Consider the following 45,212-nt stretch of genomic DNA (forward strand, 5'->3'; position numbering starts at 1 on the left):
CCGCGACCGCGATCCAGAGCCACGGGCCCCTGAAAACTCGCTTCACTGACTTACTCGCTCCCCATCTCACCGGTCAGGATCAGACGACCGTACACGCCGTCGCACCTCTTCATTCTGGCCGGTCCATGGTGACCGTGCCACGGGTGTCCCCATCCCGTCCACCGTGCCCAACGGGCGAGAGCGGCTCGGGGTTCCCGCGCACCGCTGCCTCCCCTAGCTGTAGACCGAGGGGGCGAGGGTGCCGATCGAGCGCATGTTGCGGTAGCGCTCGCGGTAGTCGAGGCCGTAGCCGACGACGAACTCGTTGGGGATGTCCCAGCCGACGTACTTGGCCTTGACCGGCATCTGCAGCGCCTCGGGCTTGCGGAGCAGGGTGGCGATCTCGACGCTCGCCGGGCCGCGCGAGCCCAGGTTGGAGGTCAGCCACGACAGGGTGAGGCCGGTGTCGATGATCTCGTCGACGATGAGGACGTGGCGGCCGGTGATGTCGGCGTCGAGGTCCTTGAGGATGCGCACCACGCCGGAGGACTTGGTGCCGGAGCCGTAGGACGAGACCGCCATCCAGTCCATCTCGACGTGCCGGTCGAGCGCGCGCGCGAGGTCGGCCATGATCATCACGGCGCCGCGCAGGACGCCGACGATGACGAGGTCCTTGCCGTCGTAGTCGCGGTCGATCTCGGCCGCCATCTCGGCCACCCGGGCCTGGATCTGCTCCTCGGTGAAGAGCACCTCGACCAGGTCGTCCGCGACGTCGCTCGCATGCATGGCGTCAGCCTGCCACAGAGGTCGGCCGGAACCGGAGGTGGGAGCCGTCGCGGTAGGCGGTGAGGTGGCCGGGCAGCTGGACCTCGCCGCTGATGGCGCCCGTCGCGAGCCGCTGCAGGGCGGTGACGTGGACGTGGAAGAGCTCGGCGTCCAGCGCCCCGGCGTCGAGCGCGGCGAGCCGGAGGACGCGGGTGGCGATGGCCGGGAGCAGCTCGCCGAGCCCGCTCAGCGGGAGGCCGTCGGCATCGGCCAGGGCGTCGTACGACGTGGCGGCGAGGGCGTCGAGCGCCTCGACGTCGGCGCGAACCTGGTCGGCGGTCCGCGCCAGCGTCGCGGCGATGCCGGGGCCGAGCTCGTCCTCGAGCACCGGCAGCACCCGCTGCCGGACCCGGACCCGGGCGAAGCCGGGGTCGCTGTTGTGGGGGTCGTCCCAGAACGCGATGTCCTCGGCGAGGCAGGCGGCGACGGTGTCGGCGCGGGCGACGTCGAGCAGCGGGCGGACGTAGTGGTCGAAGCTGCGGCGCATCCCGGCGATGCTGCGCCCGCCGGAGCCGCGGGCCAGCCCGAGCAGCACCGTCTCGGCCTGGTCGTCGCGGGTGTGCCCGAGCAGCACCCGGACTGCCCCGAAGTGCTCGCGCAGCTGTTCGAGGACGGCGTACCGGGCGCGGCGGGCGGCCGCCTCGAAGCCGATCCCGTCGGGGTCGACCTGGACCCGCGCGGACGCCGTCTCGTCGACGCCGAGCTGGGCCATCTGGGCGACCACGTGGGCGGCGTGCTCGGCGGAGCCCTCCTGCAGACCGTGGTCGACGGTCGCGCCGATCACGCGCAGCCCGGCCTTGCGGCCCTCGAAGACCGTCGCGCTGAGCAGCGCGAGGGAGTCGGCGCCGCCGGAGCAGGCCACCACGACCGTCTCGCCGGGGTCGGCGCCGGCCAGCGCCCGCCGTACGCCCAGCCGGACGGCGGCGACGGCCGGGTGCAGCCCCATCAGCCGAGCACGCGGCGGACCCAGCCGTCGGGGTCGTTCAGCTCGGCCTTGCTCGGGAGGTTCTCGGGGCCGGCCCACACCGCGTTGAACTCGGTCATGCCGACCTTGTCGACGACGCCGCGGACGAAGCGCGCGCCGTCGCGGTACTGCGCCATCTTGGCCTCGAGGCCGAGGAGCCGGCGCACGATGCGGTCGAGCGAGCCGACGCCCTGCCGGCGGCGGGTGAACTTGCGGCGGATCTGGGCGACGCTCGGGATGACGGTCGGGCCCACGTCGTCCATGACGACGTCCGCGTGGCCCTCGAGCAGCGACATCATCCCGGTGACGCGGTCGATGATCTCGCGCTGCTCGGGCGTGCTGAACATCTCGACGATGCTGCCGCCGTTGCGCCCGGCCTTGATCGCCTCGGTGATCCGCTCGAGGCCGCCCTCGAGGAAGCTGGTCGGCTCGACCGAGTCGCTGATCGCGCGGATCTCGGAGAACAGGTGCTCGCGCATCCACGGCACCGCCGTGAACTGCACCCGGTGGGTCTCCTCGTGCAGGCAGACCCAGAGCCGGAAGTCGTGCGGGTCGACGTCGAGCTCGCGCTCGACGTGGACGATATTCGGCGCGACGAGCAGCAGCCGGCCGTAGGGCTCGTGGAACGGGTCGAACTGCCCCAGCACCTTGCCGGCCAGGAACCCGAGCAGGCCCCCGACCTCCGCGCCGGTGACCTTCGCGCCGAACTTGAGGCCGAGCCCGCTCGGCTGCTTGGTGGCGACGATCTTCTCGATCATCGGCCGGGTCGCCATCTCGAACGCCTCGGCGTTGGCCTGGATCCACCCGGGCCGGTCGACGACCAGCACCGGCGCCGTGCCGTCGGGCGCGTCGAGCCCGGTGAACTCCCGCACCAGCCCGGTCGAGCGTCCCGCACCCGCCCGCAGCTCGGCGACCGCCTCGGCCGCCTCGTCGCGCGTGACCACCGGCCCCTCGCCCGCCAGCCGGGACCCGAGCGACACCGCGAGCCCCCAGTCGATCATCGGGGGCAGCTCGGTGGCGGCGGACGTTCCGGTCATGCTCGCAGCCTAGGCCTCTCCCCCACACGACACCCCGAACGCGCTCAGCAGGCGCAGGCGCCCAGCCCGGCGGCCGCGTTGTCCATCGCGACCCGGGCGAGCAGCGACTTCGCGTCCTTGACCCGGTCGGCCATCAGCGCGAACGCCATCAGGTGCCCGTCCTCGTCGACGGCGATGCCGGCCAGCGAGGTGACGCCGGTGAGCGTGCCGGTCTTGGCGCGGACCCGGCCGCGGCCGGCGGCGGGACCGTGGTCCATCCGGTTGGCGAGCGAGCCGGTGTAGCCGGCGACGGGCAGCGCGGTCAGCAGCGGGCGCAGCTGCGGGTGGTCGGCGGAGGCGGCGAGCCGCAGCACGTCGACCAGGACGGCGGGCGCGAGCCGGTTGTCGCGCGAGAGCCCGCTGCCGTCGTGGAGGACGGAGCCGCGCATCGGGATCCCGTTGGCGGTGAGCACCCGCTCGACCGCACGCTGTCCGGCGGCGAAGGAGCCCTCGCCCTGGTCGGCGAGACCGATCTGGCGGAGCAGGATCTCGGCGGCGGCGTTGTCGCTGACCTCGATGAGGCGCTGCACGATCTGGGCGACGGTGGGGCTGGTGACCGTGCCGACCGCGGTGGCGGTGGTGGGCGCCTTGGCCCGCTGCACCGCGCCGACCACCTTGATGCCCTGCGCGGCGAGCGCGGTGCGGAAGGCGCTCGTGGCCTCGGCCGCCGGGTCGGCGACGGGCGCCTGCCCGGGGAGCGGGCGGCCCTCGTCGACCCACAGCGAGCTGATCGGGTTGATCTCCTCGGGCACGTAGTCGGGCCGCCAGCTCGGGTGGAGCGCCGGACCGGAGAAGAGGGTGTCGTCGAAGCCCAGCCGTACGACGCGCACGCCGTCGGCCTTCAGCTGCCGCGCGGTCCGCCTGGCGAGGGTGCCGACGTCGGCCCGCGCCGGCGCGTAGGTCGCACTGCCGGCCACCGGGGCGACGGGCGCGCGGGCCAGGAAGGGGTCGCCGCCGCCGACGAGCAGCAGGCGGGGCGTCGTACCGGAGCGGTCGAGGACGGTGGTGGTGTCGAACGTCTTGTCGGGCCCGAGGAGGAAGAGCGCCACGGTCGAGGTGACCAGCTTAGTCGTCGACGCCGGGATCGCGACCCCAGGCCCCTCCTGCGCCTGGAAGGCGTAGCCGGTGCCGTCGAGCGGTCCGACGGCGGCGATCACGTGCTTGCCGAGGTCGCGGCTGCCGAGGGGGCGCAGCGCCTGCCGCAGCGCGGCCCGGTCGAGGACGGCGGCGCCGTCGGCGGGACCCGCCACCGCCGCCGGTACGGCGAGCGGCGCGACCTGCACCTCGGACGGCGCGGCGACCGCGGCGGGGTCTTGGGGGTCGGCGCCGTCGGCGCGGAGCCGGTGCCACCAGTCCTCGGCGGTGCCGGTCTGCCAGGCGACGCCACCCCCGGCCAGGAGCGCGACGAACAGGACACCTACCAGCACCTTGAGGGTGCGGCGCGAGCCCCGATCCCGGCCGTGCTTCCCCACGAGTTCTCCCTCCGGACTACTCCCCGACTGCGCGTTCGGGGACATTGTGCGGGACAATGACCCGAATATCGGCGTCGGGAAGGTCAGCGAGCCTGCAGCACCCCCGCGCCGGACCCGTGACCGGGCCGACGATTGTGGAGGAAGCCAGTGCTGGAGTTCGACGTCCTCGTGGAGATCCCCAAGGGGAGCCGCAACAAGTACGAGGTCGACCACGAGACCGGGCGGATGCGTCTCGACCGGTTCCTCTTCACCTCGACCATGTACCCCGCCGACTACGGCTACATCGAGGACACGCTGGGCCAGGACGGCGACCCGCTCGACGCCCTCGTCCTGCTCCAGGAGCCGACCTTCCCGGGCTGCCTCATCAAGTGCCGCGCGATCGGCATGTTCCGCATGACCGACGAGGCCGGCGGCGACGACAAGGTCCTCTGCGTCCCCGCGGGCGACCCGCGCATGGAGCACCTGCGCGACATCAACCACGTGCCCAACTTCGACCGCCTCGAGATCCAGCACTTCTTCGAGGTCTACAAGGACCTCGAGCCCGGCAAGTCCGTCGAGGGCGCCGACTGGGTCGGCCGCACCGAGGCCGAGGCCGAGATCGTCGCGTCCTTCGAGCGGTTCAAGACCAGCGGCCACTGAGCCCCTGGCTCACTGACTCCTCAGGCGTCCTCGGGCGCCAGCAGCACCGACAGCCCTGCGGCGATCGCCGCGGGGCTGTCGTCGTACTCGGGCGGCATCGTCACGTAGCTGACCGCCAGCCGGGCCAGGGTCCGGCTCAGCGCCCGGACGCCGACCGGGTCGAGGCCCGGCCACGACCGCAGCGCCGCCGCCTCGAGCCGCTCGGCGACGCGGACCAGCAGCGGGCCGGCGTCGACGGTGACGATTCGGACCAGGTCGTGGTGGGCGTCGCCTGCCCGCACCCGCTGGATCAGCGGGTCGTCGGCGGCGGTCTCGAGGAAGAGCCGCAGGCCGTGCTCCAGGCCGTCGCGCGGCGACTCCGGGTGCTCGACGAGGGTCGCCGCGATCACGTCGCACAGCGCGTCGGCGAGATAGAAGGTGTAGGCCTGGGCGAGGCCGTAGCGCGAGCCGAACGAGTTGTAGAGCGTCTGCCGGCTGACCCCGGCGTCGCGCGCGACCGCCTCGAGGGTGACGGCGCCCCAGGGGTGCTCGAGCAGGAGCGAGCGCAGCGCGTCGAAGACGGCGGTACGGCGTTCGGTCGCCGCGCTCACGTGCGCTTGACCCCGCGGAAGTAGGCGATCGCGCCGGAGCGCTCGATGATCACGTCGTCGATGCCCTCGTCCCCGAGCCAGCGCGACAGCTCGGCGCTGCTGCAGCCCGGCCCGAGCAGCCCGGCCACGCGGCCCACCTGCCGCAGCGGCAGGAAGCGGATCCCGGTGTCGTTGAGCAGCGCGCTGCCGGTCAGGACGCCGCCGGGTCGCAGCACCCGCGCCATCTCGACGACCGCGCGGGCGGGGTCGGGGAAGCAGTGCAGTCCGGTGAACGTGACGACCAGGTCGAAGTCGGCGTCGGCGAACGGCAGCGCGCCGACGTCGGCGATCCGCGCCTCCACCTGGTCGGCGACGCCGCGCTCCTCGGCGACCCGCAGGGTGCGGTCGAGCATGGCCTGGGCGATGTCGGCGGCGACGTACGCGACGTCCTGGCCGGGCCGCAGGCCGCGCAGCGCGACGCCGCCACCACAGGGGATGTCGAGGATCCGGGCGCCCGCCGGCTGCCGGCCGATCTCGTCGGCGGCCTTGTAGAGCAGCCGCAGGTCGCTGTTGATGCCGACCCGCCAGATCGCGCCGCCGGCGCGCGGGTGCTCGACGGTCCAGTCGTAGAAGGACGCCCAGAGCGGGTCGTCGCTCCAGCCTCCGAGGCCGGGGACGCGGGCGACGGCGGTGCGGATCATGCCTCTCCTCCGACGAGTGCGGGTGCCCGCAGCAGCTCGCCGGGGACGGCGAAGGCGTCGACGAGCTCGCCGGCGATCGGCCGGACGCGCCGGCACAGGTCGCCCACCTCGCGGGTGATCGCCTTGGAGCGCTGGGTGCTGAGCCGGCCGTGCTCCATGAACCACGCGGCGTCCGACTCGATCTCGCTCAGCGCGTAGAGGTCGCAGAGCAGGTTCAGGGTGAGCTTGAGGTCGCCGTCCTCGAGCGCCTCGACCTTCGCGACGAAGGCCTCCAGCACCAGCCGCTCGACGTGGGCGCGGGCGGCGGCGATGACGTGGTCCTGGACGCGGGAGAACACCTCGCCCGGGTTCATGCCCGAGTCGACGCCGCGCTTGAGCCGGCGCGCCACGCCGCCGATCCGGTGCTCCTCACGGAACCGGAACATCGCCAGGTGGTAGTTGGGGTCGCGCAGCCCGCTGTCGGTGTGCCAGTCGTCGTTGCCGCCGGGCAGCACCGCGCGGATCTGCTCGAGCAGCTTGTGGGCGCTGGTGCGCTCCAGGACCGTGTCGACGGCGAGTCCCGCGACGAAGCGGACCATCCCGAGCTGGTCGAGGTCGGAGAAGTCGCTGGCGTAGTCGGTGAGCAGTCCCTTGCCGACCAGCTGCAGCAGGACGTGGTTGTCGCCCTCGAAGGTCGTGAACACGTCGGTGTCGGCCTTGAGCGCGGCGAACCGGTTGACGGCGAGATAGCCCGCTCCGCCGCAGGCCTCGCGGCACTCCTGGATGACGTCGGTCGCCAGCCAGGTCGACAGGGCCTTGGTGCCGGCCGCGCGCGACTCCAGCAGCCGCCGGGACTCCTCGTCGGGCGTGATCCCGGAGAAGACGTCGTGCAGGGCGCCCGCCAGCACCTCCTGGGCGAAGTGCAGTGCGTAGGTGCGCGCCAACCGCGGGAACAGCCGGCGCTGGTGGAGGCCGTAGTCGAGGAGCAGCTGCTCGGCGCCGTCCTCCGCCCCGGTGTCGAACTGGCGGCGCTGCAGGCCGTAGCGGACGGCGACCGTCAGCGCGACCTTCGCCGCACTGACGCCGGCCGCGCCGACCGAGACCCGGCCCTGGACGAGGGTCCCGAGCATGGTGAAGAAGCGGCGCCCGGCGCTCTCGATGTCGCTGACGTAGGCGCCGTCCTCGGTGACGTCGGCGAACCGGTTGAGCAGCGCCTCGCGCGGCACCCGGACGCCGTCGAACCAGATCCGGCCGTTGTCGACCCCGTTGAGGCCCATCTTGTGGCCGTCGTCCTCGATCCGGACGCCGGGCAGGGTCGCGCCCGCGTCGTCGCGCAGGGGGACGACGAGCGCGTGCACCCCGTGCCGCTCGCCCGCGACCTCGAGCTGGGCGAAGACCACCGCCACGCGGGCATGGCGTGCCGCGTTGCCGATGTAGTCCTTGCCGGCCTGCTCGGTGTTCGTGGTGATCACGAACTCCCCGGCGGCGGCGTCGTAGGTGGCGACCGTGCCCAGCGCCTGGACGTTGCTGCCGTGACCGGTCTCCGTCATCGCGAAGCAGCCGAGAAGACGGCCGGCGACGAGGTCGGCGAGATAGGCGTCGTGGTGGCGCGCCGTGCCGAGCTGCAGGATCGCGCCGCCGAAGAGGCCGAACTGCACCCCGACCTTCACCAGGACCGACAGGTCGCCGTAGGCGAGGGTGTCGAAGGCCGCGATCGAGGCGCCGATGTCGCCCCCGCCGCCGTACTCCTTCGGGAAGCCCATGCCCGCGGCGCCGGTGCCGGCGATCTCGAGGACGACCTCCTTGACCCGCTCGCGGAACGCCTCGCGCGACATCGTCTCGGCGTCCTCCAGCACGGAGGCGTACGCCGGCAGCAGGGTCCGCACCTTCGCTCGGACGTCGGCGTACCGACCGTCGAGCAGGGCGGTGAGCTCGGTGACGTCGACCGTCAGCTCGGGGGGCTCGGTCGCGGTGGACTCCTCGGCCATGCGCCGAACCTAGTGGACGATCACGGCCGCGCGTAGAAGTCGGGGGTGCGCCAGTAGTACATCGAGTCCTCGCTGACCGGGCGACCGGTGCGCGGGGCGTGGATGATCCGGCCGTTCCCGACGTACAGCGCGACGTGGTAGATCGAGCTCGAGCTGGGGCCGTCGCCCCAGAACACCAGGTCGCCGGGGCGCAGCTCGCTCGCGGAGATCGGGGTGGAGACGTCGTACTGGGCGACGGAGTAGTGGGGCAGGCTCTTGCCGCCCGCGGCCCACGCCTGGGAGGTCAGGCCGGAGCAGTCGAAGGCGTTCGGGCCGTCGGCGCCCCAGACGTAGGGCTTGCCGAGCTGGGCGCGGGCGTAGGCGATCGCGGCCCGGGCGCCGTCGCCGTCGGCCGGCGGCGCGGGCTCGTCGCCGGGCCGGGGCTCGTCGGGCTTCGGGTCGTGGGCGACGGCGGGCGTGGCCTTGACGGCCTTGGCCGCAGCGGCCGCCTCGGCCGCGCGCCGCTCCTCGCGAGCGAGCAGGATCGCGTCCTGGCGCTTGCGCGCGAGCCGGACGCTGATGCCCTGCAGCTTCGCGAGCCGCGCGACCAGCCGGGTACGACGCGCCTCGATCGCGGTCGCAGCGACGGCGGCATCACTGGCCGCGGCGTCGGCGGCGTCCTTGGCGACCCGCGCGTCGGCGAGCGCCTGCTCGGCGTCCTGCGACGTCGCAGCCGCCTTGCCGGAGGCCTTCTCGGCAGTGTCGGCCGCGGCGACGTACTCGTTGCGGCGCTGGTCGAAGCGCGCCTGCAGGTAGTCGCTCGCCGACGACCGCTCGAGCAGCGACTCCATGCCGTCGGCGGTGACGAAAGCGGTCGCGGCGTTGAGGTCGAGGCCGGAGTTGTGGGCGAGGACGATCGCGTCGCGGAACTGCTTGACCTGGACGGCGAGCGCCCGGTCGGCCGCCTTCGACGCCGTCGCCGCCTCCCGCGCGGCGATCCGCGCCTGCTGCGCCGTCCACCGCGCGCCGTTCCACGCCTCCGCGGCCTTCGCCGCCCGCACCGACGCGGCGTCGAGCTCGGCGTTGGCGGCGTCCAGCTTGCGCTGCAGGACGCCCACCGCCCCCTGCGCCGCCACCGCCCGGTCCTGCGCCGCGCGGACCTCACTCGCCGTCGGCGTCCCCGGCGTACCGGGCTTCGGAGTGCCGGGATCGGCCTGCGCACCGGGCACGAAGACACCCGCCGTCAGGACGAGGGCGAGGAGTCCGGTACCGAGGCTGGGTGAGCGCACTTGCGTCACCGTAGTGCGCTTTCGTCACATTAGCCACAAAAATCCCAACTTTCTCAGGGATCGTCGGCGTGTCGGCTTGACGAACTACACCGTTGTAATTCTCTCCGCTCTCTCGTCCACGTCGACGAGGGCCCTCCGGACGGACTGGACATCGGCGCGGATCCGATGAACCTGGTTGATGCAATCCGCGCCGATCACGCCCCGAGGCGCCCCGACGCAGGGTCGTGTGCCTGAGAACCCGCCCACAGGCGTTCTCAGGCACACGACCCCGCGTAAGAGGGGTCAGGCGGCCGCGCCAGCGGCGGCGCGGACGAAGTCCGTGCCGACAACCGCGCCGCCCAGCCGACCGGCCGGGACCCGCAGTCACGGACGGCGAAGCCGCCGCGCAGCGGGCCGAGCGCAACGAGGCTCCTTGACGGCGGGTGCCGGTCGGCTACCGCGCGGCCGCCGACCGACCCCGTGACTCCAGCCCGTGGATCAGTCCGCGTCGACCGGGATCTTCGACGTGGTCGTCGTCGGGTGCGACTTCAACCCGCGATCGAACTTCTGCCCGCTCGCGATCCCGCCCACGTAGAACGACACGATCGCGATCGCGATGCCCGCGACGTCGTCGGCGACGTAGTGCCAGCCGAAGTAGAGCGTGGCGATGACGGTGAGGCCGAAGTTGACCCAGAAGACGATCTTGAGGATCTTCGAGCGCAGCGTGTACTGCACCATCAGCGCGAAGAGCAGGGTGATCGCGCAGTGCAGGCTGGCGAAGCCGGCGATGGAGTTCACCGACTCGGTGACGCCGCCGTACAAGACGTTGCCGCGTGCTCTCACGATCGAGTTCATCAGGTCGGTCGTGCCGGTGTGGGCGAGGCCGCCGAGGCCGTAGTACTCCGACTGGTAGGCGATGCCGGGCCCGAGGGTCGGGAGCAGGTAGTACGACAGGGTGCCGAGCGACCAGGCGAGGCACTGGGAGGTGACGAACCAGTAGCCGAAGGACATGTTCCGCGACCACACCAGCCACGCGGTGACGGCGAGCGGCACGAGCGGCAGGAAGCCGAGGTAGATCGGCGAGAGCAGCTCGGCGGTGAAGGTCTTGCCGAGCAGGCCGTGCAGGACGTCGCTCGGGTCGTGGCCGAAGAAGATGACCCGGTCGAGCAGGTGCAGCTCGCGGTCGTAGGACAGCGCCTTGACCTCACCCGGCACGTGGTGCGGGTCGGAGCGGACGAACGGCAGGAACGACTTGAGGTTCCGGTAGCTCACATAGGTGAGGTAGAACGCGATCACGCCGATGGCGACGAGCATCGCGCGCTCCTTCGTCCAGTGCGTGCGCAGCCGCTCCCGGACGATCGGTACGACGCGGCTCGGCCGGGCGCGCGCCTTCCAGAGCGTCAGCGGCAGCAGGTCGAGCAGCAGGGCGCCGAGCAGCAGCAGCGGAAGCCGGATGTACGACGGTCCGAGGAAGCTGCCCTCCGGGTCGAGCAGCCGCCGGTCGAGGCTGATCGAGGCGTACAGCGCCAGGCCCAGCATGAGAGCGGCCGTGCCGATGAGGAGGGTGTAGGCGCGGCGATACACCCGACGGAGTCTAGGAGACGTCACCAGAGCCGACCGGCACAGCGCCACCCAAGGGCGCGATTCCGTGCCCTTCGACACGTACGACGACCCGCTCGCCGGCCCGCGGAGCCCAGCCCGCGGTCCCGACGGCGTCGAGCTCGCCGATCCCGTCGACGTCGACCACCAGCCGCGATCCGTCCGGCGTCAGCCGCGCCGCGCGCACCAGACCGGACGCCCCGGAGCCGGCCGCCCCCGGGCCGGACGGCGCAGCGACCACGGCGGTCGCCCGGACCGCGACCTCGCGCGCGACCGGCCGGTCGGCGAGCCGCAGCAGCGCCTCCGCCGCCTCGCCCACCAGCACCCGCGGATAGCCGAGGAAGAGGGCGGTCTCCGCATCGGCCGGCGCCGACCACACGTCGGCGGTCGCGCCCTCCTGCACGATCCGGCCGCCGCGCATGACGGCGAGCCGGTCGGCGACGGCGAAGGCCTCGTCCTGGTCGTGGGTGACCAGGAGGGCCGTCGTCCCGGCCTCGGTGAGGATCCGCCGCAGGTCGGCGGCGAGCCGCACCCGCAGGCCGGCGTCGAGCGCGCTCAGCGGCTCGTCGAGGAGCAGCAGGCGCGGGCGGGCGGCCAGCGAGCGGGCGAGGGCGACCCGCTGCCGCTCGCCACCCGACAGCGTCCGGGGCAGGCGGTCGCCGTAGCCGCCGAGGCCGACGAGGTCGAGCAGGTCGCCGACCGCGGCCCGCACGGCCGTCCGCGACTCCCCCTGCAGCCGCAGCGCGTAGCCGACATTGCCGGCGACGGTGAGGTGGTCGAAGAGCTGGCCGTCCTGGAACATCAGCGCGAAGCCGCGCCGGTGCGTCGGCGTCCCGGCCAGGTCGGCGCCGTCCCATGCGATCGCGCCGGAGCGCAGCGGCTCGAGGCCGGCGACCGCGCGCAGCAGCGTCGACTTCCCGCACCCCGACGGCCCCAGGACGGCGAGCACGTCGCCGTCCGCGACGCTGAGGTCGACGCCGTCGACCGCGACCGTGCCGTCGAAGGCGACCTCCACGCCCTTCAGGTCCAGCATCACCAGGCTCCCGTTCCCGGCACGCGCAGCCGATCGACGACGAGGATGACGCCCGCCGTCACCGCGGCGAGCACCACCGACGCGGCCATCGCCGTGCCGTAGTTGAGCGCCCCGGGGTGGCCGAGCAGCCGGTAGATGACCACCGGCAGCGTCGGCTCCGCCGGGCGCACGATGAAGGACGTCGCCCCGAACTCCCCCAGCGACACCGCGAACGCGAAGCCCGCCGCCGCCAGCAGCGGCCGCCAGACGACGGCGAGGTCGACGGTCCGGAGGGTCCGCAGCGGGCCGGCGCCGAGCGACGCGGCGGCCTGGCGCTGGCGGTCGTCGATGCCGGCGAGCACCGGCACGAGCGTCCGTACGACGAGCGGCAGCGCCACCAGCGCCTGCGCGATCGGCACCAGCAGCGGGCTCGCCCGCAGGTCGAGCGGCGGCTCGTCGAGCGCGATCAGGAAGCCGAAGCCGAGGGTCACCGCCGAGACGCCGAGCGGCAGCATGAAGAAGCCGTCGAGCACGGTCCGGGCGCGGCGGCCGGCGCGCGAGCGCATCCGCCGGGTCACCACGAACGCCACGACCAGGCCCAGCGACAGCGACATCCAGGTCGCGTCGACGGCGATCCGCAGCGAGGCCAGGAGCGCGTGGCCCACCGAGACCTCGAGCAGGCCGTCGGCCGAGCCGGCGAGGGCGCGGTAGAAGTCGAGCGTCCAGCCGCCGTCGCGCCGTACCGACCCCAGCGCGAGGGCCAGCACCGGCAGGGCCACCAGGGCGAGCGTCAGCGTGGTGACGACGATCGCCGGGACGTCGCGCCGCTGCGGGCGCGCGGGCGCCGCGGCGACCCGCCGCACCGTCGGGTCCGGTACGGCGCGCAGCCGGCCCACCACGACCAGCAGCGCCACCACCGCCAGCATCTGCACGAGCGAGAGCGCCGCGGCGGCGGGCAGGTCGAGCAGGTCGGCGGTGAGGAGATAGATCTCGGTCTCGACAGAGGAGTACCGCACCCCGCCGAGCACCAGCACCACACCGAACGCGGTCGCGCAGAACAGGAAGACCACGCTCGCCGCCGACACGATCGCCGGCCGCAGCGCGGGCAGGGTGACCGTCCGGAACACCTGCCACGGCGAGGCGCCGAGCGCCGCCGCAGCCTCCGCCGGGCGCCGGTCGAGCCCCTCCCAGGCCACCCCGACGGTCCGGATCACGACCGCCACGTTGAAGAAGACCAGGCCGATCAGGATCGCGACCGGCGTCCCGTCGAGCCCGAGGAAGCCGAGCGGGCCGGACGACGCGATCAGCTGTCGCACCGCGAGCCCGACGACGACGGTGGGCAGCACGAAGGGCACGAGCAGCGCGGTCCGGACCAGACCGCGGCCCCGGAACCTCAGCCGGTGCAGGACGTAGGCCGCCGGCAGGCCCAGCAGCACCGCGCAGGTCGTCGCGACCGTGCTCGTCCAGACCGTGAACCACAGCACCCGCCCGGTCCGCGGCCGGCGCAGGACGTCGAGCACCGCGCCCGGGTCGAACGACCCCGACGGCCAGGCGCCGCGGTGCAGCATCGCGCCGACCGGCAGCACGAAGAAGACCGCGACGACCGCGACCGGCACCGCGGCGAGGGCGACGTACGCCGCTCGCCCGGTGAACCGGCCGGCCGTGATCATCGGGAGACGATCTCGGTCCACTTCTGCAGCCACGCCTGGCGCTTCGCGGTGATCTCGGACGGCGCGACCTGCTCGGTGCGCTGCGGCTTCACCGCGAACTTCGCCCAGGTCGCGGGCAGCGCGGTGTCGGACGCGACCGGGAAGACGTACATCGACTCGGGCAGCGCCGCCTGGACCTCCGGCGACAGCAGCCAGTCGATGACCGCACGGGCGCCGGGGGTGTTGGTGGTGTCGCCGCGCAGCACGCCGGCGTACTCGACCTGCTCGAAGCAGCCGTCGAGCAGCGCGCTCGTCGACGTCTTCGTCTCCGCCTTGTTGAGCGTGAACGCCGGCGAAGAGTCGTAGGACACCACGATCGGGCGGTCGCCGCCGGAGAAGGAGAAGTCGGTGAAGTAGGCGTCCGACCAGCCCTTGACCACCTTGGCGCCGTTGTCCATGAGCTTGGTCCAGTAGCTGGCCCACCCGTCGCCGTACGTGGCGATGGTGGCGAGCAGGAAGGCCAGGCCCGGCGAGCTGGTGCTCGCGCCCGGGATGACGAAGAGGTCCTTGTAGGCGGGCTTGGCGAGGTCGTCGATCGACGTCGGCGCCGCGATGCCGTGCTTCTGGAACCAGGCGTCGTCGACGTTGACGCACACGTTGCCGTTGTCGATCGGCGTCACGGCGTGGCTGTCGTCGCCCGGCAGTGCGTACGTCGACGCGCCCTTCGGCAGCGTCGGCTGGTACGGCGCGAACACGCCCGCGTCGATCGCCCGCGAGGCGAAGGTGTTGTCGACGCCGAAGACGACGTCACCGACCGGGTGGTCCTTGGTCAGCACCAGCTCGTTGGTGAGGGCGCCGGCGTCCTCGAGCTTGCTGATCTTGAGCTGGTAGCCCGAGTCCTGCTCGAACTTCTTGACCAGCTCCTTGGGCAGGGCGAACGACTCGTGGGTCACCAGGGTGACCGTCTTGTCGTCGGCCTTGCGCCCGTCGTTCTCGTTGCTGACGAGCGAGCAGCCCGTCACGAGGAGCGTGGTCGCCGAGAGGGCAGCGAGGCCCGTGAGCATGCGCGAGCGCATCATGACTCCCTTCGCCGGTGCTAGCCGGATCAGGTTCGGAGGGTCTGCGGCGGATCCGCACTCTCAGCCCGCTCACGCGGGCTCCCCTGTCTGTACGCGCCCAGTCTAGATCGGGGCGGGGGCGGCAGCGCCCTCGGGTGGCCCCGGCCGAGTCGTGTGCCTGAGAACCCGTCCAGACGCGGTCTCAGGCACACGACTCCGCACAGCGGCAGGTCAGACCGACGTGTAGACGACCCCGTCGGGGCGGTCGACCAGCGTGGCCTGGCCGCGCGCGACGAGCAGGTCGAGGTGGGCCTTGGTCTCCATCGCGGCCATGCCCTGGCTGAAGACGTCGAGCTCGCCGAAGGCGCGCTCGTGGCGGGTCCAGCCGAGGTCGCGGGCGACGACGAGCGAGGTCGCGTCGCCACGCTCCTCGAGCGAGGCCAGGCACTGGTCGAGCCGCTCCTCGTGGTGGGCGAGCAGCTCGTCGACCCGCTCGTACGACGACGGCGCGACCGGCCCGTGCGCGGGCAGGATCCGCAGGTCGGGCAGCTCGCGGACCCGCGCCAGCGAGGCCATGAACTGGCCCAGCGGCTGGTCGGCGGGCGGCACGGTGAAGCCGATCGACGGGGTGATCGTCGGCAGCACGTGGTCGCCGGCGAAGAGCACGCCCTCGGTCTGGTCGGCGTAGACGTAGTGGCCGGGCGTGTGGCCCGGCGTGTGGACGGCGTCGATCCGGCGGCGGCCGATGTCGAAGGTGCGGTCACCCTCGAGCCAGACGTCGGGGAACGCCCAGTCGACCGGGCTGGGCAGCTCGCCGGGGCCGGCGGCCCACAGCTCGGCGATCTCCTCGGCGCCGGCGGTGCGCAGCACGGCGAGGAACGGGCTCTCGTCGAGACCGTCGTTGCCGGCGCGGTGGAGCAGCTCGAGGGCGGGCTGCTCCTCACGGCCGAGGACGACGTCGGCGCCGTACTCGTGGCCGAGGACGGTCGCCAGCGTGAAGTGGTCACGGTGGACGTGGGTGACCAGGAAGCGCTTGATGTCGCCGAAGCCCGACCCGATCGAGCGCAGGCTGGTGTCGAGCAGCTCGCGCGCGACCGGGATCGCCCAGCCGCCGTCGATCAGGGTGAGGCCGTCGTCGCCCTCGACGACGTAGACGTTGACCGCCTTGAGGGCGTCCATCGGGAGGGGCAGCGGGATCCGGTGGATGCCGTCGGCGACCCGCCACGCCCCCTCGTCCGCCCAGTGCCGGCCCGAGTCCGGCGAGACGGCGTGTCCGGTGGCGATCCCTCCCGATGTCATGAGCCCACTCTAGGTAGCGTTCACTTCCGCCCGGAGGTCGGGTAGCTGCAGGTCGAGGTTCGGCTCCTGGATCCCGCCGTCGACCTCGAGCATCTTGCCCGTGACGTACGCGCCCGCGGCCGAGGCGAGATAGACCACCGCGGCCGCGATGTCCTCAGCCTCGCCGATCCGCCCGAGCGGGGTCGCGTCCTCCAGCTGCTGCTTCATCTCGGGCACGCCCGCGACGAACTCCAGCGCGCTCGTCATCACCGAGCCGACGAAGATGCCGTTGACCCGGATCTCCGGGTTGAGGTCGGTCGCGGCGAGCCGCGACCAGTGCGCGAGCGCGGCCTTCGCCGTCCCGTAGGCCAGGTAGCCGCGGCCGGCCAGCCGGCCCATGGCCGAGGAGATCGAGGTGATCGACTTCTGTCGTCCCTCGCCGGCTGACCGCAGCATCAGCGGCACGGCCGCCCGGCTCAGCGCGTGGGCGGTGGCGACGTTGAAGTGGAAGGCCTCCTCCAGGTACGCCACGTCGGTGTCGAGGAAGGCGTTCGGGATGGTGCCGCCGACGTTGTTGACGACGATGTCGAGCCGGCCGAACTCGTCGTACGCCGCCTGCGCGAGCCCCGCGACCTCCTCGGTGTGCGCGAGATTGGCGGGTACGACGAACGCCCGGCGTCCCACGGCCTCGATCCGGCGGGCGACGTCGTGCAGCTGGGTCTCGGTGCGCGCCGAGAGCACCACGTCGGCACCGGCCTCGGCCAGCGCGATCGCGGTGGCGGCGCCGATCCCGCGGCCCGCGCCGGTGACGACGGCGACGTGATCGGTGACGGTGAAGCGGTCGAGGATGCTCATCGGGCCTCCTTCGTCCCGGCGACCAGGCCGCGGCCGGTGACCAGCGGCAGGTCGAGCGCGGTGATCAGGCCGGGCTGGGCGGCGACGACGGCCGGCACCGCGTTGATCAGCCGCTGGGCGGTGACGATCATCCCGGAGACGTTGTGGTCGCCGTGCTCGCCGTGGTGGCTGAACTCCAGCTTCATGCAGGGCTCGCCGGTGATCTCGACGCGGTAGCAGCCGTCGCCCTCGGCAGGCTTGGGCCACTCGGGCACCTGGTCGGGCGACGTACGCGTGACGTGCTCGAGGGTGATCCGCGGGACGCCGTCCACGGTGCCGATGACCTTGAAGCGGACGGCCCCCATGGTGCCCTCCGCGACGTCGAGCGACACGGTCTTGGTGTCGCGCTCGGCGGGACGCCGGTCGACCTCCTCGATCAGCGGCTCGTCGAGGGTGACGCCCAGGCCGGCCGCGAGCACGCGGACCACCGGGCCCCAGGCCGTGGTCAGGATGCCCGGCTCCCACAGCAGCGGCTTGACGTCCGGGTCGTCGAGCGGCTGGCCGAAGCCGAAGAGGTCGCGCATCACGACAGGCTGGTAGTACGTCGAGTAGTCGGCGATCTCGGCCACCGTGATGTGGTCGATCCGCTGGCTCAGGCTGGTCAGCACCAGCGGCAGCACGTCGTTGGCGAAGCCCGGGTCGATGCCGTTGACGTGCAGGCTGGCGTTGCCCTCGCGGCCGGCCTCGTCGATCGCGTCGATCATCTCGGCGGGCAGCGTGCCGTCGCGGTGCAGCAGGATGACCGGTCCGGACGAGACCACGTTGACGCCGTCCCGGATGAGTGCGGTGAGGTCGTCGATGGACTCGAAGACCCGGTCGTCGGTCATCGCGCCGTGGATGACGCAGTCCGGGCGCAGCGCGACCAGCTCGTCGCGGTCGGTGGTCGCCGTGACCCCGAGCTCACGGTCGAGGCCGGCCAGCAGGCCGGCGTCCTGGCCGTGCTTCTCGGGCGTGGAGGTCCACACGCCCACCAGCTCGAGGTCGGGGTGGGCGTCGACGCCCACGATGGCGTGGCGGCCGATGGTGCCCGTCGACCAGACGACGACCCGCAACGGCTTCTCCGGGATGACCTGTGACATGCAGAGAATGTAGAACAGGTTCTAGTTCCTGGGAAGGGGTTCCGGCCCCCATGCTCAGGGCGCCGGGATCACCTCACCCGGCGCCCACTCGGGACAGCGGGTGCCCGAGTAGATCGTGGGCATGCACCGGTTGCAGTGGATGCAGATCCCGCTCGCCGCGACGCCGGCCTGCAGCCGGTTGACCAGGTCCGGCTCGCGCAGCAGCGCCCGCCCCATCACCACGAAGTCGAAGCCGTCGGCCATCGCCTGCTGCATGGTGTCGAGCCGGTTGATGCCGCCGAGCAGCATGAGCGGCATCGCGACCGCGCTGCGGAACTCCAGTGCCTTCGGCTTGAGGTAGGCCTCCTCGAAGTCGTAGCTCTTGAGGAAGCTGCGCCCGACCGGGGTCTTCATCCCCCACCGCACCAGCGGCGGCATCGCCTCCGCGAACTCCGCGACCGGCGCCTCGCCACGGAAGAGGTACATCGGGTTCATCAGCGACGAGCCGCCCGAGAGCTGCAGCGCGTCGAGGTGGCCGTCGGCCTCCAGCAGCCGAGCGAGCTCGATGCCCGCCTCCGTGGTCACGCCGCCCTTGAAGCCGTCGGACACGGACACCTTCGCGGTCACCGCGACCGCGTCGCCGACCTCCTCGCGAACCACCCGCGCGACCTGCCGGGCGAGCCGGGCGCGGCGCTCGAGCGAGCCGCCCCAGCGGTCGCGCCGGCGATTGAGGCCCGGCGCGAGGAAGGAGGAGATGAGGTAGGAGTGCGCCATGTGCAGCTCGAGGACGTCGAATCCGGCGCGGACGAGCACGCGGGCCGCGTCGACGTACGCACGGGTGACGCGGGTGAGATCCTGCTCGCTCGCGGCGCGGATCATCTGCATGGACAGCGGGCTCGGCATCCGGCTCGCGGCGATCGCCGGGACGGCGTTCGACCGGCCGTTGGCGACCGGGCCGGCGTGGCCGACCTGGGCGGAGATCGCCGCGCCGGTCGCGTGGATCTCGTCGGCGAGCCGGGTGAGGCCGGGCAGGGTCCGCTCCCCCACGACGATCTGCTCGCGGTGGGTGCGGCCCTCGGGCGCGACGGCGAGGTAGGCGACGGTCGTCAGGCCGACGCCGCCCGCGGCGGGCGCGCGGTGGTAGGCGATCAGCTCGTCGGTCACCTCGCCGTACGGCGTGCGGCCCTCGAAGGTCGCCGCCTTCACCGTCCGGTTGCGCAGGCGGATCGGGCCGAGATCGACCGGGGCGAAGACGTCGGGAGCGCTCACGCGGCGCACTCTAGCGGCCAAAGTAGAATACGTTCTACCCCTGCGGGGCCTATCGTCGGCACATGGCCAAGACGCTGTGGCGCGACCGCAACGACGCTCTCGACGCCGAGACCGAGTACGTCCAGATCTACCAGAACCTGGCGCTCTACGAGTTCACCTGGGACATCACCCAGGCGCTCAGCTTCGCGCTCTTCCGCACCTACGCGGTGCCCAGCATCGGCCGGCTCCTGGACGAGACCGGCGCCTTCACCGGCGCCGTCCAGAAGCGGTACGACGACACCGCACTGCTGCTCGAGGCGCCCTTCGTCCACGGCTTCGACAGCGCGGCCTGCCGCACCGCGCTGCGCCGGATCAACCAGATGCACCGCTCCTACGACATCTCCAACGACGACTTCCGCTACGTGCTGTCGACCTTCGTCGTCGTACCGAAGCGCTGGCTCGACGCCTACGGCTGGCGCCCGCTCACCGACCACGAGCTGCGCGCCAGCGTCAACTACTACCGCGCGCTCGGGCGACACATGAACATCAAGGACATCCCGGAGACCTACGACGGCTTCATGCACCTGATGGACGACTACGAGCGCGCCCACTTCGCCTTCGACGAGGGCGGGCGCCGCGTCGCCGACTCCACCCTCGAGCTGCTGACGACCTTCTACCCGCGCGCCGTACGGCGGCCGGTCGAGGTGTTCAGTCGCGCCCTCATGGACGAGCCCCTCCTCGACGCCTTCGGCTACGCCCCCGCCCCGCCGCTCGCCCGCCGGCTCAGCCTGGTCGCGATGCGCGCCCGCGCCCGGCTGCTGCGCCACACCCCGTCCAACCGCAAGCCGGTGTTCACCGCCGACCTGCCGCGGATCAAGAGCTATCCGGGCGGCTATGCCCTGGGCGAGCTCGGCACGTTCCCGGTGCCGGGGGTCGCGGGGTGTCCGGTGCGGCACGCGGGGAGCGACGCGGGGGCGGCGGGCGGACACTTGTAACTCGGTGTCCATGTATCCACCACAGGGTCATGACCGGTCACAGCACCGTGATGGATGCACGAACACCGAGTTACATACGACGTCGGCCAGAGCGAGCACACGCGGCCACACGCCGGGCGGGCAGCGCCATCGGCAGGCCGCCGCCGTCCCATCCACCACGGTGCACCGGCATCCACCACGGGGTCATGACCGGTCACAGCACCGTGGTGGATGCATGGACACCGAGTTACAAGCGGCGTCGGCCCACCAGCGGCGGCCGCCCGTCAGGCGTTGAACTTCGGCGCCCGCTTCTCCACGAACGCCGCCACACCCTCACGCCCGTCCGACGATCCCGCGAGCGAGCGGATCGACAGCGTCTCCTTCCGCAGCGCGCTCTCCGGAGCCGGTACGACGGCCTCCCGCAGCAGCCGCTTGGCCGCGGCCTGGGCGGTGCCCGAGCCGGTGGCGAGGGACGCGACGACAGCGTCGACGGTGGCGGCCAGCTCGTCGGCCGGGACGACGCGCGCGACCAGGCCGGCGTCGTAGGCCTGCTGGGCGGTGAGCAGGTCGCCGAGCAGCGCGAGGCGCAGGGCGCGGTGGAGGCCGAGGGTGTGGACGAGCAGCGAGCTGCCGCCGTCGGGCGAGAGGCCGACCTTGGTGTAGGCGAGGCTGAACTTCGCGTTCTCGGCGGCGACGACGATGTCGGCCGCGGCGGCGAGCGGGAAGCCGGCGCCGGCGGCGGTGCCCTGGACGGCGCTGACGACGATCGCGTCGGAGCGGACCAGCTCGCTGACGACGCGGTGCAGCGCCTCGGCGAGGTCGTCGATGAAGCCGGGGACGTCGTCGGCGGCCGAGAAGGCGCCGAGGTCGCCGCCGACCGAGAAGAACCGGCCCTCGGCGGCGAGCACGATCACCCGGGCGCCGTCGCGGTGGGCGGAGCGGACGGCGTCGTGGAGCGCAGCGACCGAGTCGGGGTGGATCGGGTTGCCCCGGCCGCCGTCGGCGAGGGTGATCCGGGCGACGCCGGCGTCGTGGGTGTAGCGGACGAGAGTCATCGTGATCCTTCGGTTCAGCGGAACTGGTCGTGCCGGGCGGGCGGGAGCTGGAACAGCGGTTCGCGGGTCAGCTCCGCGCGGCCGAGGGTGGTCAGGTGGGCCTCGTCGGGGCCGTCGAAGATCCGCATCGCGCGATGCCAACCCCACAGCGCGGCGAGCGGCGTCGCGTCGCTGATCCCGGCGGCGCCGTGCAGCTGGATCGAGCGGTCGATGACCGACAGCACCGCACGCGGTACGGCGATCTTCGCGGCGGCGATGAGATGCCGGGCGCCCTTGTTGCCCTCGGTGTCGACGGTGTGGGCGGCGAGGTGGCACAGCGCGCGGGCCTGGTCGAGCTCGACGCGCGACTCGGCGATCTTCTCCCGCACCGCCGACTGCTCGGCCAGCAGGCCGCCGAAGGCAGTGCGCGTCTTGGCCCGGTCGACCATCATCGCCAGCGCCCGCTCGCCCGCGCCGAGCGCCCGCATCACGTGGTGGATCCGGCCGGGCCCGAGCCGCATCTGGGCGGCCGCGAAGCCACCGCCCTCCTCGCCGAGCAGGTTGCCGACCGGCACCCGGGCGTCGGTGAACTCGATGACGGTGTGGCCGTGCTGGTCCTGGCGGCCGAAGACCGGGTAGGAGCGCTTGATCGCGACGCCCGGGGTGTCGACGGGCACGATCACCATCGACTGCTGCCGGTGGGTGGCGGCCTCCGGGTCCGTCTTGCCCATCACGATGAGGACCTGGCAGCGCGGGTCGGCGGCGCCGGTGATCCACCACTTGCGGCCGTTGATGAGGTACTCGTCGCCGTCCCGCTCGATCCGGGTCTCGACATTGGTGGCATCGGACGACGCCACGGCCGGCTCGGTCATCGCGAACGCCGAGCGGATCTCGCCGTCCAGCAGCGGCCGGAGCCAGCGCTGCTTCTGCTCGTCGGTGCCGACCAGGTGCAGCAGCTCCATGTTGCCGGTGTCGGGCGCCTGGCAGTTGATCGCCTCGGGCGCGAGCTCGAGGCTCCAGCCGGACAGCTCCGCGATCGGCGCGTACTCGAGCTGGGTCAGCCCGGACTCGCTCGGCAGGAAGAGGTTCCACAGGCCGCGGGCGCGGGCCTTGACCTTGAGCTCCTCCACGACGGGCGGCACGGTGTGGTCGTCGGGACCGGCCTGCTCGCGGTGGCGCTCGTAGGACTCCTCGGCGGGGAGGACGTCCTCGGCGAGGAAGCGCTTCATCTCCTCGTACAGGCGCATGGCCTGCTCGCTCGGCGCGGCGTAGGCGGGGTACATCGGCGACGGCCCGGTCATGGGGCCACTATGGCGCAGCGGCTACGACGCACAGTCGCCGGTGTTGACCTCGCGGTCGGCGCCGGTGCCGGCACGGACGCTGTCGGACACCTGCGCGGCGGTCAGCGCATAGCCCGTCTCGGGGTCGGTGACCGACGCCGCGAAGACGACGCCGGCGACCTTGCCCTGCGGCGTGACGATCGGGCCGCCGGAGTTGCCGGGACGGACCAGGCCGCGCAGCGAGAACACCTCGCGGACGACGGTGCCGTCGCCGTAGATGTCGGGCGAGCGGAGGTTCTGCTTGGCGCGCACGCGGCCGGTCTGGATGTCGAACGGGCCGTCCTGCGGATAGCCGACGATCGCCACCGGGTCGTCGGCGCCGACGCTCTGGTCGAACCCGAGCACCGGGGCGTCGCCCGTGTCGAGCGCGAGGACGGCGACGTCGAGCTCGGGGTTGTAGAGGACGACGCGGGCCAGCTCGGTGCCGCCGTCGATGCTGACCTCGGGGTCGGAGACGCCCGCGACCACGTGGGCGTTGGTCATCACCCGGTCGTGGGCGACGACGAAGCCGGAGCCCTCGACCCCGCGGCCGCAGCGGTTGGCGCCGCGGATCTTCACCACGCTGGTGCGGGTCGCCTTCACCTTGGCGGTGCCGGGCAGGTCGGCCGGGCCGGGCGAGACCTCGACGATCCGCTCGGGCGCGAAGGGCTCGAGATAGCGCGGAAAGAAGCCCGTGCCGACGACATTGTTGAACGCCTGCAGCGCCTTGGGGGCGGTCGCGGGCAGCACCTTGTTGACCTCGCCCAGCACTACCGAGCTGCGCACCATCGAGGTGACCGCGCCGATCCGCGTGCCGGAGATGGCGAGGCCGAGCGCCCACGCGACGAGCAGGACGGCGAGCGCGCTGAGCAGCGCGCCGCCGACGGCGTCGAGGGCCCGCGCCGGCTGCCAGGTGATCCGCTCGCGGACCCGCGCGCCGGCGTACTGGAGCAGCGCCTGGCCCAGCGACGCGCACAGGATGACGACGAACAGCGCCCCCAGCGACACCGCGAGCGACGGCTTGAGCCCGCCGAGCACGACCGGCGCGAGCAGGATGCCGCCCAGACCGCCGGACAGCAGGCCGATCGTGGCGAAGGCGCCGGTGATGAAGCCCTGCCAGTAGCCCGACAGCGCATAGGCCGCGACGAGCAGCAGGAGCAGCCAGTCCAGGAGGTTCACTCGTTCGGCTCCAGGATGTCCATCCCGTTCATGCCGTCTCCTGCGTCGTCGTCGGCCGCTCGCTCGGTACGACGGACGTACTCGGCCAGCATGTAGTCCGGAAGATCATGCACCGGCGGGTCGGCGACGGGTGGGAGCCACCCGAGGAAGTCGAAGAATCGGGTGAGGATGCCGCCGGTGAAGCCCCAGAGGATGACGTCCTTGTCGGGCCCGATCAGGAAGCCCGGGCCCATCCAGCCGCCGGGGTGGCGGACCTGGATCCGGTGCTCGGGGGCGAACAGCTCCTCGAGCGTGACCCGGTGGATCGCGTGGACCTCGTCGGGCGAGGCGACCGTGATCGGCGCCGGGTCGCGCCACCAGCCGAGGATCGGCGTCACCGCGAAGTTGGACGGCGGCAGCCACAGCTCGGGCAGGCTGCCGAACAGCTCGACACCGGCCGGGTCGACGCCGATCTCCTCCTGCGCCTCGCGCAGCGCGGCCTGCTCGACGCTCTCGCCGGGGTCGATGCTGCCGCCCGGGAAGGAGACCTGACCGGGGTGGGAGCGCATGTCGTGGGCGCGCTCGGTGAGCAGCACGTCGCGCTCGCCGAAGAGCATGAGGACCGCGCCACGGCGTACCTCCCGGCCCTCGGGCGGCAGGAAGGCCGTCAGGTCGCTGCCCTTGATCTGCCGCGCGCCCTCGGCGACGGGGCGCAGCCAGTCGGGCAGGTCGGCGGGCAGGTCGGCGGGCAGGTCGGCGGGCAGGTCGGTGGGAAGCTCGCTCACGGGGCCACCGGCGCCTGGAGGTCGATGCCGAGGGTGTCCTTGACCATCGCGACGATCTGCGCGACCGACGTGACGCCGCCGGGGTGGGGCGGGGAGACGGTGCCGTCGGGCGCGACGAAGAGGAAGAACGGCAGCACGCCGGGCAGCTTGGCCTTGGTGTTCTGCAGGTCGCCGCAGCCGTCGGCCAGCGACGGGTAGGTGACACCGCTCTGATGGGCGAGGTCGATGGCCGCGCCCGGGTAGGTGTCGAGGTAGTTGACCCCGACGACCGCGATCTGGCTGCCGTAGGTCTCGTAGAACTTCTGCAGCGCCGGCATCTCCTTGCGGCACGGGCCGCAGTTGGACGCCCAGAAGTTGATGATCGCGGGGCCGTGGACGTCGGCGAGCGCGGCGCCCTCCTTGCCGCCGAGGCAGTCGAGCTTGAGGCCGGGCAGGCCCTTCGCCGCCGCGCCGTCGCCCACCGACCAGGCCTGCGGCGTGCAGTCGGCGATGCCGGCGGCGACGCGGTCCTTGATCAGGTCGGGGCTGTCGGCGTCGACCTTGCACGCCAGCGCCGGCGCGACGCCGTCGCAGGCGGTGAGCAGGACCGCCGACGCGACCACCGCGACGACCAGGGCGAACAGGCGACGCATCAGTTGGGCCCCTCGGTGCGGACCAGCTTGTCCGCCTCGACGGGGTCGGTCGGCCCGGTGCCGTAGGACGGGCACCAGCGCGCCACGGGACACGCGCCGCACGCAGGCTTCTTCGCGTGGCAGCGGCGGCGGCCGTGCCAGATCAGGTGGTGGCTGAGCATCGTCCAGTCGCGCTTGGGGAAGAGCGCGCCGACCGCGTGCTCGACCTTGACCGGGTCGGTCTCGTCGGTCCAGCCGAGCCGGCGCGCGAGCCGGCCGAAGTGGGTGTCGACGGTGATGCCGGGGACGTCGAAGGCGTTGCCGAGGACCACATTGGCGGTCTTGCGGCCGACGCCGGGCAGCGTCACCAGGTCGTCGAGGCGCGCGGGCACCTGGCCGTCGTACTTCTCGACGAGGGCGGCGCTGAGCTTGAGCAGCGACTCGGTCTTGGCCCGGAAGAAGCCCAGCGGGCCGACGATCTGCTCGAGGTGGGCGCGGTCGGCGGACGCCATCGACGCCGGGTCGGGGTAGGCCGCGAAGAGCGTGGGACGCACCGCGTTGACCCGCTTGTCGGTGGTCTGCGCCGAGAGCACGGTGACGACCAGGCACTCGAAGGCGTTGTCGAAGTCGAGCTCGGCCTTGGCGTCGGGGTAGGTCTCGGCGAGGACCCGGTCGATCTTGCGCGCCCGTCGGACGAGCTGGGTCGGCGTCTCCTCGGTGATGTCGATCGGCCGCACGGAGGTCACCCTACGGTGTGGCTCCGACAGCCTCCGTCGGCGTGTCCACCCGGGCACGACCCTGCGCGCCTGTTAGGTGTGACATGCCGCACTGGCTAGGATGCCGCCGACCGGGTTTTACGCAACTTTGGAGGAAGCGTGGACAACGACGTACTCCGTCAGGCGCCACTGTTCAGTGCCCTCGACGACGAGGCCATGGCAGCGCTGCGCACGTCGCTGGCCACCACGCGGCTGCGCCGCGGTGAGGTTCTGTTCCACGAGGGCGACAGCGGCGACAAGCTGTACGTCGTCCTCGAGGGCAAGGTGAAGCTCGGCCGCACGTCCTCCGACGGGCGCGAGAACCTGCTGGCGATCATGGGCCCCGGCCAGATGTTCGGCGAGCTCTCGCTCTTCGACCCGGGCCCGCGCTCGGCCACCGTCACCTGCGTGACCGACGCCGAGTTCGCCTCGCTGTCGCACGAGGACCTGCTGCGCTGGCTCGAGGGACGCCCGGTCGTCGCCCGCGGCCTGCTCGCCCAGCTCGCCGCCCGCCTGCGCAAGGCCAACGACGTCGTCGCCGACCTGGTGTTCTCCGACGTCCCCGGCCGCGTGGCGAAGGCGCTGCTCGACCTCGCCGAGCGCTTCGGCCGCACCGCCGACGACGGCGTCCACGTCCACCACGACCTCACCCAGGAGGAGCTCGCCCAGCTGGTCGGCGCCTCCCGCGAGACGGTCAACAAGGCGCTCGCCGACTTCGCGTCGCGCGGCTGGCTGCGGCTCGAGCCGCGCTCGGTCGTGATCCTCGACATGGAGCGCATGTCGCGTCGCGCCCGCTGAGATTCTTCTCGGCCGTCCACCCCCGGACCGCCCGCTCCGTGCGTAGGAGTGGGTGAAAGGGGGTTCGACGCATGCCCGACCCGTCCCGCAACGCCTTCGAGCAGTTCGTCCACGCACGTACGCCGGCCCTCACCCGGACGGCGTACCTCCTCACCGGAGACGCCCATCTCGCGGAGGATCTCGTGCAGACGGCACTCTTCAAGGCGGCGCGCGCCTGGCACCGCATCGACGGCGACCCCGAGCCGTACGTGCGTCGCATCCTGTATACGCAGAACATCTCGTGGTGGCGTCGGCGCAAGGTCGACGAGACCATCGGCGCCCCGTACGACGCCGCGGCCACCGCGCCCGACGCCGACCTGCGGTTGAGCCTGGAGGCGGCGCTCGCGCAGCTGACCCGGCGCCAGCGCTCGGTCCTGGTGCTGCGCTACTTCGAGGACCTGACCGAGGTGCAGACCGGCCACGTGCTGGGCATCTCGGCCGGCACCGTGAAGTCGACCGGCCGCGAGGCGCTGGCCCGGCTGCGCACCCTGGCGCCCCATCTCGAGGAGCTGCTGGAGGGCGTGGCATGAGCGGCGAGCAGCTGCGCGACGAGCTCCGGCGGATCGCCGAGGGCGCGCCCGCCGTGCACGTGCCCGGCGACACCTTCGACCGTGGCCGGCGCGCGGCCCGGCGGGCCCGCATCGCCGCCGCGGTGGTCACCGTGGGGTGCCTGGCGCTGCTGGCGGCGATCGTCGTACCGCTGGTGCGGACGCCGACTCCCCCGGTCGCCGACGGCCGCCCGGCGCTCGGCGTGCCGAACCGGCTCTACGCCACCCCGGCCGGCGTACGACGGGAGCAGCCCGGGGCCACCGGCGTCACGGTGGCGGCGGCGGTGCTGGTCGACGAGTCCGGCAACCCGACGCTGGTCGACGCGGCCGACGGCAGCTATCACCCGCTGGACGTGTCGCTGCGCAGCGAGACCCAGCACACCGGCAGCTCCTACCTGACCGATCTCCCGATCGCCCTCTCACCCGACGGCAGGACACTGGCCTGGGCCTGGCTCGACGACCTCGGCAACAAGGCACGCACCGGCCTGCGGATCCTCGACCTGACGGGCGGCAGCCATCACGACGTGCCCCTGACCTTCGAGACCGGCGCCGCGCTGATCCCCCGCACCCTGCGGTGGTCGCCGAACGGCCGGCGGCTGGCCTGGAGCGGCTACCGGGTCAAGCAGTGGACCAGCACCACCATCGACATCGGTGGCTCCTGGGCCGGCGCCCTGGGCGCCGATGACGCGAGATCCACCTTCGCGCAGGTGCCGGAACCGGTGATCGAGAGCGGCGGCGGTGCGACGGGCGGCGACGTCCCGTTCGACGCCGCGGTCTCCGACACCGGCGACCTGGCGGTCGTCAGCGGCAACCTGCTGCTGTGGAAGGGCGACCGGACACGGTTCCCGGCGCCCGCGAACGCCACGCTGACCGGGCTGCGCATCGTGGGCGGCGCGGTCCAGGCGACGATCGGCTCGCGGCTGGTGACGCTGCCCGGCGGCGACGTCCGCGCCGTCTTCCCCGACGCCGAGCCGACCGACCTCGGCCCGCTCGACCAGCGACGAGTGCTGCACCTGGTCGGGGACGGGCCGCGCGAGGTGCAGGTCGTCAGCGCCAGGGGTCCCGGTCGCCCGACGCCGATCATCAAGGTCGACGACGGCGTCGCGCAGGTCTCGCTCGCCACCGACCTGATGTCGCTCGCACAGCCGACCGTCACGCGGCCGGCGCCGGAGTGGCCGTGGTGGACCGGCCGCGTCACGTCCCTGCTCGTGCTCGCCGGGCTGGCGCTGGCCGGGCTGGTCGTGGCGCTGGGCTGGGCGTGGCGCCGCCGTCAGCGCCGCCGTCAGCGCCGCCGTCAGCGTCGGGCCAGGTAGGCCAGTTGCGCCCGCACCGACGACTCCGCCGCGCCCCACAGCGACTCGTCGACGTCGGCATAGACCACCTCGACGACCTGCCGCGGCAGGGTCGGGTGCTCCGCGACGTCCGGCGGCAGGTCGCTCGGCGCGAGCCCGAGCCGTGGCAGCGCCGCCTCGACCTGGGCGAGCCGGTCGCGCCGGTGGAGGACGTAGTGGTCGAGGACGCCGGCCGCGTCGGGCAGCACCGGGCCGTGCGCCGGCCACAGCGAGTCGACCCGGCCGGAGGTGACCAGGGCCCGCATCCGGGCGATCGAGTCGAAGTACGAGCCCAGGTCGCCGTCGGGATGGACGATCACCGTGGTGCCGCGGCCGAGGACCATGTCGCCGGTCAGCAGCGCGCGGTCGGCCTCGACGAGCAGGGAGATCGAGTCCGTCGTGTGGCCGGGGGTGGTGAGCACCTCGACGTCGAGGCCCCCGACCGACAGCACCTCGCCGTCGGTCAGCGGGTCGGAGCGCCAGCACTGCGCGGGATCGAGGCCGCGGACGCCGCAGCCCATCCGCTCCGCGAACGAGCGCGCGGCCTCGGTGTGGTCAGCGTGGTGGTGGGTGACGACGACGGCGTCGACCTGCCCCGCCACCGCCGCGACGGCGTCGAGGTGACCGTCGTCGAGCGGCCCCGGGTCGACGACGATCGAGCGGCCCGAGCCGGGCTCCCGCAGGATCCAGGTGTTGGTGCCGTCGAGCGTCATGATGCCGGGGTTGGGCGCGAGGACGCAGCGCCCGCGGTCGCCGTACTCGCCGCCGTGCCAGGCCTCCATGTCAGCTCCGGCGGCCGGCGACGAGGGAGCGCAGCCCGGGCGGCATCGACAGCGTGAAGCCGTCGTCCAGCGGCTCGACCTCGGGCATGAACATCTCGACCGTGCGGCCGGTGCTCGCGGCCATCACGTCGACGGTCGTGGCGTGCGTGCCGACCTCCAGACAGGTGAGGTACGTCGGCGGCAGCATCGCCAGCTCGCCCGCGTCGGCGCCGTCGGCGGCCGCGGTCGCGTCGATCCAGACCACCTCCGACGACTCGGTCGACACGTCGCGCGTGACCTGTCCCTCGGGCAGCTGCGCGACGAAGAACCAGGTCCGGTAGCGCTTCGGCTCGAAGATCGGCGTCAGCCAGCCGCTCCAGATGCCCAGCAGGTCGGTGCGCAGCACCAGTCCGCGCCGGGTGAGGAAGTCGGTCATCGACAGCTCGCGCGACTCGAGGGCGACCCGGTCGGCCTCCCAGTCGGCGCTCGTCGTGTCGGCGACGACGCTGTCGGCGGACGTGCCGGCGAGCAGGACGCCGGACTCCTCGAAGGTCTCCCGCACGGCGGCGCACACCAGCGCGCGCGCGACGTCCTCCGTCGTCCCGAGCCGCTCGGCCCACTCCGCCGGCGACGGCCCGGCCCACGCCACGAGGTGGTCGTAGTCGCGCGGGTCGACGCCGCCGCCGGGGAACACGCACATGCCCCCGGCGAAGTCCATCGTGGTGTGCCGCCGGAGCAGGTAGATCTCCGGCCGCCCGTCGGCGCCCGCGCGCTGCAGGACCACCGTCGCCGCGTCGCGCGGTACGGCGGCCTCGCGCCGCCCGTCGGCGTACTCCGCGGCCAGGTCGGCGACCTTGGCCGGCAGCGGCACCGGCGGCAGTGGAATCCGCTGCGTCATCGGTCCGAGCGTGTCTGCGGTGACGCCGCCGGGAACCCGCAGCCCGCTGTCCACTCGCGGTCCGCGACCGGCGTCGTCCCCTCCCGCCACGCTGCCGGACATCAGCCCACGCCGCCGATCTCGGCGATCACCTCGACCTCGACCGGTGCGTCCAGCGGCAGGACCGGGACGCCGACCGCGGAGCGCGCGTGCACGCCCGCGTCGCCGAACACCTCGGCGAACAGCTCGGACGCACCGTTGGCGACACCCGGCTGCCCGGTGAAGTCGGGCGTCGAGGCGATGAACGCGACGACCTTGACGATCCGGACCTGGCTCAGGTCGCCGGCCATCGAGCGGATCGCGGCGATCGCATTGAGCGCGCACTGACGAGCGCAGTCGTAGGCGTCCTCGGGGCTCACCGTGCCGCCGACCTTGCCGGTCGTGATCAGGGCGCCGTCGCGCATCGGCAGCTGGCCGGACGTGTAGACGCGCTCGCCGCTGCGGACCGCCGGGACGTAGGCCGCCACCGGCGGGACGACGTCAGGGACGGTGAGGCCGAGCTCGGCCAGCTTCTCCTCGGGGGTCGCCATGGCTCAGCCCTCCGCCGGACGCTTGAAGTACGCGATGTCGTTGCCGCCCTGGCCCGGGACGAGGGTGACGAGCTCCCAGCCGTCCTGGCCGAAGTTGTTGAGGATCTGCGCCGCGACGTGGTTCAACACGGGCGCCACCTGGTACTCCCACTTGGTCATGCTCCGCACCCTACTCAGTGCCGGACGGCGCACGCAGAGCAGAGTCGTGTGCCTGAGAACCCGCCCACAGGCGTTCTCAGGCACACGACCCCGCAGCGCGGGCCGTTCACCCGTAGCGGTTCACGACCCAGAGCAGCTCGCGGTAGGTGTCGTCCTCCTCAGGCGGGTGGGGGTCGACGTCCTGCGACGTGCGCAGCGTGGCGGGATCGACGGGCGGCGGCAGGTGCTTGAAGCGCGATGGCGACGACTCGGCCATGACGACTCCTTCCGATGGCGTCGAGCGTACGCCGCGTCCACCCGCGGAACCACCGGATCCACCCGTGGTCTGACGCCCCGGCTCCGCGCGCCGTCTACGGTGGCGGCGTGGCACGGCGGACGAGGGCGAACCGGCAGCCGTGGCGGCTGGGGCCCCGCGGTGAGCGCTGGTTCGACGTCGGGCTGACGGTCGCCTTGCTGCTTCCGGTGCTGCCCTACGCCCTCGTCGTCGACGCACGCGACGGCGTCCTCATGCTGGCGCAGATCGTGCCGCTGCTGGTTCGTCGCCGGCACCCGGTCGCGGTGTTCGCGGCGGTCGCGGTGGGGTGCGGGATCCAGGCACTGCTGACGGACTATCCGCTGTGGAGCCAGGCGGCCTTCCCGATCGCGACCTACTCGATCGCGCGCTACGCCGCTCCGCTCTGGTCACGGGCGGCGCTCGTGGTCGGGCTCGCCGGGGCGGGGATCGCGACCTTCCGCTGGCTCAACGGCTTCGGCGCCCAGCTGTTGAGCGTCGAGAATGTCGTCGCCTACTACACGACCATCGCGCTCTTCGTGGTCGTCGCCTGGACCCTCGGCACGCTCGGCCGCACCCGCCAGGCGTACGTCGACGCGCTGGTCGAGCGCGGCGAGCGACTCCAGCGCGAGGCGACCCAGCAGGCCGCGCTCGCAGCGATGGAGGAGCGGCACCGGATCGCCCGCGAGATGCACGACGTCGTCGCCCACGGGCTGACCACGATCGTGGTCCAGGCCGACGGCGCCCGCGCGGCCGCCCGGCACGACCCGTCGGTCACCGACCCGGCGTTCGCGACGATCGCCGCCACCGGCCGGGAGGCGATCGCCGAGCTGCGCCGGATGCTCGGGCTGCTGCGCGCCGAGGAGGCGCCGATCGCTCCGCAGCCGCGACTGGCCGACCTGGTCCCGCTCGTCGAGGAGGCCCGGGCGGCCGGGACGCCGGTCCGCGCCGACCTGGCGGACCCGCTGCCGCAGGTGTCCGACGGCGTCGCGCTCACGGCGTACCGGATCGTGCAGGAGGCGCTCAGCAACGTGCGCAAGCACGCCGGCCCCGGCGCGACCGCGACGGTCGCGATCGACCTCGACCCGGCGAGCGGCAGCATCGTCGTCGCGGTCACCGACGACGGCCGCGGCGCCGCCACGCCCGACGACGGCCGCGGGCTCGGCCTGACCGGCATGCGCGAGCGGGTCGCCGCTCACGACGGCACGCTGTCGACGGGCCCCGCATCCGGCGGCGGGTTCGCGGTGTGCGCGAGGATCCCCCTGTGAGCGAGCAGATCCGGGTGTTCCTCGTCGACGACCAGGAGCTGGTCCGCGCCGGCTTCCGGATGCTCATCGACGCCCAGCCCGACCTGACCGTCGTCGGCGAGGCGGGCGACGGCGGCGAGGCGCTGGAGCGGCTGGCGGTGACCCGCTGCGACGTCGTGCTGATGGACGTCCGGATGCCGCGCCTCGACGGCGTCGAGACGACCCGTCGCCTCGCCGAGCGCCCCGACGCGCCGCAGGTGATCGTGCTGACGACCTTCGACCTCGACGAGTACGCCTTCGCCGCGATCCGCGCCGGCGCCGCCGCCTTCCTGCTCAAGGACGCCACGCCCGAGACGCTGCTCGGCGCGATCCGGACCGTCCACGCCGGCGACTCCGTCGTCGCCCCCAGCACCACCCGCCGTCTGCTCGAACACTTCGCGACCGCCCTCCCCGACCCTGCGGCCGCCACGCCCGCCGACGACCGCCTCGACCCGCTCACCGAGCGTGAGCGCGAGACCCTCGTCCTGGTCGGCCGCGGCCTCACGAACGCCGAGATCGCCGCGGAGTTCGTGGTCTCCGAGGCGACCGTGAAGACCCACATCGGCCGGCTGCTGGCCAAGACCGGGTCCCGCGATCGGGTGCAGCTCGTCGTCCTCGCCTACGACGTCGGGCTGGTCCGTCCGTGACCCGCTCCGACGACGAGGTCGCCGAGGCGGCCGCGGCCGCCGGAGCCGCCGTCGTCCGCGCCCGGTACGGCGAGCCGCTGGTCCGGCACGCCAAGTCCGCCACCGACTTCGCGACCGACGTCGACCTCGCCGCCGAGCGCGCGATCCTCGACGTCCTCGCCCGCGAGCGCCCTGCCGACGCCCGGATCGGCGAGGAGCACGGCGCCTCCGGCGACGCCGACGGACGCCGACGCTGGCTGGTCGATCCGCTCTGCGGCACGCTCAACTTCGCCGCGGAGACGCCGCTCGTCGCGGTCAACGTCGCGCTGCAGGTGGACGGCCGCACCACGGTCGGCGTCGTCGTCGATCCGCTCACCGGCGACACGTGGACGACCGCCGCGCCGCCCACGCCCGGCGCGGCCTCGACGCTCGTCGACATCAACTGCGACGGCCCCACCGACCGTCCCTTCGTCGGCGGTGGACTGGTCGCGGATCCCGCACTGCGCAAGGCTTTCGGGCCCCGCGTGCTCTCCACGACGTTGGCGCTCGCGTGGGTGGCCGACGGCCGGCGCGCGGCCTACGTGACCGACGGCGACGGGGCCGCGCTCACCCGGAGTGTCCACTTCGCCGCCGGCATCGCGGTCTGCCGCGCGGCCGGCTGCGTCGTCACCGACCTGCGCGGAGCACCTCTGGAGGGCGGTCGCGGCCTGCTCGTCGCGGCCGACGCCACCACCCACGCCGAGCTCGTCGACCTCGTCCGGCCCCACCTCGGGCCGGCCTGACCGTCGTACCGGACGGTTTGGTCGCGATATCGCCCCTGGTGCGACCAATTCGTCCGGTACGACGGTCAGCGCCGCCGTCCACCTGACGTCGGACACCCGGATCAGCCCGCAGCCTGACGATCCGAGGCTCTCGGACGACGAGGCTCGACGCATGACCGAACTCGCAGCCAGCGCCCGCGGCCTGACCAAGTCCTACGGCCGCGGCGACACCCTCGTGCCCGCCCTCCGCGGCGTCGACCTCGACCTGCCCGCCGGCCGGTTCACCGCGATCATGGGGCCGTCCGGATCCGGGAAGTCCACCCTCATGCACTGCCTGGCCGGCCTCGACCAGCCGACGACCGGCAGCGTCACCGTCGCCGGGCAGCAGCTCGAGCAGCTCGACGACGACGCGCTGACCCGCTTCCGCCGCGACCACGTCGGCTTCGTGTTCCAGGCGTTCAACCTGCTGCCGATGCTCACCGCGGAGCAGAACATCCGGCTCCCCCTCGAGCTCGCGGGCCGCGACCAGCACGCCGTACGCGACCGCTTCGCCGCGATCGTCGGCACCCTCGGCCTCACCGACCGTCTCGGCCACCGCCCGGCCGAGCTCTCCGGCGGCCAGCAGCAGCGAGTCGCGATCGCCCGCGCGCTGCTGAGCTCGCCCGCGATCCTGTTCGCCGACGAGCCGACCGGCAACCTCGACAGCACCACGTCGGCGGAGGTGCTCGCGCTGTTGCGCCAGTCGGTCCGCGAGCTCGGCCAGACCGTCGTCATGGTCACCCACGAGACCGACGCCGCCGCCTACGCCGACGACGTCATCGTGCTCGCCGACGGCCTGATCACCCGGCGGGACGCGGCCTGATGCGGACCGTCCTGCTCGCCTCCCTCCGCACCCACACCCGCCGGTACGGCGCCGCGCTGCTCGCCGTCGTCGTCGGCGCCACCTTCATCGTGGTCACCGCGGCCCTGTCGTCGTCGGTCCGCAACGGCCTCAGCGCCGGGCTCGACGAGCCCTACGACGGCGCCACGGCCGTCGTGAAGCACCCCTCGCCGTCGGCGGCAGCGGCTCTCCTGAAGGCCGCACCCGGCCGGCAGTCGGACGCCTGGCTGATCGGCTGGACGCTCCAGCAGCTCAGCGTCGACGGCAAGGTCGTCGACACCAGCGCCGACATCGGCCAGGTCCCCGATCGTCCCGGCCACCGCTGGCAGAAGCTGGTCGACGGTCGATTCCCCGGAGGCACCGGCGAGGCCGTGGTCGACACGAACACCGCGAAGGTCGACCGGATCGGCATCGGCGACCGGCTCCGCGTCGGCACCGGCGCCGGCGCGCTCGACGTCACCGTGGTCGGTCTCGTCGACTCCCCCTCGACGGCCGCGGTCGCGTCGGTCTACGTGCCGTGGGCGGACCTGTCCCGCTGGCAGGACCGGCTCTACGTCACCAGCGTCGCCTGGAGCGGCGGCGACCCGACCACCGCGATCCGCGGCGTCGTACCGGACGCGACACCGGTCTCCGTCGACTCCTACGTCCAGGAGCTGCAGCAGGAGATCAACAACGGCGTCGACGTGATCGCCATCGTGGTGCTGCTGTTCGCGGCGATCGCCCTGCTGGTGGCGGTCCTGGTCATCAACAACACCTTCGCGATCCTGTTCGCCCAACGGGCGCGGGACTTCGCGCTGCTGCGCTGCGTCGGGGCGACCCGCCGCCAGGTGGTCCGCTCGGTCCGGACGGAGTCGCTGGCGCTCGGCGTCCTCGCCGCCGTGCTGGGCGTCGCGCTCGGCCTCGGCATCGGGCACGGGCTGGTCGCCTTCGTCCGCGCGCAGTGGCCCGGCGCCCGCCTCGGGACGGCCGACGTCGGCATCGGCTGGCTGCTCGTCGCGGCGATCGTCGCGGTCGGCGTCACCCTCGTCGCGGCGTGGCTGCCGACCCGCCGCGTGGTGCGGGTCAGCCCGCTCGCGGCCCTGCGGCCCGACGACAGCACGCAGGTCCGGACCAGCAGCGGGCGGCTGCGGATCGCGCTGGGCCTGCTCACCGTCGCCGCCGGCGCCCTCGCTCTGGCCGCCGCCGTCGCCGCGGCCAGCCCGCCCGTCCTCGTCGTCGGCGGTACGGCGGTCTTCGTCGGCGTGCTGCTCCTCGGACCGGTCCTGGTGCCCGCGCTGATCCGCGCCGCCGGCACCCTGGCCCACCGGATCCTCGGCCCCGCGGGACGTCTGGCCGCCGGGAACGCCGTACGGAACCCACGACGGACCGCCGCCACCGCCGCCTCCCTGCTCATCGGCGTCACGCTCACGACCGCCGTCCTCACGGGCATGGCGAGCTCGCGGTCGGCGCTCGCCGCGCAGATGGACCGCGACTACCCGATCGACCTCGCCGTCACCGGCGCCGGAGCGCTGCCCGCCGACGTCGTCGAGCGGCTCGGGTCGGTCGACGGGGTGGTCGCCACCGCCGCCGTGCCCGGCGCCCCGGCGAAGGTCGGCGGCATCGAGCTGCCGATCGTCGCCGCCCCGGCCGTCGACGACGTCACCCACGGCGCGGTCCGCCGGCCGCCTGCGGGCACGGTCGTCGTCCCCTGGGACCACCTCGGCGACGGCGTCTCCGCCGGCGACCGGGTCGCCGTCACCGTCGGCGACCGCACCCTGCGGCTCGAGGTCGCGGGCGGCGACGGCTGGGGCGACGCCGCCCTCGTCCGCCGTACGACGCTCGACCGGCTGGCCCCCGGCGCCGCCACCCAGGCGGTCTGGCTGCGCGCCGACGCCGACGTCGACCCGCAGGACCTCGCCGGCTCCGTCGAGGCGGTCGCCTCCCCGGTCGGCGCCGGACTCGAGAACGGCCTCGCCCGTCGCTCGTACGTCGACGTCCAGCTCGACGTCGTCACCGGCGGCGTCGTCGGCCTGCTCGGCATCGCCGTCGTCATCGCCCTCGTCGGCATCGCCAACACGCTCGGCCTCTCCGTCCTCGAGCGCGGCCGCGAGCACGCACTGCTGCGGGCGCTCGGCCTCACCCGCCGCCAGGTGCGTCGGATGCTCGCCGCCGAAGCCGTGCTCCTGTCCGTGGTGGCGACCCTGATCGGCACCACGCTGGGCGTCTCCTTCGCGTGGGCCGGCGTCCGGGCGCTCGTCGAGCCGGCGGTCCACGGCGCAGGCCTGGTCCTGCCCTGGCCCCAGCTCGCCGCCGTGGTCGGCGTCTCGGCCCTGGCCGGGCTGGTCGCCGCGGTCGTGCCGTCGCGGCGTGCGGCGCGCGTCACGCCGGCAGCCGGGCTGCGTCTCGAGTAAGCCCCCCCGGTCCCCCGGTCGCTCGCTAGGCTCTGGCCTCGTGAGCGATTGGGGGAACGTCCGCCTGCACGTGGTCACCGGCAAGGGTGGCACCGGCAAGTCCACGGTGGCGTCTGCGCTCGCGCTGGCCCTGGCCACCCCCGGCAAGAACGTGCTGCTCTGCGAGGTCGAGGGCCGCCAGGGCATCGCGCGGATGTTCGACGTCGACCCGCTGCCCTACCAGGAGCGGCGACTGACGACCGGCCTTCCCGATGACAGCGCGGACGGCGGCGGCCGCGTCCCGGCCGGCCGGGTCCATGCGCTGCACATCGACGCCGAGGCGGCGCTGCTGGAGTACCTCTCGATGTACTACCGGCTCGGCCGCGCCGGCAAGGCGCTCGACCGCTTCGGCGTCATCGAGTTCGCGACCACCATCGCGCCGGGCGTGCGCGACGTGCTGCTGACCGGCAAGGTCTACGAGGCGGTGCAGCGCAACAGCCGCAACAAGGGCGCGATCGAGTACGACGCCGTCGTCCTCGACGCCCCGCCGACCGGCCGCATCACCCAGTTCCTCAACGTCAGCAACGAGCTCGCCGGGCTGGCGAAGGTCGGGCCGATCAAGTCGCAGTCCGACACGATGATGACCCTCTTCCGCTCGCCACGGACGGCCGTCCACCTGGTCACCGTGCTCGAGGAGATGCCGGTCCAGGAGACCGCCGACGGCATCGCCGAGCTGCGCTCCGCGCGGCTCCCGGTCGGCGGCGTCATCGTCAACCAGGTCCGCCCGCAGGACCTCAGCTCCGACGAGCTCGCCGCGGCCCGCGCCGGGACCCTCGACCGCGACCGCATCGAGCGCGACCTGGCCGACGGCGGCATCGAGGTCGCCCCCGGACTGGTCGACGGACTGCTCGCCGAGGCCGCCGACCACGCCGAGCGCCGCGCGCTGGAGGACTCGCAGCGCGACATCGTCGCGGGCCTCGGCGTGCCGTCGTACGAGCTGCCGCGGATCGCCGGCGGCATCGACCTCGGCGGGCTCTACGAGCTCGCCGCACTCCTCCGAGAGCAGGGCATGGCATGAATCACCCCAAGCGGTTCCGCGCCTCCCCCGGTTCGCTCCTCCGACGCACAACCGCTCGGGGACCCCGATGAGCCGCGACAGCGCCCACCACCGGCCGTCCCGCGTCGGCCCGGCCACGCCGCCCGGCCATCGCGCCGGCCCGCTCGACGTCGACGCTCTGCTCGACGACCCGACCACCGGCATCATCGTGTGCTGCGGGTCCGGCGGCGTGGGCAAGACGACGACCAGCGCGGCGCTCGCGCTGCGGGCCGCCGAGCGGGGCCGGAAGGTCGTCGTCCTCACCATCGACCCGGCTCGCCGGCTCGCGCAGTCGATGGGCATCGAGGAGCTCGACAACACCCCGCGCCCGGTCAAGGGGCTGCGCCTCCAGTCGCCCGAAGCCGCCAGCGGGGGCGCGACGGGGGGCGGAGCCCCCCGTCTGGACGCGATGATGCTCGACATGAAGCGCACCTTCGACGAGGTGGTGCTCTCGCAGGCCAGCCCCGAGAAGGCGAAGCAGATCCTCGCCAACCCCTTCTACATCGCGCTGTCGAGCTCGTTCGCGGGCACGCAGGAGTACATGGCGATGGAGAAGCTCGGCCAGATCCACCGCGATGCGCAGGCGGCCGGCACCTACGACCTCATCGTCGTCGACACCCCGCCCTCACGCTCGGCGCTCGACTTCCTCGACGCGCCCGAGCGGCTCTCCAGCTTCCTCGACGGGCGCTTCGTGCGGCTGATGCTGGCGCCGGCGAAGGGCCCGGCCAAGCTGATGACGGCGGGCTTCAGCCTGATCACCCATGCGCTGACCAAGATCCTCGGCGCGCAGTTCCTCAAGGACCTGCAGACCTTCGTGACCGCGCTCGACACCGTCTTCGGCGGCTTCCGGCAGCGCGCGCAGCAGACCTATGCCCTGCTCAAGGCCGACGGGACGGCGTTCCTCGTCGTCGCCGCGCCCGAGCAGGACGCGCTGCGCGAGGCGGCGTACTTCGTCGAGCGGCTCAGCGACGACGGCATGCCGCTGGCCGGCCTGGTCGTCAACCGCGCCAGCCCCGCCCCGGGCGGCGACCTGTCGGCCGACGAGGCGATGACGGCGGCCGAGCGGCTGCGTCGTAGCGACGACGGGTCGCTGACCGCGGGACTGCTGCGGCTGCACGCCGACCGGGTGCGGATGGTCGAGCGCGAGCGCGTGCTGCGCGACCGATTCGCGACCGCGCACCCGCAGGTGCCGACGGTCGTCGTACCGGCGCTGGCCGGCGACGTGCACGACCTCGACGGTCTGCGCACGGTCGGCACGCTGCTCGCGCGCTGACCGTGCGGCGACCTTCCGACGGCCGCCGAAGCGGCCGATGAGACGCGGAGAGCGTCAGACCGCGGGGGTCGTCTGCTCTTCGCGGGCGGCCTCGAGCACGTTGCGCCACGAGGCGTTCGGACGACGACGCAGGAGCGCACGACGCTCCCGCTCGGTCATCCCGCCCCAGACGCCCCACTCGATCTGGTTGTCCAGTGCCTCAGCGAGGCACTCCGTCCGCACGGCACATCCGGTGCAGACCTGCTTGGCCTTGTTCTGCTCGGCCCCACGGACGAACAGCTGGTCCGGCTGCTCGTCCCGACATGCGGCGCGCGGCGCCCAATCCTCTACCCACATGGTTGTCCCCTGACAGTTCCCACAACCGAGGAGCCAGCACCCCCACAGCGCTTGGTCTCCTCGACCGAATCAAAGTAAAGGAGGATCTCCAATACCGACACCGCTCATTGGGCCCAACCTGTCTAGTCACATCGGACTAGACGAGGGCCATCCGCTCCGCCTCCCCCGCATGTCACACGTCCCGCGACGACGCTCCGTGCGGGTTCTCCACAGCCGAAATCGCCGAGTCGGGTTCCTGCGGGACCCTCACGTACGCTGACCGCATGTCTCGAACCCGGTTCGACGGCCTGCCGCCCGGCAAGGTCGCCTCCCATCTCGGCGTGATGTTGGCCGTCGCCGCCGTGCTCGGCGTCGTCGTCGCCGGCCTCGCGATCCCGTTCGCGGGCGTCCTCGGCTTCACCGCGCGCAATGTCGCGCAGTCGGTCGACGACCTGCCGCAGGAGCTCGAGACCGAGCAGCTCCCCCAGCGCACCGAGATCCAGGACGTCAACGGCAAGACGATCGCGACGCTCTACGACCAGAACCGGGTCAACGTCCCGCTCCGCCAGATCTCGCGCACCATGGTCGAGGCCATCGTCTCGATCGAGGACTACCGCTTCTACCAGCACGGCGCCCTCTATCTGAAGGGCACGCTGCGCGCGCTGTTCACCAACCAGGCCGCCAACGGCGTGGTCCAGGGCGGCTCCTCGATCACCCAGCAGCTGGTCAAGCTGACCCTGCTCAACCAGGCCGACACCGACGCCGAGCGCAAGGCCGCCACCGCCGACACCTACGGCCGCAAGCTGCGCGAGCTGCGCTACGCGATCGCCCTCGAGAAGCACCACAGCAAGGACTGGATCCTCGAGCGCTACCTCAACACCGCCTACTTCGGCGACGGTGCCTACGGCATCCAGGCCGCCGCGCAGCACTACTTCAGCGTCAACGCCAAGGACCTCAACCTCCGCCAGGCCTCGCTGCTCGGTGGCCTGGTGCAGAGCCCCGAGGCCTACAACCCGACCAAGAACCCGGCTCAGGCCAAGGTCCGCCGCGACATCGTCCTCGAGCGGATGGCGCAGCTCAACGTGATCACCCAGGCCCAGGCCGACGCCACCAAGGCGAAGTCCCTCGGTCTCAAGGTCCGCTCCCAGCCCAACGGCTGCGTCAACTCCGAGGCGCAGTTCTTCTGCGACTACGTCACCCGCTGGCTGATGACCGACTCCGCGCTCGGCGCGACGGTGCAGGAGCGCAAGCGGCTGATCTTCAACGGCGGCCTCACCATCCGCACCACCCTCGACATGCGCGACCAGAAGGCCGCCCAGGGCTCGGTGTCCTCCCACGTCTACAAGGGCGACGGCGCCCTCGGCGCGCTCGCGCTGATCGAGCCCGGCACCGGCAACGTCAAGGCGCTCGCCCAGTCCCGCCCGATGGGCAAGGGCAAGGGCGAGACCTTCCTCAACTACACGGTGCCGCAGAAGTACGGCGACTCCGCCGGCTTCCAGCCCGGCTCGACCTTCAAGGCGTTCGTGCTCGCGGCGGCGATCAACCAGGACATCCCCCTCACCAAGACGTTCCCGGCCCCCAACCCCGGCCACTTCCCGCTCAACGAGTTCGAGACCTGCGACGGGCCCTATCAGAGCAGCGAGGTCTGGTCGCCGAAGAACTCGACCAGCTCGTCGGCCAACCCCAATCTCTACGAGGGCACCCAGAAGTCGGTCAACACCTTCTTCGTGAATCTCGAGAAGACCACCGGCATCTGCGAGCCGTGGAAGCTGGCCCGCGCCATGGGCATCGACCTGTCGAAGGAGTGGCAGAAGCCCGCCTTCACCCTCGGTGTCGCCGACGTGAGCCCGCTCGACATGGCCGCGGCCTACGCCACCTTCGCCGCGCAGGGCGTGCACTGCGCCGCTCGCCCGGTCCTGCAGATCGCCGACGCCCAGGGCAACGTGCTCAAGAAGTACGACAAGCAGTGCACCCAGGTGCTGGCCAGCCCGGTCGCCAACGCGGTCAACGACGTGCTCCGCGGCGTGCTCGCGCCCGGCGGCTTCGGCCAGGCCCTCTACCCGGGCCAGCCGGCGGCCGGCAAGACCGGTACGACCAGCGAGAACAAGGCCGTGTGGTTCGTCGGCTACACGCCCAACCTGGCCGGCGCCGCCACCGTCGCCGGCGTCAACCGGGCGGGCCAGCCCGAGTCCCTCGACGGGAAGTCCGTCGGCGGCCGCACGCTGTACTCCTCGTCCGGATCGACCACCGCCGGCCCGATCTGGGGCGACACCTTCAAGATCATCGCGCAGTGGCTGCCCGATGAGGCCTTCGTCCGGCCCTCGACCACCGACATCCGCGGCCTGCTGGTGACCGTCCCGTCGGTCGCCGGCCAGTCCTACGACAGCGCCCGCAGCACGCTCGAGGGCCTCGGCTTCACCGTGGTCAACGGCGGCAACGTCGACTCGTCCTACCAGCGCGGGCTGGTGGCCTACTCGGCCCCCGGCACCGGCTCCCGCCTCGCCACCGGCGACACGGTGACGCTCTACGTCTCCGACGGCACCCCGGCCAAGCCGAAGGGCGGCGGCGGCAAGGGCGGCAAGGGCGGCAAGGGCGGCAGGGGCGGCGGCCGCGGCAACGGGCACTAGGACCGCGCCGCCCGGCCGACCCTCAGGTCGACGCATACGGCCCCGCAGCTCCAGGAGCTGCGGGGCCGTACGTCTGTTCGGGACCGGACTCAGCCGAGCTGGCGCCGGACCTCCGCGGCGACGGCTGCGCCGTCCGCCCGGCCCTTGACCTGCGGCGTGACGACCCCCATCACCTGGCCCATCGCCTTCGGGCCCGCGCCCGCGGCGCCGGCCTGCTCGACGGCGGCGGTGACGATCGCGGCGATCTCCTCGGGCGAGAGCTGCTCGGGCAGGTAGTCCTGGATGACGGCGGCCTCGGAGCGCTCCTTGGCGGCCATCTCCGGGCGGTCGCCCTCCTCGAAGGCGACCGCGGCCTCGCGGCGCTTCTTGGCCTCGCTGGACAGGACGGTCAGGACCTCGTCGTCGGTGAGCTCCTTGGCGACCTTGCCGGCGACCTCGGCGTTGGTGACGGCGGTGAGGATCATCCGCAGGGTCGACGAACGCACCTCGTCGCGAGCCTTGATGGCGGTGGTGAGGTCGTTGCGCAGGCGGTCCTTGAGGGTGCTCATGGTCCGATTCTGCCTGGCGTCTGTCAGGCTTGCCGAATGGGATTCGTACGGGCGCTCGTCCGGGCCGCGGGCCTGGGGGCGACCGCGGGGGCCGCGGTGACGTCGTACGCGCTGTGGGAGGCGCGCCAGTACACGCTGCGCCGCTACGACCTGCGGATCCTCCCGACGGGGATGCGGCCGCTGCGCGTGCTGCACCTGAGCGACATCCACATGACGCCCGGGCAGGCGCGCAAGCAGGACTGGATCCGCGACCTCGCCGCCCTCGACCCCGACCTGGTCATCGACACCGGCGACAACCTGGCGCACCGGGATGCCGTCCCCGTCGTCCTCGACAGCCTGGGCGGGCTGCTCGACAAGCCGGGGGTGTTCGTGCACGGCTCCAACGACTACTTCGAGCCGGGAATGCGCAACCCCTTCCTCTACCTGTTCCCCGACGGGCACCGCTACACGAACGTCCCGCACCTGCCGTGGCGCGACCTGAGCGCCGGCCTGACCGGTGCCGGGTGGCTCGACCTCACCAACCGCCGCTCGTCGCTGCGGGTGGGCGAGACGGTCCTGGCGTTCGCGGGAGTCGACGACCCGCACCTCGACTACGACGACCTCGCGGCCGTCGCGGGACCGGCCGATGCGGAGGCCGACGTCCGGCTGGGCGTGGCGCACGCGCCGTACCTGCGGGTGCTCGACCAGTTCGCCGCCGACGGCTACGACGCGATCATCGCCGGACACACCCACGGCGGCCAGGTGTGCCTCCCCTGGCCCGGAGGCGGCCGGAGTCTCACCACCAACTGCGACCTCGAGCCGGCCCGCGCCCGCGGCCTGCACCGCCACCCCGCGGACTCCCGCCCGGGCGACCCCGGCTCGGCCTGGCTGCACGTCTCGGCCGGTCTGGGCTCGAACCCCTACCTGCGGATCCGGGTCGCCTGCCGCCCCGAGGCCACCCTCCTCACCCTGGTCCCCCGCTGATCCGGCCGCTGCGCGCAGGCGCCGTCCGGGAAGCGGCTGCCGATTGCGAGTCCGGGCGCGGGCTCCGCTATGCTCCGATGCTTGTGAGCCGGCTTCTTCGAGGCGGGATCATGGCGGGCTGTGGCGCAGTTTGGTAGCGCGCCTCGTTCGGGACGAGGAGGCCGCAGGTTCAAATCCTGTCAGCCCGACCAGAGCAACGGACCCACGCATCGCGTGGGTCCGTTCGCCGTTTTCGCACGCCACGAGCGCGAACCACCTCGATTCCGCCCACCGGCCTGCCGCCGACGCGCAGGTCAGTCGTGACACACTGCATGTCATGTCTGACGAGCAGGACAAGCTGAAGCTCAGCTTGGAGGCGCCCAAGCTGTTCGGGCGCAAGAAGAAGCCGGACGCCGCCGCGGCGCCGGCTCCCGCACCCGCCACGGCCGCCGCCGAGGTCGAGGCGGAGCTGCCTGCCGTCACCGAGGACACCGCCGCCGAGGACACCGCCGCCGAGGACACCGCCGCCGAGGACACCGCCGCGGAGGCGGTCGCCGAGCCCGAGCCGACCGTCGTGCTCGAGGAGGTCACGCCCGAGCCCGAGCCCGCTCCCGAGCCCGCGGCAGTGGCGCCCGCCGCCGCGCCGGCCACGGCCCCGAAGGCCGCCCCGAAGCCAGCCCCGAAGCCAGCCCCGAAGCCCGCCCCGAAGGCCGCAGCCGTCACCGTCGTCCCTGAGCCGGTCAAGGCCACCAGCGCGGACCTGGAGGACGCCGAGATCGCCGCGCTGGCGGCGTCCGGCCCCAGGCTCGGCAGCTACCGCGCCGCGGCCCTCACCGGGCTCGTGGTGGGCGCGGCGATGGTCGTGCTGACCTGGCTGTCGCTGCGCGGCTGCGAGGCCGTCCGCGGTACGGCGTCCTGCGGCGGCGGTCCCGGCTTCCTGTTGCTCGTCGCCACCTTCGCGCTGTGCGTCCTGCTGGGGGCGCAGCTGCTCAAGGCGTTCTCGATCGCCGATCCCGGCAGCAGCAGCTTCCTGGCGGTCGGACTGGCGGCGGTCGTGGCACTGCTGTTCCTGGTCCAGTACCTCGACCACTGGTCGATGCTCATCGTCGTCCCGCTGCTCAGCATCGGCGCGCACCTGGTGTCGATCTGGGTCACCAAGACCTTCGTCGACGCCGCCGACGGCTGACCGCCGGCTGACCGACGGCTGTGGGCGCCCGAGGTGCCCGCAGAGACGCCGCGAGGGC

At 73.0% G+C, this 45,212-nt stretch carries 45 protein-coding genes, 1 tRNA gene and 1 riboswitch (1 of these 47 only partly in view); of the genes, 16 read left to right on the forward strand and 30 right to left on the reverse strand.

Annotated features, from left to right (window positions below; all coding sequences use genetic code 11):
* The 5 genes from ftsH to dacB form a co-directional block, all read right to left on the reverse strand.
* Positions 1–46: the beginning of an ATP-dependent zinc metalloprotease FtsH gene (ftsH, locus tag AB4880_RS07675; protein WP_367918623.1), read on the reverse strand. Its footprint begins 2,027 nt before the window's first position; the window shows 46 of its 2,073 coding nt (coding positions 1–46); it begins with the start codon at positions 44–46; its stop codon lies off the left edge, out of view.
* 167 nt (positions 47–213) lie between these two features.
* A complete protein-coding gene (gene hpt / locus AB4880_RS07680) occupies positions 214–765 on the reverse strand; it encodes a hypoxanthine phosphoribosyltransferase (protein WP_367918624.1) in 552 nt (183 codons plus the stop codon).
* Positions 766–769: 4 nt separating this feature from the next.
* The gene (gene tilS / locus AB4880_RS07685; RefSeq protein ID WP_367918625.1) at positions 770–1,750 is read right to left on the reverse strand and encodes a tRNA lysidine(34) synthetase TilS; all 981 of its coding nucleotides are present in this window, start codon (positions 1,748–1,750) and stop codon (positions 770–772) included.
* Positions 1,750–2,805, reverse strand: coding sequence for a zinc-dependent metalloprotease (locus AB4880_RS07690; protein ID WP_367918626.1), 1,056 nt, complete (start codon positions 2,803–2,805; stop codon positions 1,750–1,752). Before AB4880_RS07690 ends, tilS begins: the two co-directional genes overlap by 1 nt.
* 44 nt (positions 2,806–2,849) lie before the next feature.
* Positions 2,850–4,316 (reverse strand): D-alanyl-D-alanine carboxypeptidase/D-alanyl-D-alanine endopeptidase, encoded by a 1,467-nt coding sequence (gene dacB / locus AB4880_RS07695; protein ID WP_367918627.1) that lies wholly within the window; start codon positions 4,314–4,316, stop codon positions 2,850–2,852.
* 150 nt (positions 4,317–4,466) lie between these two features.
* On the opposite strand from dacB, the gene AB4880_RS07700 reads away from it, so the two are divergent.
* A complete protein-coding gene (locus AB4880_RS07700; RefSeq protein ID WP_282404699.1) occupies positions 4,467–4,955 on the forward strand; it encodes an inorganic diphosphatase in 489 nt (162 codons plus the stop codon).
* 20 nt (positions 4,956–4,975) lie between these two features.
* On the opposite strand, the gene AB4880_RS07705 is transcribed toward AB4880_RS07700, so the two are convergent.
* From AB4880_RS07705 to AB4880_RS07760, 12 genes are all read right to left on the reverse strand, one after another.
* Complete coding sequence (locus AB4880_RS07705) at positions 4,976–5,545, reverse strand: TetR/AcrR family transcriptional regulator (protein WP_367918628.1); 570 nt, start codon at positions 5,543–5,545, stop codon at positions 4,976–4,978.
* Positions 5,542–6,225 (reverse strand): class I SAM-dependent methyltransferase, encoded by a 684-nt coding sequence (locus AB4880_RS07710; protein ID WP_367918629.1) that lies wholly within the window; start codon positions 6,223–6,225, stop codon positions 5,542–5,544. The genes AB4880_RS07705 and AB4880_RS07710 overlap by 4 nt, the downstream gene beginning before the upstream one ends.
* Positions 6,222–8,192 (reverse strand): acyl-CoA dehydrogenase family protein, encoded by a 1,971-nt coding sequence (locus AB4880_RS07715; RefSeq protein WP_367918630.1) that lies wholly within the window; start codon positions 8,190–8,192, stop codon positions 6,222–6,224. Before AB4880_RS07715 ends, AB4880_RS07710 begins: the two co-directional genes overlap by 4 nt.
* A gap of 20 nt (positions 8,193–8,212) precedes the next feature.
* Positions 8,213–9,460, reverse strand: coding sequence for a C40 family peptidase (locus AB4880_RS07720; RefSeq protein WP_367918631.1), 1,248 nt, complete (start codon positions 9,458–9,460; stop codon positions 8,213–8,215).
* A gap of 477 nt (positions 9,461–9,937) precedes the next feature.
* Positions 9,938–11,023, reverse strand: a complete 1,086-nt coding sequence (locus AB4880_RS07725) for a phosphatase PAP2 family protein (RefSeq protein WP_367918632.1) — start codon at positions 11,021–11,023, stop codon at positions 9,938–9,940.
* A gap of 10 nt (positions 11,024–11,033) precedes the next feature.
* A complete protein-coding gene (locus AB4880_RS07730) occupies positions 11,034–12,071 on the reverse strand; it encodes an ABC transporter ATP-binding protein (RefSeq protein ID WP_367918633.1) in 1,038 nt (345 codons plus the stop codon).
* Positions 12,071–13,720, reverse strand: a complete 1,650-nt coding sequence (locus tag AB4880_RS07735) for an ABC transporter permease (protein WP_367918634.1) — start codon at positions 13,718–13,720, stop codon at positions 12,071–12,073. Before AB4880_RS07735 ends, AB4880_RS07730 begins: the two co-directional genes overlap by 1 nt.
* Positions 13,717–14,778, reverse strand: coding sequence for a thiamine ABC transporter substrate-binding protein (locus AB4880_RS07740; protein ID WP_367918635.1), 1,062 nt, complete (start codon positions 14,776–14,778; stop codon positions 13,717–13,719). Before AB4880_RS07740 ends, AB4880_RS07735 begins: the two co-directional genes overlap by 4 nt.
* Positions 14,765–14,873: riboswitch (TPP riboswitch) on the reverse strand. Its footprint overlaps the gene before it by 14 nt.
* A gap of 115 nt (positions 14,874–14,988) precedes the next feature.
* Positions 14,989–16,056 (reverse strand): MBL fold metallo-hydrolase, encoded by a 1,068-nt coding sequence (locus AB4880_RS07745; RefSeq protein ID WP_367918636.1) that lies wholly within the window; start codon positions 16,054–16,056, stop codon positions 14,989–14,991.
* A 9-nt stretch (positions 16,057–16,065) separates the two neighbouring features.
* Complete coding sequence (locus AB4880_RS07750; RefSeq protein ID WP_367918637.1) at positions 16,066–16,890, reverse strand: SDR family oxidoreductase; 825 nt, start codon at positions 16,888–16,890, stop codon at positions 16,066–16,068.
* A complete protein-coding gene (locus AB4880_RS07755) occupies positions 16,887–18,008 on the reverse strand; it encodes an NAD(P)H-dependent amine dehydrogenase family protein (protein WP_367918638.1) in 1,122 nt (373 codons plus the stop codon). Before AB4880_RS07755 ends, AB4880_RS07750 begins: the two co-directional genes overlap by 4 nt.
* Positions 18,009–18,062: 54 nt before the next feature.
* Positions 18,063–19,256 (reverse strand): oxidoreductase, encoded by a 1,194-nt coding sequence (locus tag AB4880_RS07760; protein ID WP_367918639.1) that lies wholly within the window; start codon positions 19,254–19,256, stop codon positions 18,063–18,065.
* Between the two features lie 62 nt (positions 19,257–19,318).
* Here AB4880_RS07760 and AB4880_RS07765 point away from each other — a divergent pair, with 62 nt between their 5' ends.
* Positions 19,319–20,230, forward strand: coding sequence for an oxygenase MpaB family protein (locus tag AB4880_RS07765; protein WP_367918640.1), 912 nt, complete (start codon positions 19,319–19,321; stop codon positions 20,228–20,230).
* Positions 20,231–20,493: 263 nt separating this feature from the next.
* Here the strand turns inward: AB4880_RS07765 and AB4880_RS07770 are convergent, their stop codons facing one another.
* Genes AB4880_RS07770 through nth form a run of 6 tightly spaced genes read right to left on the reverse strand, consistent with a single transcriptional unit; the run spans position 20,494 to position 25,853 of the window.
* Positions 20,494–21,264 carry an enoyl-CoA hydratase/isomerase family protein gene (locus tag AB4880_RS07770; RefSeq protein WP_367918641.1) on the reverse strand — a complete coding sequence of 257 codons (771 nt, stop codon included), beginning with the start codon at positions 21,262–21,264 and terminating at the stop codon, positions 20,494–20,496.
* Between the two features lie 14 nt (positions 21,265–21,278).
* The gene (locus AB4880_RS07775; RefSeq protein ID WP_367918642.1) at positions 21,279–22,544 is read right to left on the reverse strand and encodes an acyl-CoA dehydrogenase family protein; all 1,266 of its coding nucleotides are present in this window, start codon (positions 22,542–22,544) and stop codon (positions 21,279–21,281) included.
* Between the two features lie 21 nt (positions 22,545–22,565).
* Positions 22,566–23,741: a MarP family serine protease gene (locus AB4880_RS07780; RefSeq protein WP_367918643.1), complete on the reverse strand. Its 1,176-nt coding sequence runs from the start codon at positions 23,739–23,741 to the stop codon at positions 22,566–22,568.
* Positions 23,738–24,505, reverse strand: coding sequence for an NUDIX hydrolase (locus tag AB4880_RS07785; RefSeq protein ID WP_367918644.1), 768 nt, complete (start codon positions 24,503–24,505; stop codon positions 23,738–23,740). The genes AB4880_RS07780 and AB4880_RS07785 overlap by 4 nt, the downstream gene beginning before the upstream one ends.
* The gene (locus AB4880_RS07790; protein WP_367918645.1) at positions 24,502–25,137 is read right to left on the reverse strand and encodes a TlpA family protein disulfide reductase; all 636 of its coding nucleotides are present in this window, start codon (positions 25,135–25,137) and stop codon (positions 24,502–24,504) included. The genes AB4880_RS07785 and AB4880_RS07790 overlap by 4 nt, the downstream gene beginning before the upstream one ends.
* On the reverse strand, positions 25,137–25,853 hold the full coding sequence (gene nth / locus AB4880_RS07795) for an endonuclease III (protein WP_367918646.1): 717 nt from the start codon (positions 25,851–25,853) through the stop codon (positions 25,137–25,139). The genes AB4880_RS07790 and nth overlap by 1 nt, the downstream gene beginning before the upstream one ends.
* 138 nt (positions 25,854–25,991) lie before the next feature.
* Between nth and AB4880_RS07800 the strand changes: the two genes are divergently transcribed.
* The 3 genes from AB4880_RS07800 to AB4880_RS07810 all read left to right on the forward strand — a co-directional run bounded on the left by AB4880_RS07800 (position 25,992) and on the right by AB4880_RS07810 (position 28,569).
* A complete protein-coding gene (locus tag AB4880_RS07800; protein ID WP_038676545.1) occupies positions 25,992–26,669 on the forward strand; it encodes a Crp/Fnr family transcriptional regulator in 678 nt (225 codons plus the stop codon).
* Between the two features lie 71 nt (positions 26,670–26,740).
* The gene (locus AB4880_RS07805) at positions 26,741–27,238 is read left to right on the forward strand and encodes a SigE family RNA polymerase sigma factor (protein ID WP_367918647.1); all 498 of its coding nucleotides are present in this window, start codon (positions 26,741–26,743) and stop codon (positions 27,236–27,238) included.
* Positions 27,235–28,569 (forward strand): TolB-like translocation protein, encoded by a 1,335-nt coding sequence (locus AB4880_RS07810; RefSeq protein WP_367918648.1) that lies wholly within the window; start codon positions 27,235–27,237, stop codon positions 28,567–28,569. The genes AB4880_RS07805 and AB4880_RS07810 overlap by 4 nt, the downstream gene beginning before the upstream one ends.
* Here the strand turns inward: AB4880_RS07810 and AB4880_RS07815 are convergent.
* The 5 genes from AB4880_RS07815 to AB4880_RS07835 form a co-directional block, all read right to left on the reverse strand.
* A complete protein-coding gene (locus AB4880_RS07815; protein WP_367918649.1) occupies positions 28,551–29,369 on the reverse strand; it encodes an MBL fold metallo-hydrolase in 819 nt (272 codons plus the stop codon). The two genes, AB4880_RS07810 and AB4880_RS07815, sit on opposite strands and share 19 nt — an antisense overlap.
* A gap of 1 nt (position 29,370) precedes the next feature.
* A complete protein-coding gene (locus AB4880_RS07820; protein ID WP_367918650.1) occupies positions 29,371–30,246 on the reverse strand; it encodes an NUDIX hydrolase in 876 nt (291 codons plus the stop codon).
* 101 nt (positions 30,247–30,347) lie between these two features.
* Positions 30,348–30,815, reverse strand: coding sequence for a RidA family protein (locus AB4880_RS07825; protein WP_367918651.1), 468 nt, complete (start codon positions 30,813–30,815; stop codon positions 30,348–30,350).
* A gap of 3 nt (positions 30,816–30,818) precedes the next feature.
* Positions 30,819–30,974 (reverse strand): Sp36 family protein, encoded by a 156-nt coding sequence (gene sp36 / locus AB4880_RS07830; protein ID WP_162851546.1) that lies wholly within the window; start codon positions 30,972–30,974, stop codon positions 30,819–30,821.
* Positions 30,975–31,080: 106 nt separating this feature from the next.
* A complete protein-coding gene (locus AB4880_RS07835; RefSeq protein WP_367918652.1) occupies positions 31,081–31,230 on the reverse strand; it encodes a hypothetical protein in 150 nt (49 codons plus the stop codon).
* A 107-nt stretch (positions 31,231–31,337) separates the two neighbouring features.
* On the opposite strand from AB4880_RS07835, the gene AB4880_RS07840 reads away from it, so the two are divergent.
* The 7 genes from AB4880_RS07840 to bagB all read left to right on the forward strand — a co-directional run bounded on the left by AB4880_RS07840 (position 31,338) and on the right by bagB (position 39,536).
* Entirely contained in the window at positions 31,338–32,513 is a 1,176-nt protein-coding gene (locus AB4880_RS07840) for a sensor histidine kinase (protein ID WP_367918653.1), read from the forward strand.
* Positions 32,510–33,178 (forward strand): response regulator, encoded by a 669-nt coding sequence (locus AB4880_RS07845; RefSeq protein ID WP_367918654.1) that lies wholly within the window; start codon positions 32,510–32,512, stop codon positions 33,176–33,178. The genes AB4880_RS07840 and AB4880_RS07845 overlap by 4 nt, the downstream gene beginning before the upstream one ends.
* Positions 33,175–33,939 carry an inositol monophosphatase family protein gene (locus AB4880_RS07850; RefSeq protein ID WP_367918655.1) on the forward strand — a complete coding sequence of 255 codons (765 nt, stop codon included), beginning with the start codon at positions 33,175–33,177 and terminating at the stop codon, positions 33,937–33,939. The genes AB4880_RS07845 and AB4880_RS07850 overlap by 4 nt, the downstream gene beginning before the upstream one ends.
* 151 nt (positions 33,940–34,090) lie before the next feature.
* Positions 34,091–34,780, forward strand: a complete 690-nt coding sequence (locus tag AB4880_RS07855; RefSeq protein ID WP_367918656.1) for an ABC transporter ATP-binding protein — start codon at positions 34,091–34,093, stop codon at positions 34,778–34,780.
* Positions 34,780–37,188 carry an ABC transporter permease gene (locus AB4880_RS07860; protein WP_367918657.1) on the forward strand — a complete coding sequence of 803 codons (2,409 nt, stop codon included), beginning with the start codon at positions 34,780–34,782 and terminating at the stop codon, positions 37,186–37,188. Before AB4880_RS07855 ends, AB4880_RS07860 begins: the two co-directional genes overlap by 1 nt.
* Positions 37,189–37,228: 40 nt before the next feature.
* The gene (bagA, locus tag AB4880_RS07865) at positions 37,229–38,245 is read left to right on the forward strand and encodes an ATPase BagA (protein ID WP_367918658.1); all 1,017 of its coding nucleotides are present in this window, start codon (positions 37,229–37,231) and stop codon (positions 38,243–38,245) included.
* A gap of 67 nt (positions 38,246–38,312) precedes the next feature.
* Entirely contained in the window at positions 38,313–39,536 is a 1,224-nt protein-coding gene (bagB, locus tag AB4880_RS07870) for an ArsA family ATPase (protein WP_367918659.1), read from the forward strand.
* Positions 39,537–39,590: 54 nt separating this feature from the next.
* On the opposite strand, the gene AB4880_RS07875 is transcribed toward bagB, so the two are convergent.
* Positions 39,591–39,872 carry a WhiB family transcriptional regulator gene (locus AB4880_RS07875; protein ID WP_367918660.1) on the reverse strand — a complete coding sequence of 94 codons (282 nt, stop codon included), beginning with the start codon at positions 39,870–39,872 and terminating at the stop codon, positions 39,591–39,593.
* Positions 39,873–40,135: 263 nt separating this feature from the next.
* Between AB4880_RS07875 and AB4880_RS07880 the strand changes: the two genes are divergently transcribed.
* Positions 40,136–42,478, forward strand: coding sequence for a transglycosylase domain-containing protein (locus tag AB4880_RS07880; protein ID WP_367918661.1), 2,343 nt, complete (start codon positions 40,136–40,138; stop codon positions 42,476–42,478).
* 89 nt (positions 42,479–42,567) lie between these two features.
* Here the strand turns inward: AB4880_RS07880 and AB4880_RS07885 are convergent, their stop codons facing one another.
* Complete coding sequence (locus AB4880_RS07885; RefSeq protein WP_367918662.1) at positions 42,568–43,026, reverse strand: GatB/YqeY domain-containing protein; 459 nt, start codon at positions 43,024–43,026, stop codon at positions 42,568–42,570.
* Between the two features lie 36 nt (positions 43,027–43,062).
* On the opposite strand from AB4880_RS07885, the gene AB4880_RS07890 reads away from it, so the two are divergent.
* The 3 genes from AB4880_RS07890 to AB4880_RS07900 all read left to right on the forward strand — a co-directional run bounded on the left by AB4880_RS07890 (position 43,063) and on the right by AB4880_RS07900 (position 45,154).
* A complete protein-coding gene (locus AB4880_RS07890; protein WP_367918663.1) occupies positions 43,063–43,989 on the forward strand; it encodes a metallophosphoesterase in 927 nt (308 codons plus the stop codon).
* A 114-nt stretch (positions 43,990–44,103) separates the two neighbouring features.
* Positions 44,104–44,180: transfer RNA gene (locus AB4880_RS07895), tRNA-Pro, on the forward strand.
* A gap of 125 nt (positions 44,181–44,305) precedes the next feature.
* Entirely contained in the window at positions 44,306–45,154 is an 849-nt protein-coding gene (locus AB4880_RS07900; protein WP_367918664.1) for a hypothetical protein, read from the forward strand.
* Positions 45,155–45,212 lie beyond the last annotated feature (58 nt).

This window comes from Nocardioides ginsengisoli (assembly GCF_039537225.1).
In the GTDB taxonomy this organism is placed as follows: Bacteria; Actinomycetota; Actinomycetes; order Propionibacteriales; family Nocardioidaceae; genus Nocardioides; species Nocardioides ginsengisoli.

Bases quoted from the DNA above. Each gene is read 5' to 3' on its own strand.
- hpt (WP_367918624.1), bottom strand. From the start codon at position 765: ATGCATGCGAGCGACGTCGCGGACGACCTGGTCGAGGTGCTCTTCACC.
- tilS (WP_367918625.1), bottom strand. From the start codon at position 1,750: ATGGGGCTGCACCCGGCCGTCGCCGCCGTCCGGCTGGGCGTACGGCGG.
- AB4880_RS07690 (WP_367918626.1), bottom strand. From the start codon at position 2,805: ATGACCGGAACGTCCGCCGCCACCGAGCTGCCCCCGATGATCGACTGG.
- AB4880_RS07710 (WP_367918629.1), bottom strand. From the start codon at position 6,225: ATGATCCGCACCGCCGTCGCCCGCGTCCCCGGCCTCGGAGGCTGGAGC.
- AB4880_RS07715 (WP_367918630.1), bottom strand. From the start codon at position 8,192: ATGGCCGAGGAGTCCACCGCGACCGAGCCCCCCGAGCTGACGGTCGAC.
- AB4880_RS07730 (WP_367918633.1), bottom strand. From the start codon at position 12,071: ATGCTGGACCTGAAGGGCGTGGAGGTCGCCTTCGACGGCACGGTCGCG.
- AB4880_RS07735 (WP_367918634.1), bottom strand. From the start codon at position 13,720: ATGATCACGGCCGGCCGGTTCACCGGGCGAGCGGCGTACGTCGCCCTC.
- AB4880_RS07740 (WP_367918635.1), bottom strand. From the start codon at position 14,778: ATGATGCGCTCGCGCATGCTCACGGGCCTCGCTGCCCTCTCGGCGACC.
- AB4880_RS07745 (WP_367918636.1), bottom strand. From the start codon at position 16,056: ATGACATCGGGAGGGATCGCCACCGGACACGCCGTCTCGCCGGACTCG.
- AB4880_RS07750 (WP_367918637.1), bottom strand. From the start codon at position 16,890: ATGAGCATCCTCGACCGCTTCACCGTCACCGATCACGTCGCCGTCGTC.
- AB4880_RS07755 (WP_367918638.1), bottom strand. From the start codon at position 18,008: ATGTCACAGGTCATCCCGGAGAAGCCGTTGCGGGTCGTCGTCTGGTCG.
- AB4880_RS07765 (WP_367918640.1), top strand. From the start codon at position 19,319: ATGGCCAAGACGCTGTGGCGCGACCGCAACGACGCTCTCGACGCCGAG.
- AB4880_RS07770 (WP_367918641.1), bottom strand. From the start codon at position 21,264: ATGACTCTCGTCCGCTACACCCACGACGCCGGCGTCGCCCGGATCACC.
- AB4880_RS07775 (WP_367918642.1), bottom strand. From the start codon at position 22,544: ATGACCGGGCCGTCGCCGATGTACCCCGCCTACGCCGCGCCGAGCGAG.
- AB4880_RS07790 (WP_367918645.1), bottom strand. From the start codon at position 25,137: ATGCGTCGCCTGTTCGCCCTGGTCGTCGCGGTGGTCGCGTCGGCGGTC.
- AB4880_RS07805 (WP_367918647.1), top strand. From the start codon at position 26,741: ATGCCCGACCCGTCCCGCAACGCCTTCGAGCAGTTCGTCCACGCACGT.
- AB4880_RS07810 (WP_367918648.1), top strand. From the start codon at position 27,235: ATGAGCGGCGAGCAGCTGCGCGACGAGCTCCGGCGGATCGCCGAGGGC.
- AB4880_RS07815 (WP_367918649.1), bottom strand. From the start codon at position 29,369: ATGGAGGCCTGGCACGGCGGCGAGTACGGCGACCGCGGGCGCTGCGTC.
- AB4880_RS07820 (WP_367918650.1), bottom strand. From the start codon at position 30,246: ATGACGCAGCGGATTCCACTGCCGCCGGTGCCGCTGCCGGCCAAGGTC.
- AB4880_RS07825 (WP_367918651.1), bottom strand. From the start codon at position 30,815: ATGGCGACCCCCGAGGAGAAGCTGGCCGAGCTCGGCCTCACCGTCCCT.
- sp36 (WP_162851546.1), bottom strand. From the start codon at position 30,974: ATGACCAAGTGGGAGTACCAGGTGGCGCCCGTGTTGAACCACGTCGCG.
- AB4880_RS07835 (WP_367918652.1), bottom strand. From the start codon at position 31,230: ATGGCCGAGTCGTCGCCATCGCGCTTCAAGCACCTGCCGCCGCCCGTC.
- AB4880_RS07855 (WP_367918656.1), top strand. From the start codon at position 34,091: ATGACCGAACTCGCAGCCAGCGCCCGCGGCCTGACCAAGTCCTACGGC.
- AB4880_RS07860 (WP_367918657.1), top strand. From the start codon at position 34,780: ATGCGGACCGTCCTGCTCGCCTCCCTCCGCACCCACACCCGCCGGTAC.
- bagB (WP_367918659.1), top strand. From the start codon at position 38,313: ATGAGCCGCGACAGCGCCCACCACCGGCCGTCCCGCGTCGGCCCGGCC.
- AB4880_RS07875 (WP_367918660.1), bottom strand. From the start codon at position 39,872: ATGTGGGTAGAGGATTGGGCGCCGCGCGCCGCATGTCGGGACGAGCAG.
- AB4880_RS07880 (WP_367918661.1), top strand. From the start codon at position 40,136: ATGTCTCGAACCCGGTTCGACGGCCTGCCGCCCGGCAAGGTCGCCTCC.
- AB4880_RS07885 (WP_367918662.1), bottom strand. From the start codon at position 43,026: ATGAGCACCCTCAAGGACCGCCTGCGCAACGACCTCACCACCGCCATC.
- AB4880_RS07890 (WP_367918663.1), top strand. From the start codon at position 43,063: ATGGGATTCGTACGGGCGCTCGTCCGGGCCGCGGGCCTGGGGGCGACC.
- AB4880_RS07900 (WP_367918664.1), top strand. From the start codon at position 44,306: ATGTCTGACGAGCAGGACAAGCTGAAGCTCAGCTTGGAGGCGCCCAAG.